This window comes from Bacillus sp. Marseille-Q3570, assembly GCF_946151055.1.
GTDB lineage: Bacteria > Bacillota > Bacilli > Bacillales > Fictibacillaceae > Pseudalkalibacillus.
Window position 1 is genome coordinate 173,015 of sequence record NZ_CAMGYZ010000008.1, and the last position, 44,502, is coordinate 217,516.

Below are 44,502 nucleotides of genomic sequence, written 5' to 3' on the forward strand. Positions count from 1 at the left end.
ACTCGCTTGGCACCTGCTCGTCATATGGGACCAAGTTTTTTCAAGTTTCAATGGATAAGTTCATCATTTACTAAGGAGGTACATAATGAAAATATTCGACGCCCATTGTGACGCGTTATTGAAGCTATGGCGAGATCCTCAGTTGACATTTTCTGATTCTGACCATCTCCAAGTCTCTTACCCTGGTTTAAAAGAAGCGGGAGCGAAAGTTCAATGTTTCGCCGTTTTCGTACCAGAGGAAGTGGTCGGGGATGCAAGATTTCAGGCTGCTATTGAAATGATTGACATCTTTTACGAAAAGATCGTAAAGCCTTATCCTGATTTGAAGCTGATCCAAACAAAGGAAGACATCTCTTTACTTGGTGAAGATGATATCGGGGTGATGCTCACACTAGAGGGCTGTGGACCGGTTGCGAATGACCTCTCGAGGCTGCGCACGTTACTTCATCTTGGTGTTCGTTCTGTAGGACTTACGTGGAACTTCGCCAATGATCTTGCAGATGGCGTTCGTGAAATAAGGCAAACGGGACTATCAAACCTGGGGAAAGAAGCTGTTTCTCTCCTTGATGAGGAAAAAGTTTGGACAGATGTCTCCCATCTGGCCGAAGCTGGGTTTTGGGATGTGATGGAGTTGACAGATTACGTCATTGCTTCACATTCGAACGTGAAGAAACTATGTAACCATCCGAGGAATCTGAATGATCGCCAAATCAAGGCTTTGATTGAAAAAGATGCGGTGATGGGGATAACGTTCGTCCCGTATTTCCTGAAAACCCGTTCACCGGTTCGGATCACAGAAATCCTCAAGCATATCGATTATGTCGCTTCATTAGGCGGTGTGAATAACATCGGTTTTGGCTCAGACTTCGACGGAATCTCTGAAACAGTCGTTGGCCTGGATACCTATTTCGGGTATGAGATGCTGATCAACGAATTGCAGAAGCATTTTTCTGAAGCGCATGTCAGAGGTTTCTGCTTTGATAATTTCAATAGAAGGATAAATTTTTAGTAAATTTCCAATAGTCCAATGAATGGAAGAATTTTTCGGTAGAATACTTGCATTTTTATAGTGTTAGGTCTATTATTGTAGACGTTATAAATCATTTTTCTTCCCAAATTTCAGAGGCTTTTTACTCGGAGGATTTGGTTGAAAAAATACATCTATATGATTGAAATATTGATTGGAACAATTAAAGGGGTGGAGTTTCAAATGGTAGATCAACTTTCATGGAAAGTTGGCGGACAGCAAGGTGAAGGAATCGATAGTACTGGTGAGGTCTTTTCCCTTGCACAAAACCGATTAGGTTATTATCTGTATACATACCGTCACTTTTCGTCACGTATCAAAGGAGGTCACACGAACAACAAGATTCGTGTTTCCACGAAAGAGATCGGTGCTGTATCGGATGAATTGGATATCTTGGTCGCATTCGATCAGGAAACGATCGACGTAAACTATCATGAGTTGCACGCAGAAGGATTGATCATTGCAGACGCAAAATTCAACCCGACTGCACCTGAAGATTGCAAAGCCAAGTTGTATGCGGTTCCATTTACTGAGATTGCGAATGAATTAGGGACTTCTTTGATGAAAAACATGGTTGCCATTGGTGCGACAAGTGCGATTCTTGGCCAATCTACAGAAGAATACCGTGAAATCGTCCAGGAAGTCTACGGACGTAAAGGTGAAAAAGTAGTCGAGAAGAACATGGAAGCGCTGCGTCAGGGTGCAGAGTATTTCAATGAGCAAGCAGGAGGCCCGATTGAACGTCTCCAGCTTGAAAAAGCTGACGGTAAGAAGCGTATGTTCATGATCGGGAATGATGCGATTTCTTTAGGCTTCTTGGTTGGTGGCGTACGTTTCATGTCTGCATATCCGATTACACCAGCATCAGAAATCATGGAATATATGATTAAACATCTTCCTAAGTATGGTGGTACTGTCATCCAAACGGAAGATGAAATCGCAGCTGCGACGATGGCGATCGGCGCTAACTATGCTGGAGTACGTACGATCACTGCATCAGCGGGACCTGGCCTTTCACTGATGATGGAATCAATCGGTCTTTCTGGTATCACAGAAACTCCACTTGTAATCGTAGATACACAACGTGGCGGCCCATCTACTGGTCTGCCGACAAAGCAGGAGCAATCTGATTTGATGGCGATGATCTACGGCACTCATGGCGAGATTCCTAAGGTCGTCATAGCACCGAGTACTGCTGAAGAAGCCTTCCATGATGCTGTAGAAGCATTGAACATCGCAGAAGAATATCAATGTCCTGTAATCGTGTTGTCCGATTTGCAGCTTTCACTTGGTAAGCAAACGGTTCAACCGCTAGACTACAGTAAGACAGAAATTCGCCGTGGCAAACTCCAGACCGAGGAATTGCCAGAGCTTGAAGCGAAAGAGTACTTCAAACGTTATGAAGTCACTGAAGATGGTGTGTCACCGCGTGTAACTCCTGGCATGAAGAATGGGATCCATCACGTGACTGGTGTGGAACATGATCAAACAGGGAAACCATCTGAAGTAGCGGAAAACCGTCAGGCTCAAATGGATAAACGAAATCGGAAACTTGAGAATTTGAAGTTCCATAATCCAGTGTACAAAAATGCGAAACATGAGGAAGCGGATGTCCTCGTGGTCGGTTTCAACTCTACAAGAGGAGCAATCGAAGAGATGATGCCTCGTTTAGAAGAAGATGGAATCAAAGTCAATCATGCGCATGTACGTCTGATTCACCCGTTCCCGACAAAAGAAATGCAGGAAATGGTCGACTCTGCTAAGAAAGTTATCGTCGTTGAAAATAACTCGACCGGTCAACTTGCAAATATCATGAAGATGAATCTTGGGAATCTGGATAAGATCAACAACGTCTTGAAATACAACGGGAACCCATTCCTACCTTCAGAAATCTACACGAAATGCAAGGAGCTGGTATAGATGGCAACATTCAAAGATTTTCGTAACCAAGTAAAACCAAACTGGTGTCCAGGTTGTGGAGATTTCTCGGTGCAAGCTGCAATCCAGCGTGCGGCTGCTAATATCGGCTTAGAGCCGGATGATCTTGCAGTCGTTTCTGGTATTGGATGTTCCGGTCGTATTTCAGGTTACATCAATTCTTATGGATTCCATGGGATTCATGGCCGTTCATTACCGATCGCGCAAGGCGTGAAAATGGCGAATCGCGATTTGACTGTCATCGCATCTGGTGGCGATGGGGATGGATTTGCAATTGGTATGGGTCATACAATACATGCCATCCGTCGAAATATCGATGTGACATACATTGTCATGGATAACCAGATCTATGGATTGACGAAAGGACAAACGTCTCCTCGATCTGAATTTGGATTCAAGACGAAGAGCACACCCGAAGGATCAGTTGAATCTTCCATTTCAATCATGGAAACTGCATTGACTGCTGGGGCAACCTTTGTTGCACAGAGCTTCTCAAGTGATTTGAAGGAATTAACTTCATTGATCGAACAAGGAATGCAGCATAAAGGATTCTCGCTGATCAACGTATTCAGTCCTTGTGTTACCTACAATAAAGTGAATACGTACGATTGGTTTAAAGAAAATCTCGTCAGCCTGGCTGATGTGGAGAATTATGATTCTTCAAACCGGATGATTGCGATGCAAACGCTTATGGAGAACAATGGTCTTGTGAAAGGTTTGATTTACCAGGATAAGAATAAGAAATCTTATCAGGAACTCGCACATGGTTACAGTGAGACGGCATTATCCAAAGCAGACTTGAGCATTGATGATAAGCAATTCGAGGAATTGATTTCCGAGTTTATGTAAGAATTAAAGACTGAACCTCATCCGGACCGGGTGGGGTTTTTTTAATCTTACACTTGAAGAAAGTATATAAAACTTTCTTCAGTATTAACGCTAATCCTGCACCAAAGGCTTGGCTTCGCTGCGCTAAGTTTTCTTTAGGATTTGTTAAATAATACTGGTGAGTTGTTAACTCAGTTTGATTGAAACGAAATTTGCATATACTCATGCATAAAAGCGAGTGAATTGGTGAGACATAACATAGCCTTGAATAGCTAATTATAAAACTAAATGAGGAATGTATAGTTTCCGCAACAGAATTGCAAAATGAATAAGAGACTTCCATCCGTTATAACAGTATGTTTCTCTCAGGTGGACACACCTTTACTACTTTTTGTTGGCATGATACAATTTCAGAGGGAAATTATTTGTTAAGTTTAAAGGAGTGTTCATCTTGGAAGGAAAAATGAAGGCGATTGTAAAACACCATCGCGGCAAAGGTGCTAAGCTAGAGATGGTCGATATCCCTCAAATAAAAAAAGATGAAGTATTGATCAAAGTAAAAGCAACTTCTATTTGTGGCACAGATGTACATATTTATGCATGGGATGAATGGTCAGCAAGCCGTGTGAATCCGCCGTATGTATTCGGGCATGAATTTGCAGGGGAAGTCGTTGAAATTGGTGAAGATGTAACTAATGTGAGAATTGGTGACTCCGTTTCTGCTGAGACTCACATCGTTTGTGGAGAATGCCCGCAATGCCTGACGGGTAATGCGCATATTTGTCGTAATACGAAAATCATCGGTGTCGATATCGATGGATGTTTTGCGGAATACGTAGCACTCCCAGCTAAAAACTTATGGGTAAATGACCCGGAGCTTCCGTTGGCAGTCGGTTCTGTTCAAGAGCCGATGGGAAATGCTGTTCATACAGTTCTTGCTGGTGATGTTGCAGGCAGAACTGTCGCGATAATCGGTTGCGGTCCTATCGGACTAATGGCTGTGGGAGTCGCAAAAGCAGCTGGAGCTTCACAGGTGATTGCATATGACCTGAATGAATATCGTCTGGATCTCGCAAAAGAAATGGGAGCGACGACTACTGTCAACTCGAAAGAACAAAAACCTGTCGAAGTGGCTATGAGCCTGACAGATGGAAACGGTGTAGAGGTCGTGTGTGAAATGTCTGGACATCCTGCAGCGATCGATCAAGGCTTCAAGATGCTTACGAATGGTGGCCGCATGGCGATCTTAAGTCTTCCTGTAAAACCCGTTGAAGTCGACATCACAAATGATATCGTTTTCAAAGGGATCACTGTCCAGGGAATCACCGGACGGAAGATGTTCGAAACATGGCGTCAGGTTGCAGGTCTATTAGGTTCAGGTCAAGTTGATGTCGAAAAGATGATTACACATGAATTCCCATTAGAAGACTTTGAAAAAGGTTTCGACTTGATGCTTCAGGGCAAATGTGGAAAAGTGGTATTGAAACCATAAGAATTTGGAAAATGATTCAGCAATTAAATAATGACAGGAGGAATTACCAGTGAAAGGTTTTGAGTATCTCCAAAAAGAACTTGATGAAATGAAGTCAGAAGGTGTATTTCGTGAATTGATCCCTCTCGAATCCGAACAGGGTTCACGTGTGGTGATCAAAGGAAAAGAAGTCATCCAGCTTTCCTCAAACAACTACTTAGGTCTGACCGACCATCCTCGTATGAAGCAAGCTGCATTGGATGCAGTAGAAAAGTACGGTGTAGGTACTGGATCTGTACGGACGATTGCGGGTACTTTGGCGATGCATGAGGAATACGAAAAGAAGCTTGCAGAATTCAAGCATACAGAAGCTGCCCTTGTATTCCAATCAGGTTTTACAACGAACCAGGGTGTTCTTTCTTCAATTCTTACAAAAGAAGATGTCGTCATATCCGATGAATTGAATCACGCATCAATCATCGATGGAATTCGTTTGACGAAGGCAGATAGAAAGATCTACAATCACGTTGATGTAGAAGATCTTGAACGTGCATTGAAAGAATCCTCTGAATACCGTGTCCGTCTTGTCGTGACAGACGGTGTGTTTTCAATGGACGGAAATATTGCGCCACTTCCTGATATTGTAAAGCTTTGTGAAAAATACGATGCCATCCTGATGGTTGATGATGCCCACTCTAGTGGTGTCCTTGGCCGTAATGGGCGTGGATCGATCGATCATTTCGACTTGAACGGACGCGTACATATTCAAGTTGGAACATTAAGCAAAGCGATTGGTGTCCTGGGTGGTTACGTCGCTAGTACACAAGCTTTGAGAGATTATCTGATCCATAAAGGTCGTCCTTTCTTGTTCAGTACATCTCATCCTCCTGCAGTAACAGCAGCATGTTCAGCAGCGATCGATGTGCTTTTAGAAGAACCCGAACTCATTGATAAGTTATGGGACAATGCAAAATTCTTCAAGGACGGATTGCAGAAGCTCGGGTTTGATACTGGTAAGAGTGAAACGCCGATTACCCCTGTTGTTGTAGGAGATGCTGCACTAGCCCATAAATTATCGGATAAACTGTTCGAATTTGGTGTTTTTGCTCAAGGTATCGGATTCCCTACTGTTGCAAAAGGATCCGCACGTGTGCGTACCATTGTGACTGCCCAGCATTCAAAAGATGATTTGCAGGAAGCGCTTGATGCTTTTGAGAAGGCTGGTAAAGAACTGAATATCATTAAATAAGGTGTTTTTAGAAAACACACTAAAACAAAATCAAAGAGGCTGTTCCAAAAAGAGTGTCAGACACCTTATGGAACAGCCTCTTTATGACTTTTTGAATCAATCCTATCTGCTCTATGTGGTTCCTTCTGTAGTATAAGTGGCCGTTTGGATCATATTGTTTTCCAGCACTAATACACCTGTTCTGGAATTCCGGGCCATATTTCGTGTATGGTCTACTAGTTGGATAATTTGATCATAGGATTGTTTCGCTCCTCTGACCAGTAAAGGGACACCGATCGTATCGATTTTCAATCGTCGCGAGAATAGTCCCCCAAAAGTCATTGCTAAAGGCACAGTTGGTGACGTGTTCGAAAAAATGATTCTCTCTTTTTCTTCATTTCTTTCTTGCAATATCAAACTCAGGTTTTTCAAACTTTCTACGACATTTTTGTCATTCCCTCTTCCAAGTGTAAAAACTGAATCCCCGTCTTTGTCCTTACCATGGAATATGATCCTTCCCATATCAGAGGTTTTCAGCTTATTAAAGTATTTTACATTTAGTATTTGTTCTTTCGTTAAATTTCCAGGAGGCAGTTGCTCTAAATGATAGGCAGCAGCTAAAGCAGTGGAGTGGGTCCCTCCGTAATCATTGTATATGAAGATCATGTTTTCACCTCAAAATCCAGCATACATTTATTCTGGACAGATGAAAAAAGTTTATTCATTCAAACTACCCTCTGTAGTAGTCATTGTTTGATAAACAAATGCACGTCCTGTACAAGTTAGGGGATTGCGGAAGTGGGTTAATTCAGTGTAGTGATGTCTAGCTCAACAGCACTATAAGTTCCCACATGGCTCCTCTCTAACTTTTATGGTCAAGCAATCCACTATTTGTTATAATAAACTAGTTATATATATTAACTTGAAAAGACATCCATTATTTCATATACACACTGATTTTGCGGTAAGGAGTGAGACTGTTGAAAAAAGATACCTCCGTAATCGAAACACCTGAACTTAAGACAGATGAGAAAGATTACTCGAAGTATTTTCAAACAACCTATCAACCCCCTTCGCTGAAGGATGCGAAACGTCGGGGTAAAGAAAAAGTACAGGTTCATAAAGATTTTATAATCGATGAAGACTTCAAGGATATAGGTAGAGGGAAAAAATTCATGATCCGTACCTACGGTTGTCAGATGAACGAACATGATACCGAAGTAATGGCAGGAATACTCACGGATATGGGATTTGAATCGACAATGGATACGAATGAAGCGGATGTGATCCTGCTCAACACATGTGCAATCCGTGAAAATGCAGAAAATAAAGTGTTTGGTGAAATCGGCCATTTGAAGCCGCTGAAGCTTGAAAAGCCTGGACTCATACTGGGAGTCTGCGGATGTATGTCTCAGGAAGAGTCTGTCGTCAATAAAATCATGCAAAAGCATCAGCATATCGATTTGATTTTCGGAACACACAATATCCACAGATTACCACAATTGATCAAAAACGCCGTTTTCAGTAAAGAAATGGTCATTGAGGTTTGGTCGAAAGAAGGGGACATCGTTGAAAACCTGCCGAGAGTCCGTAAAGGGAATATCAAAGGCTGGGTTAATATCATGTATGGCTGTGACAAGTTCTGCACATACTGTATCGTCCCTTATACGCGAGGAAAGGAAAGAAGCCGGCGTCCAGAAGACATCATTGAGGAAGTACGCCATCTCGCAAGAAACGGATATCAGGAAATCACATTGCTCGGGCAAAATGTCAATGCGTACGGAAAAGATTTCGATGATATGGACTTTGGCCTCGGTGATTTGATGGATGAGATCCGTAAAATCGATATCCCTCGTGTAAGATTTACGACTAGCCACCCGCGAGATTTCGATGATCATTTGATTGATGTCCTTGCAAAAGGCGGAAACCTGGTTGAGCATATCCACTTGCCGGTCCAACACGGCAGTTCTGAAGTGTTGAAGTTGATGGCGCGTAAATATTCCCGGGAGCACTACATGGAACTTGTCCATAAGATCAAGGACAAGATCCCGGATGCAGTTTTTACAACGGATATCATCGTCGGATTCCCGAATGAGACAGATGAACAATTCGAAGAGACATTATCGCTTGTGAAAGAGGTCGAATACGATATGGCTTTCACGTTCATCTATTCGCCACGTGATGGTACGCCAGCTGCAAAAATGAAAGACAACGTACCGATGGAAGTGAAAAAAGAACGTCTGCAGCGTTTGAATAGTGTCATGAATGAAATCTTTTTGAAGAAGAACAAGGCATTAGAAGGAAAATTGGTCGAGGTTCTTGTTGAAGGTGAAAGTAAGAAGGATCCGGATGTTCTGGCAGGCTATACGAGAACGAATAAACTGGTACACTTCAAAGGACCAAAATCATTGATCGGTAAACTCGTCAATGTGAAGGTGACAGATCCTAAAACATGGAGTCTCAATGGAGAGCTTGTAGAAACGGCAGGGGTGAAAGTGTAATGGCACAATATACTAGGAAACAAGTGATTGAAAAAGCAGAAGAGCTTGCAAAAATGATTTCCTCTACAGAAGAAGTGGATTTCTTCAAACAGGCAGAAGAAAAGATCAACGAAAACGATAAGGTCCAGAAGTTGATCGGTAAAATAAAAATGTATCAGCAAGAAGCGGTCAATCTCCAGCATTATCAAAAACATGAAGCATTGAAAAAAGTGGAGGACAAGCTTGAAAGTCTTCATGCTGAGGTTGATGCGATTCCGATCGTCATGGAGTTCAAGCAATCCCAAACAGACGTGAACGACCTCCTACAGTTAGTCACGTCGACAATTTCGAATACAGTGACAAACGAAATCATCCGTGAAACTGACGGTGATCAATTAAAAGGAATGACTGGATCAGCAGTTAAACACAATCGATATTGATTATATTAAGCGGTGCGACTGATGCATCGCTTTTTATTTTTGTAATTAACTGGTGACCAAGTTTTCTTTACCTGAATTTCTGCTCAGAGTATAATAAATCCTTTGAAAAGATAAGCTAAAAATATTACTGCTCCACGATCGGAGGATGTTTTTTATGGAGATTAATAAAAAGATCCGCTTAACCTCAGCGGAATTATCCCAACTTTGGACAGCTTATATGAATGATACATTTTCAGTATGTGTTTTGAAGTATTTCCTGAATCACGTGGAAGATGATGAAATACGTCCTATTCTACAATATGCGCTCCAATTGGCAGAAACACATGTTGAGCGGGTAGAGGCGTTTTTTAATGGCGAAGATTACCCGATACCGTATGGATTTAAAGTGGAGGAAGATGTGGACATCAATGCACCACGTCTATTTGAAGATTCATATTATCTGGTGTTCCTCAATCATATGGGAAAGATCGGTTTGAATGCATACAGCATGAGTACTGCACTCTCTGACCGAACAGATATCTATGAGTATTTTTCCAGCTGTCTTGAAGAATCGATCGAGTTGAGAAATCGCACCAGAGAAACTTTGTTATCCAAAGGTTTATATATACGTTCCCCTTATATTCCCGCACCACACAATTATGAGTTTGTTACAAAGCAAAGTTTTCTTACAGGCTACTTTGGAAAACGTAGACCACTGACTTCTCTTGAAATTGCCAATCTTTACGAAAATATTCAAAGGAATGCACTAGGAGCAGCGACGATGATGGCTTATAGTCAAGTCGCTCGGCATAAAAAAGTGACTGATTTCTTATCAAGAGGCAAGGAGATTGCCAAAAAGCATGTTGAAATTTTCAGTTCGGTGATGAGAGAGGATGATCTGCCGGTACCGATGACATGGGATACGGATGTTACTGAATCCACTACCTTTACGTTTTCTGACAAATTGATGATGTTCCAGACCACTTCATTGTCTGCCTTAAGTATCGGTTACTATGGTACAAGTGTATCCACCAGTCCTAGACGGGATCTTGGCGTAATGTATGGAAGGTTGATCGTCGAAGTTGGTAAGTTTTCTGAAGACGGAGCCAATATCATGATTGATAATCGATGGCTGGAACAACCACCTATGGCGAGTAATAGGGAAAAACTTAAGAATCTCGATGATTGAGGTGGTTGATCCGTACAATTGTAAATTTTAATACAATGGCGATCAAAATATAAACCACAAAGGAATAGTAATGACTCCATTTCAGTTGTTTGTAGATGTCAAGATATACGAAGAATGGTTCAATGATGAATGCTCCTATGGAGGCTAATACGATAGAAGCTATGATATACCTTTTCCATGAGCCGAAAAATTGATACGTAAGCATATAGCCAACCGGCAGGACTGAGTAGTCCATAGGTATAAAATGGGGGACGATCCGAACCATTTTGGTATGGTATATCCACCAATGATTATGAACTCCAGTCGTATCCAAAAGTACAACGATTGTTGCTAATAAAAGTCCGAAGATCAATACTTCCAAAGTGCGAGTTCTATCTACTGTTTTCCACCAGATGATCCAGGGTACGATCAGGAGGATAATATAAAAAAAATATAGCATTATCATGTCCAAATCAGCCCTAGGCTTGAAGAGTTTAAAGAAACTTTGAAATACATCAATAATACTGCGATGATGACCAACGAAACAATATAAGCAATGAGAGGCTTCAGATAATGAAGCCGTAACATCGGAAACATGACACAAAGGAAAAGGAACGAGTAAAATATATTCCAACCATGGAAATATTCAATCTTTCCGAATAATTTACCTAAAGCTTCCAGTCCGATATAAATACCGACCCATTTCAGAATATGCAAAAGCTTCCTGCCTGTGGACGTAGGGTAATTTCCAATAAATAGGAGGACGGTGGCTGGAAAAACGATGAATAAATAAAGCAGCTCAGAAATAACGTAAGGAATGCCCGCATCCGGCACGATCCTCCATAACATCCGATCTTTGCACAGGAAGAAATAAAGCAAATTCATGCTGATCAAATAAAGCATGGTTGCATGATATCGATTCCAGTTTTTCCAATCTCCCCATTTCCAGGCCCCGTATAATGCTAGAACACTAATTGAAAGGTGCATAATAGATCCATCCTTTTCCTATCAGAAGTACAAAAAATAGTCATTGCGAAATTCCAGTTTCATTTATTTGTACATTGACATTGACATCGATTTTTGCTGAAGGGTATTTCTCCTTCCATTGTTTATTATCAAACCTTCGATCACGGCTTTTCATCACATTTCCGAGTCCGATCGGATCGATATTCTCTTCTTGAAACTCCTTAAGCAATTCTGTGCACCGCTCTTCTATATCCTTAGCGAACTTTTTTTTGACTTTCGAGATGAATTTTGGGTCCTCAGGCATTCCAAACCTTGTTGTTTCATTCACGATTCCGGTCACGTTAATATCAATCAAAAATTTTGGATCATCCATTCGTCCTTTTACATGGTATCTTACATCTGATCCGATATTCTCAATGACAATATCTTGGTCTTTGAAATGTACTTTCCTGTTTCCATGCTTGAAGTCTTCCTTCATTACCTTGAAGACGAAAGAGTCAGAGAAAGGAATTGAATGGACATATTTCCCTTTTTTGAAAAATGCAATCCCTTTGATGATGACATGTTCTCCGCTCTTCTTGAGTAACGGCATAAAACCATCCATCCCTTCAGCGTTGTACGCATAGATGAAGTTATGAAGATTAGTGGTCGGGAAATTCTCCTGGATATTGTTGTCCAGAATACCGCCAATATATCTTGAGGTCCGTTCGTTCTCGGAATATTCCCCCTCGATAAGGTCCTTGGCTTCGCCCTCAACGACTGTCAAATAGATTTCCCTGCCAAGGCTGGCATCTCGGATCAGATTGTCTAGCAAAAATGAAATATCGTTTTCCGCTAACTCTTCGCCATAAATATTGAGTCGTAACTTACCGTGCACAAGTGGTCTTGATGATTTCCCCTGTAATTTCGAATGGATCTCTTTCAAGGTTTCACCGGTCGCAGTATAGTATTTTTCGCTCGTAAAAGCGCCCAGTTCAGCACGACTGAATTGAGGTACTGAAATCGTCCCTCTTGTCTGTTTTTCATCGACATAGTCATAACCCGCAGCCTGGATGATCGCGATATCCTCGACACTTCGGATTTCTTGGCAACTGGTCAAGATGAAACTGGAGAGGAATAGCATGATGATCAATCTAATTCGATTTTGCATATCGATTCCTCACTCTTTGGGAGATTTTTTGGAGCACGAACAAGACCGGAATATATAGGAGGATGTAGAAACCGATTTTGCCAGCCCAGTCGTTCAGCATATCGATCATTTCACGGCTTTTCAACAAAATGCTTGCTAAGAATAGAAAAGCGAAATAGACGATCAAGACCCATTTCTGTTTGATGTTAAAAATGCGCTTAGGAATCCTGCTTGCTGTCCATAACGCTAGACAGATGTTCGGCAATATCACGTACACCCACATGCCAATACCCAAATATTCAAACCGTTCTACAAATGGAAGTTCGACCATCTTCCATAACGAAAGGGTAGGCCAGATGACATTTTGGATCCCTTTCTCAGAGAAATAGATGAAAGAAACGAGGGCGGTCCCAAGGTAGATCATTGTGGTCAAAAACAGACCATGGTGTGCCCACTTCTTTGAAGACTCCGGTTTCTTTATGAAAGGGTAATAGACAAGTAATAATTCAATCCCTAGAAAGCTTAAAGTTGCTGTTTTCGTAGCATTCAATATTTCCAGCAATGAATGATTGACGATCGGAAACAGATTTTCCACATGCCCGTATTGGATCGCGTAAAAGAACAATACCATGATCGGCAGGCCTAATATGACGCTTATCAAACATATTCCAGCAACAACACGGAAGCCTCCTGAGGCAAAATAATAAGCCAACAATAAAAAGAGGAACGAAAAGATCCATATGTTCATCCGCGGAAAAATCCATACTTGAAGCACTTCTATGAAAGTTCGGAGTACTGTAAGGCTCAACAATAAGTAATAGATACTGAGAACGAAGCTTAAGAAACTCCCGATATATTTCCCGTAAATCTCATTGTGGACGGAAACGATGTCCCCCTGGCTGTCCTGTAGGATTTGATAGATCATCCACAATAGGATGTGCATAAAAATACCGCTGACCAGGATCGATACCCAGGCATCGTATCCGGCGTCCATTGAGATATAGCGTTGGAAACCGAGGATCCCTACCCCTATCTGCATTGAATGGATCAGGAAAAAGACCAGGGTAGGAGAAACCATTGCATTTTCCGATAGGGTCGGTGGACCATTCTGATTGATTTTAATCATCAATATCTCTCTTTTCGTTTGCGCGGTTAGGGTTGAAGCGTGTAGAATCATCCGGGCGCGTATGCAAAGGTCTTTTCGCTTGCTTATTGAACGGCAACCGGATGAAGGCGTCCTTCAAATCCCTGAACCGCAAAGGATATAACGGTGCGAAAAACGGCCTCCCGATCGATTGGAGTTTGATCAGATGTCCGATGAAGAAAGCCATGGTCATCGAGACGCCAGTCAAACCATAAAGCTGGGCGCCAAGTAAAAAAGGAAAACGGATCAGACGGATCGTATTACCGATTTGGTAAACTGGTGTCGTGAATGAGGCGAGTGCTGCCAGCGCGGTGATGATAAGCAGTACATTACTTGTCAAACCTGCTTCGACGGCTGCTGTTCCGATAACGATACCACCTACGATACCGATTGTCTGACCGACCTTGGCAGGGAGTCTCGCCCCTGCCTCACGTAGCAATTCGATAGCCAATTCCAAAATGATGACCTCACCTATTGGCGGGAAAGGAATATCCGCTCTGGAAGATACGATGGTAGCGAACAGATCATCAGGTATCATTTCAGGGTGGTGCGTCAAAACCGCTACATATAATGATGTACTTAATACCGAGAAGATGACGGCGAACAAACGGATCAAGCGGAAACCAGACGCCAGATGCCATGGGAGGAAGTAATCGTCCGAGGCTGAAAAAAATTCCACAATGGTTGTCGGGCATGATAGCACATGGGGGGAACCATCAATGAAAATCGCGATCTTCCCCTCTACCAATACTTCAGCCACACGGTCCGGACGTTCCGTATCTAGAAACTGCGGAAAAGGTGAGTTCGAGTTATCGGCGATCATTTGGGTTATGAATGAACTATCAATGATCTGGTCGTACTCGAGACCGTTTAGTCGTTGGAGAACGGTGTTCAAATTCTCTTTGTTTGCGATACCGTCAATAGACATGACTGCAACTCTAGTTTTCGTCAATTTTCCGATCGTTAATTCTTGAACCGTCAACTGGGGAAGAGGCAGACGTTTCCGTAGAAGGTTGATGTTCGTATCAAGGGATTCGACAAATGCCTCCTTAGGTCCAACGACACTGAATTCCACTTCCGGAATACTGACTTTACGGGTCTCAACAGTGACGGCAGGCAGCAGGAGTACCTCTTCATCATGATCATTCATTTGAATCATGATGTTCCCTTGCATCATCGATTTTCTGATCCTTTCTAGATCATTTGTGATGACTAGTTTTTCAACAGGGACTGCATGTTTGATTTCTTCTAGATCCTTCAAGGGTGCTGCTTTGATAGCCGGCAATATCGATTCATGCAGGAATTTAGGATCGATCATCGTCCTTATGTACGAAACAACACACGTAGTTGGACTTGTCAGATGATCAACCGTAAAGTCTTTCGATTGCTTGAGAGTCTTGATCAGGGAAAGGACGGAGTCATTCTGCTGAATGTCCTTATCCTTTGGGTATTGCCTTCTGTTTCTCCGCCATCTCCGTATCATACATTTAATCCCCCTGTTTAAAATAAAGGTTGTTGAGACAATACATAACTCTTCCTATTCATTTTTAACTGCGGGGTTATGAATTATACTTTTTTAGGAAAAGATAGTTGAAATGAAAGGTGGAGAAAATATGATTCTGGGGTATGTATTACCTTTGCTTCTAGTCTTCTTCTTTTTCCTGTCTGCCTATTTCCTTATGAGTGGTCTTGCCAAAATCATTTTGATGGCTTTTTTGGGATACTTGATGATCTTTCCTTATATTCTTCTTTATAAACAAGAAGTCAAAGAATACAAGGAGGATACAAACAAGATCTTAAATGAAGAAGAGAGCGGTGCATGATGCATCGCTCTCTTTGTTATTCGTTATTTTGAGAAATTATTAATCTATACTTTGATTTCTTCCTTTACTCTGTTTGCAATGAAATCCGGTCTTGGCTTTCCTCCTGAAAAAGGATCGACAAGCCGGTTGTTGACACTGTTATAGACGAGGAAAAGGTTGTTCCGATCATAAGGGGTGATATTGCTGTTCGAGCCGTGCATCGTATTCGATTCGAAAATGATCACAGAACCGGCTTTCCCTGTCGGAACTTCAATTCCACCACCATCGACCAGCCATTTCATATGGTCATGATCCGGTACTCCCAATTCTTGTCGTTTCAAGGATTGTTTGAAATTATCTTCAGGTGTTTCTCCCGCACAAGAAATATAATATTGATGCGAACCTGGTACGAGCATGAGTGGACCGTTGAAGGTATAGTTATCTGATAAAGCGATAGATACACTTAAAGCCCGCATACGGGGCATCCCATCCTCCACATGCCAGGTTTCGAAATCAGAATGCCAATAAAACTCTTTCCCCGTGAACCCAGGTTTATAATTAATCCGTGATTGATGGATATATACATCATCACCGAGTAAATGGTTGATGATTTTGATCAACTCAGGGTTCCTTGTCAATCTCTCAAGGTATGAATTACTTTTATGAAAATCAAATATGGATCGGATCTCATCACTTTCTGGTTCCCTGATGATTTTAGGTGATTCTGTCTTTCTGTTTTCATCACGTAAACCGAATATTTCATCCTGTAACTTTTCAACCGCTTTTGCAGAAAAGAAGTTTTCCAACATGATGAATCCATTTTCTTCATAATAAGAAATCTGTTCATCCGATAAAGGACAATCCCTTCTTGTCTTATCGTCTCCATGGATGACCGGATCCTTTCTCTGGAGGACTTCGAATTGGTCATTGTTTCGAGATGGATACAGATCTTGCATACTAAACACTCCTTCGATTAGATATGGTCATTTTCGTAGTTGTTGTACCCTCTTGTATGAACATTAAACGTGCGTATCCTTAAAAATAACGGGAATCCACTTTTTCAAAATTTCATATACCGTATTGAAAGCAGATTAAATTATGCAACGAAAAGTGCGAGTTCGTGAGGAGGCACACCCGTTCGGATCGGAACAAGAAGTGAATTTCGTAACACAAGAATAAACAGGAAAAATTTTAAAAAATGAACAATAATTCCGTAAGAATCTCATAGACTGAACTAACGGGACATTATGAACGAGTTTATAAAATTTTTAGCACACTAGTCATTCGCCCTGCATAGGATGAATTGAAGATTGGAAGAGGAGGGATTGAGTTACATGGCCAATAACGATTTCAGTTACAGAGAAATTATAACTAAAGCGGTTTGCGGCAAGGGGAGAAAGTTCTCACAGGCCACCCACACGGTTACACCTGCTCATAAACCATCCAGCATTCTCGGTTGCTGGATCATCAACCACAATTATAAGGCGATAGAGAACGGAGATGCAGTTGATGTAGAAGGCAGCTATGATATCAATGTATGGTACTCCTACAATAACAATACAAAAACAGAGGTCGTGACTGAGACAATCAAGTATAAAGATTGCTGCAACCTTTCAAAGAGAGATGAAAATTCATTAGGAGCACATACGCAAGTGAGTGCCAGAGCAATTCAGGAGCCAAATACATTAGAAGCAACAATTTCTCCTAACGGCAATAAAATACTCGTTCAAGTGGAGAGGGAATTCATTGCGGAAGTGATCGGAGAAACGAAAGTCTGGGTCCATGTAAACCAGGATGGTGTGGAAGAAGATTTAGAAGACGATTCTTGGGAAGATGAAGTGGATGGAGAAGAATTTGAGGATCTAGATCCGAACTTTCTTCTAGGTGATTTAGAAGAGTAGGTGAACAAGGAAGAAGAAAACTTCTTCCTTGTTTTTTGTTTTGCAATTTTGCTCATTCGTGAAAATTAAAGGACATCTGTTCCGTTATCTGTGATAGATACTGCTGTTTTACGATGGATTTCAGTAAATAAAGACTCTCTCTTGTCCTCTCATATTGTAAAACATGATTTTTATGTGCTAATAAGGTCTCTGGTGTCCTCTAAAAGTGGTATGGGTGCCAAAAATAATGAGGAAATGAAACAAATCACACGGTGTGACAGGTTCATTGCTATCAGACCATTAATCTGACGCAAGTTTATTTCATTATAAGTTTTCATTTCATCTAATCAATCAAAAAGTCGAATTATGCTATAATGGGGTGTAGAAAATAAGTAAGACGGAGGGCTAAAATGGCTGAATACACTCCAATGATCCAGCAATATTTATCGATTAAGGCAAAATATGAAGATGCCTTTTTATTTTTTCGATTAGGAGACTTTTATGAACTGTTCTTTGATGATGCACTCAGAGCGTCCCAAGAGCTTGAAATAACATTGACGAGCCGCGACGGCGGTAAAGGAAATAGAATACCGATGTGCGGTGTGCCTCACCATTCGTCTCAGAATTACATCGCGCAGCTGATCGAAAAGGGTTTTAAAGTGGCGATTTGCGAACAAGTAGAAGATCCGAAAGATGCAAAAGGTGTTGTGAAAAGAGATGTGGTCCAGGTCATAACGCCGGGAACAGTAATGGAAGGTGCATTATTGGATGAAAAAGCGAACAACTTCATCGCTTCAGTAACACCGTTTGAAGATGGTTTCGGGATGGCAACAAGCGACCTGTCGACAGGCCAGAACTCTGTGAAATTCTATCAGGAAGACTGGAAAGCAGTTTGTCTGGAACTTCAATCCATTTCAGCGAAGGAAGTCATCGTCCCATCTACTCTAAGTGAGGACCAATTGAAACGATTACAAGACGTCTATCAATTCACCGTTTCATTTGAGGATGATATCGATATACCAGAACCATTACATAGTATTCTTGTGAAATTAAAGTCTGACAAATTACGACAAACTGCTATTCAGCTGATCGCTTATCTGGTCCGGACCCAAAAGCGTTCACTTGATCATTTGCAAGAGTTTCAATACGTCGAGACCACTGCTTATATGAAAATCGATCCAAATTCCAAACGTAATCTTGAACTAGTAGAAACACTTCGTCAGAAACAGAAAAAGGGGTCATTGCTCTGGTTGTTGGATAAGACTGTGACTGCGATGGGAGGGCGTACACTGAAACAATGGATTGAACATCCATTGCTTGATCAGAAGGTGATTGAAGAACGACTATCAATCGTAGAGACGTTCATGAAACAATTTTTCAACCGGGAGCAGGTCCGTGAACAACTGACGGAAGTTTATGATCTAGAGCGCCTGGCTGGAAAAGTCGCTTATGGAAATGTTAATGCGAGGGATCTTATCCAGCTGAAGAAATCTTTGCAGAAGGTACCATCCTTGAAAGACACATTGCTTGATATGGATCATATGGGACTAGCTGATCGTTCGGAAAACATGGACCCTTGTTTGGAACTGGCAGAGTTGTTGGAACAAGCGATTCATGAGGATGCACCGATTTCGATAAAAGAAGGGAACATCATACGGAACGGCTACCATGACGGTCTGGATGAGTACCGGGATGCCAGTGTGAACGGAAAAGCCTGGATCGCTTCTCTTGAACAAGAGGAACGTGAAAAGACCGGTATCCGATCATTGAAAATCAGATATAACCGTGTATTCGGTTATTATATCGAAGTGACGAAGAGCAACCTTCATCTGATTGATGAGGAGCGATATGAACGAAAACAGACACTGGCAAATGCCGAACGGTTCATCACACCTGAGCTGAAGGAGAAAGAGGACATCATCCTCGAAGCAGAAGAGAAGTCGATCGAGCTTGAGTATGAACTGTTCATCAAAATCCGGGAAGAAGTGAAAGCGTTCATTCCACAGTTGCAGATCCTTGGTAAACAGATCAGTGAAATCGATGTCCTTCAATCATTCGCCGTTGTAAGTGAGGAAGGGCAATATTGCAAGCCACGGATTTCAGAGGATGGCTCGATCAATATCGAAGCAGGGCGTCATCCGGTTGTCGAACAAATGATGGATCGTCAGGATTATGTATCAAACGAGGTCAATATGAATCCTCAACGGGAAGTACTATTGATTACGGGTCCGAATATGGCTGGTAAAAGTACGTACATGAGGCAAGTGGCACTTTCTTCTGTACTTTTACAAGTCGGTTGTTTCGTTCCAGCAGAAAGCGCCACACTCCCGCTTTTCGATCAGATTTTCACACGGATCGGTGCGGCAGATGATCTCGCAGGTGGTCAGAGTACATTCATGGTTGAAATGATGGAGACGCAGTATGCATTGACACACGCGACTGAGCGCAGCCTATTGCTGCTCGATGAAATCGGTCGTGGTACGTCCACCTATGATGGCATGTCACTTGCGCAATCAATCATCGAATATATCCATGAAAACATTGGAGCGAAGACGTTATTCTCGACACACTATCATGAGCTGACGGTGCTTGAAGGACATCTGGAACGATTGCATAACATTCATGTCAAAGCGATTGAAGAGAATGGGAAAGTCGTTTTTTTACACAGAGTTGAAGATGGCAAAGCGGATCGCAGTTATGGAATCCACGTTGCTGAACTTGCACAGCTTCCTGTTGAATTGATCAAACGGGCGAATGAGTTGCTATCAGACTTTGAATCGACGAAAACCGTGAAAAGCAACAATGCTGTTCAAGTGAAAGAGGATCAAGGACAGCTTTCCTTTTTTGAACCTTTCAATGAATCAAAACGGACGAAACAGAAACAAGATGAGCTCCATCCTGCATTAGAAAAGTTGAAGGGGATGGAACTGCTGACGATGACGCCTCTTGAAGCGATGAATGCTCTCTATGAACTCCAAATGTCGATTAAACAGGAGAAGCAGGAGGGGACGAAATGGGCAAAATCCAACAATTAGACGATCTGTTATCGAATAAAATCGCCGCGGGGGAAGTCGTCGAACGCCCTGCTTCGATTGTTAAAGAGTTGGTGGAAAACTCGATTGATGCAAACAGTACGCGTATAGATATCGAAGTCAAAGAAGGAGGGCTTTCAAGGATCGTAATCGTCGATAATGGCGATGGCATCGAAAGTGATGATTTATTGAGGGCTTTTCAAAGACATGCAACAAGTAAAATCAAGCACGAAAACGATCTTTTCCATATCCGGACGCTCGGGTTCAGAGGGGAAGCATTACCGAGTATCGCTTCTGTATCAAAGGTGCATGTAAAGACGAGCACAGGTCTAGGAGCAGGTGACGAGCTATCGATCCACTTCGGAAAGGTGATCGAACAGAAAAAATCAGACAGCAGGAAAGGGACATCGATCGAGGTTACACAATTGTTCCATAATACACCTGCCCGGTTAAAGCATTTGAAAACGGTCCATACTGAATTAGGGAATATTACGGATGTCATCAACCGCCAGGCAATGGCACATCCGAATATAGCATTCCATCTGACACATAACGGAAAGACTGTGTTGAAAACTCCAGGCAATGGTGATCTTCTACAAGTCATCGCTTCCATATATGGGATGTCTGTGGCGAAAAAAATGTTGCGAGTTGAAAACAAGACGCTGGATTATACGATCAGCGGGTATGCGGTCAAACCTGAAATCACGCGTGCATCCCGTCAATATGTATCGTTGTTCATCAATGGACGGTATATTAAGAATTTTTCGATTTACAAAGCGATTGAGCGTGCTTACCACACATTGTTACCGATTGGAAGGCAGCCGATCGTGATCCTCTCTATCGATTTGGATCCAATATTAGTCGATGTCAACGTCCATCCGGGGAAACTGGAAGCTCGGTTCAGTAAAGAACAGGAACTGACGAAGGCGATAGAAGAGGGGATTGCAGAAACATTACGTCAAACCGAACTAATCCCTTCAGCTGCAAACCCGACAAAGCAATCAGGCTCAAAATCGAAATCTGAACAACCTAGCTTTGAGTTTGACTCATATCTCCCGAGTGATGAGAAAAAGCCAGATTTCAACTTTGAGGATATATCTGAAGATGTGAAGAAAGACAATGTCTCTCAAGTTGAAGAACCGAAAATCGAAGACACCGTCACTTCGGATGAAAAGCCACTTTTTTCAAAAAAAAGGTTTGAGTACCAGCCGCCATTCGATCAACCAAACCAGCAAAATGAAGGAACGGTAGAAGAAAACAGACATGAGAACGCGGAACCATCCCGTGTCCCACCTATGTATCCTGTCGGACAAGTGCATGGGACTTACATCGTCGCGCAGAATGAACAAGGAATGTATATCATTGATCAACATGCGGCACAAGAACGGATCAAGTATGAATTTTACCGTGAAAAAGTTGGGGAGTTTGAACATGAGGTACAGGAGCTGTTAGTACCCTTGACGTTTGAATTCACTCATACCGAAGCCCAGGTGATCGAAGCGTACAAGGATGAACTCGCTTCGATCGGTATCTTTTTGGAACCATTTGGAGGGAATACATTCATCGTCCGATCCCATCCGCAATGGTTCCCGAGCGGGGAAGAGCAGGAAACGATCCAGGAAATCATCGATCAGGTCATAGCAGATAAGAGGACGAATCTGAAAAAATTGCGCGAAGACGCAGCAATCATGATGTCCTGTAAAGGTTCGATCAAAGCGAATCATCACTTGAGAAATGATGAGATGACTGCATTGATCGATACATTGCGGAAAGCTGGTGATCCTTTTACCTGTCCGCATGGGAGACCGATCATCATCAAATTTACGACTTATGAGATGGAAAAAATGTTCAAAAGAGTCATGTAAGAAACGTGGAGGTAGTTGGATGAAACCAGCGCTAGTTGTCATTGTGGGTCCGACGGCGGTCGGTAAGACAAAAACGAGCATTGAAATCGCAAAAGCATTCGAGGGTGAAATCATCAACAGTGATTCAATGCAAGTTTATAAAGGTTTAGATATCGGGACCGCAAAAATCAAAGAACATGAAAAAGAAGGGATCCCCCATCATCTCTTTGATATACGGACCCCGGATGAGGATTATTCGGCTGCAGATTTCCAGTATGATGCACAACGCAATATCAAAGAATTACATGGTAAAGGAAGACTGCCTGTCATGGTTGGCGGCACCGGACTGTATATACGGGCTGTCACCCATGGATATGATTTTACGGATGTAGCAGCAGACCCGGAATACCGTGAAAAGCTAGAATCGTATGCTCAAGAAAATGGTGTTGAAGCCCTTCATGATCAGTTGAAGCAGGTGGATGAAAAACGTGCTTCACAAATCCATCCGAACAATGTCCGCCGGGTCATCAGAGCATTGGAAATCCATCATACAACTGGCAGTGTGGAATCCCCGACCAACCAATCAGTGGAGGGATCCCCATACAACCTCATCACAATCGGATTGACCATGGACCGGGAACAGCTGTATGAGCGTATCAACCTGAGGGTGGATCTGATGCTGGAAGAAGGACTCTTAGATGAAGTAAAAGCCCTTTATGAAGCGGAGGTGCGGAACACACAGGCTGTTCAAGCGATTGGATATAAAGAACTTTATGCTTATTTCGAAGGGCGATGCAGTTTGGAAGAAGCGATTACAACGTTGAAACGGAACTCGAGAAGGTATGCGAAAAGGCAATTGACCTGGTTCCGACACCAGATGGAAGTAGAATGGTTCGATGTGACAAATGGTTCAATAAATGAAAAAATTCCATCAATTTTGCGTTTTGTGGCAGGAAAGCTCAATTCTGAATCGAATTAGTGTATGAACGTTTATTGAGGAGGCCTATACACATGAAGCAATCCATTAATATTCAAGACCAATTCCTGAACACCTTGAGAAAAGAAAATGTTTTCGTAACGGTTTACCTATTGAATGGTTTCCAGCTTAAAGGGCTGGTTAAAGGATTTGATAATTTTACTGTCGTACTAGAATCAGATGGCAAGCAGCAGCTCATTTACAAGCATGCCATTTCGACATTCACACCACAGCGTCCAGTTGATTTTTCATCTGAAAACAATAACCAGAACAGTTAAATCAATTGGGGATGGATGTCATCCCATCAATCAAATATAAAAGCCCCGGAAAATGGTGATATACCTTAACCGGGGCTTTCGTATGTTCCACTTAAAGAAAGTATAAAACACTTGCTTCAGTATAAGTGCACAAGCTGGCGTCTTCGGAAACCATACATCGCAGGAAGGAAAAGCAATTGCTTTATCCAGGAACTAAAGGCTCAGCCTACACCAAAGTTTTGGCTTTACCAAGGTTTCTTTAAAGATGTGTGTTGGAGATGTCCAACGTAGTCCAGATAGCGGTTCAACGTAAGTGGTGTCTTCATTCCGAAATGGTTTTGGATCTGCTCACTATCATCCCCATCAAGAATGGCCTTGAGAATCGCCGTCCTTCTGAAATGTTGTGCAGATATTCCTTTACGAAGTCCAGCCCTTTGGATTTCCTGGCGTATCATTTTCTGGATTGCGATTTCAGTAAGGCGTTTCGGACGATCTTCCTCATAGCTCCACCTATAGGTCAGCCGCTGGAAATCAAAAGCGACGAAAAAGGGATCAGCACCGAATTGTGCAGGTCGGACTGACTCTGGTATTGATTGAAAGTAATCAAACAGGATTTCGTTTTCCTCTTGATCGAAGTTGATTTTCCGTTTCGCCGTTTGTTCGGTATTCGGAATCCACAATTCTTTTTGAATAAAGGAGATGTGACGTGTATCAATTGCACTGACCTCATGTAACGTCATACCGTGTCTGATCATGAGGGTGAGGATGGACAGATTCCGCTTTGATAACAAGTAGTGGGCTTTCAATTGATTTTCTGTCAACCCTTGTTCAGATGGAACGGTCTCAATGATTCTTTCGTGCTCATCCTCCGTAATGAACATTTCGTCCGTAAATCGTTCTTCCTCATCATTATGTATTTCAATTGAGGCAACAGGATTTTCTCCTATGATCTTTCTAGATATAAGGAAACGATGAAATTGATTCAATACACTGTACACCCGTTTCAGTGTTCGATACGAATAGGAACGTTCATTGATCAGAAAATCGAAATAGGATTGGACAAACCAGGGCGTGAAAATTTTATTGTCGTTGTATGAAAGCTTGTTAACACGTATCCATGCTAAATAATCTTCGAGGTCATACTTGTATCTTTTAACGGTAGAGGGTTGTCTGCCTCTTTTTTCAAGGTCCAGGACAAAATCGATCGCCGTTTGAGGTGTTTCCTGATTTGACATGATTTCTTACAAGCACCACCTTTATTCCTCGTTTTTTGCACTTAAAGAATGTATGATGACTTTCTTCAGAATTAGTGCAACTATAACAAAGCCTTCGCTAACGCTTGTCTTTACTAGTTTTCTTTAATTATATCATGGTTTTTCTGCTTGTATGTATAACAGCACCATAAACTTCAAACGCTATATAGTAAAATAGCGTGAGGTGGTTTGGATGTTTAAGAAGGTTATTGTCATCTTGTTAGCCGTCAATTTTCTAGCCGCTTGTAATAATGGTGACGAAGCGCTTGACCAGGCTTGGGAAGAAAACTATACCAATCCAGGAAAAACAAGAATCAGTCAAAACGGAAGTACACTCCAGAATAGTCCGCAAGTAAAAGAACGTGCCGGTGAAAGTGCTCAAGCGGAGGAAATGGTGAAGATGACCGAACAAGTAGATGGAGTGGAAAAAGCAGATGCAATCGTTACAGGAATGTATTCTGTGGTTGGAGCCAAATTAGAAAAGGGGGTAGATCAAAATGCTGTTGTTAATGAAATCTATTCCCGACTTGATGATATAAGTCAAGGAGCGAACGCTGTTGTAACCACCGATCCACAGCATTTGAAAAAAATGAATGAATGGGGGAAAGAAATCAAAAACCGTGGTTTCCATAAAGGGATTTATAATGAACTTGTGGCCATGATGAGTCAGATTCCAGCCCCTGAACGAGAAATCCATGAATCGAATCCTTCTAAAATGGACTTGGACAGAGAACGTATCAATCATTTACCAAATACGCCAAGATAACTCTCATATTTGAGGGTTATTTTTCGTTTTGGGTAGTCGCTGAGTGAATATACAATCTTTCAGCAGGGAACTAAGCATGTTGTCCAAATTAAGATGGAATCTGGACAGTGTAGGGGAGAATAAAGGAGAGCCTGTACCTATCAGGTCAGAATCGGAAAGGGAAATGGAAGGGGCAGATGTCCCGACAAACGCAGATCGGGAAAACCTGAAAGAAAGGAAAAAGATACTGTCACTAGGAGTGTGTTTCAACAGTTTTGAAAAATCCCCGATGATGACAGGTTGGAATTTTCCAAAAATTTCTCCGTTGACAAGCTTGTATATACAAGTATAAACTTGTTACCGAACATGTATATACAAGATAATGAAAGCGGTTAATAAATATTGGAAAAAGTAGTTGAAGTGGTGCAGGTTTTCTTTATATTTAAAGAAAGTTCAAATCCTTTCTTCAATATAAAGGCAACTAAGGCTCAGCAGCGCTAAGGCTTGGCAAAGCTCAAGTTTTCTTTATTTCAATCACTTGTAATCGTTTTCGTATGAGGAGGAGGACAACATGAGTGTTAGTCGTGAAGTTGTAGAAGAGATTGTGGCCGCCCTCGGAGGGAAGGAAAATATCCATACCGCAACTCATTGTGTTACACGTCTAAGATTGGTCTTGAATGACGAAGAGAAAGTTGATCATGACAAGTTGAATGGGATTGACCTGGTAAAAGGATCATTTTCGACAAACGGACAATTCCAGGTTGTCATCGGACAAGGAACAGTGGATGAAGTATACAAAAAAATGGTTGAAATCACAGGGATTGGCGAAGCGTCCAAAGATGATGTGAAAAGTGCTGCTGCAGAAAGGATGAATCCACTGCAAAAAGCAGTGAAAGTACTTGCGGATATTTTCATACCGATACTACCTGCAATCGTTACAGCTGGATTGTTGATGGGACTTAATAACATTTTGACTGGACCAGGAATATTTTATGACGAGAAATCAGTCATTGATGTACATCCTCAGTGGGGAGACCTTGCGGATATCATCAACCTCATTGCCAACACCGCATTCGTGTTCTTACCCGGACTGATTGGTTGGTCAGCGGTCAAGCGGTTTGGAGGAAGTCCGCTTTTAGGGATCGTTCTTGGTTTGATGCTTGTCCATCCTGATCTGTTAAATGCATGGGATTATGGAAAGGTAGTTGAAGAAGGCGGAAAAATACCAAAATGGAATCTGTTCGGAATGGATGTCGAGAAGGTAGGTTATCAGGGTCAAGTTCTACCAGTGTTAGTCGCAGCTTATGTGCTTGCTCGGATTGAACGATTCTTGAACTCTAAGATTCCAGATGCTTTCAAATTGCTGATCGTCGCTCCGGTTACACTGTTGATCACTGGATTCTTAGCCTTCATCGCTATCGGTCCAATCACATTTGCACTTGGAAACCTCATTACAGATGGGTTTGTAAGTATTTTCGATAATTTTGCTGCTTTAGGTGGAATCATTTACGGTGGCTTCTATTCATTGCTCGTTATCACGGGGATGCACCATACGTTCCTCGCAGTAGATTTGCAGTTGATATCAGCTACCGGCGGGACATTCCTGTGGCCGATGCTTGCGTTATCGAATATCGCCCAAGGTTCAGCAGCACTAGCGATGATGTACGTGTCTAAGGATGAGAAGTTGAAAGGTTTATCTATGACATCCGCAGTTTCAGCATATCTCGGTATCACTGAACCAGCGATGTTCGGTGTGAACATCCGTTTCAAATACCCATTCATTGCAGCTATGATCAGCTCGGCAATTGCCGGTTTGATCCTCATGCTGAATGGTGTAAAGGCGAACTCGATAGGTGTTGGAGGAATCCCAGGTTTCTTATCCATCGCTGAAGGTTACTGGGGTGCCTTTTTCATCGGAATGGGAATCGTGCTTGTACTGCCATTTATCCTCACGTACCTATACGGGAAATTTAAAAAACAATAACCATAACAAGGGATGGAGCATACAGAAACAGCTCCCTCCCTTTCATTCTTATATACATCTAATGGAAGGAAGGCGTCTATGCATACAGAATGGTGGAAAAAATCAGTTGTTTATCAAATTTATCCGAAAAGCTTCAACGATACGACAAAAAATGGAGTAGGGGACATCCTGGGAATTATCGAAAAACTGGATTATTTGAGAACACTGGGGATCGATGTCATCTGGCTGACACCGGTTTACGATTCCCCCCAAAAAGACAATGGTTATGATATCCGTGATTATTATAAAATCTATGAAGAATATGGCACAATGGAGGATTTTGAACGTTTGCTGAAGGAAGCGCATGAGAGGGACATCAAGGTGATCATGGATCTCGTGGTCAACCATACCTCAACGGAGCACGAATGGTTCCAACATGCACTGGCAAACCCTGATAGCAAATACCGGGACTATTATATATGGAAAAAAGGCAACGGAAATGAACCGCCGACCAATTGGCAATCTAAATTTGGAGGTTCGGCCTGGGAATTGGATTCAGAATCAGGAGAATATTACTTGCACCTTTTTGATGTTACACAAGCGGATTTGAATTGGGAGAATGAAGAACTTCGTCATGAAGTCTATGAGATGATGCATTACTGGTTCGAAAAAGGAATTGATGGTTTCAGACTGGATGTCATCAACCTCATTTCCAAAGATCAGCGTTTCCTGGATGATGACGGCAGCGTATCGCCAGGAGATGGAAGGAAGTTTTATACAGACTGCCCCAAAGTCCATGAATATCTGAATGAGATGAATGAAAACGTCTTTTCAGAATACGATGTCATGACGGTCGGAGAAATGTCCTCGACCACCGTGGATCACTGTATAAAATATACGTATCCTGATCGTAAGGAATTGAACATGACCTTTAACTTCCATCACTTGAAGGTCGATTATCCGAATGGGGAAAAATGGACGGAAGCTGATTTTGATTTCATCCAGTTGAAGAAGATTCTCTCCAAATGGCAGAAAGAAATGTATGAAGGTGGGGGATGGAATGCATTATTCTGGTGTAACCACGACCAGCCCCGCATCGTGTCCCGCTTCGGTGATGAAGGGCAATACAGGACTGAATCTGCGAAAATGCTTGCTACAACCATCCATATGATGCAAGGGACCCCATACATCTACCAGGGGGAAGAAATCGGGATGACCAACCCTGGATTTGATGAAATTGATTCCTACAGGGATGTAGAGTCGCTCAATGCTTTTGCATCTATGATTGAACAAGGGAAATCCGAGCGAGAGATCTTGAATATTTTAAAGCAGAAATCCAGGGATAATGCCAGGACACCAATGCAATGGAATGCGGAGGAACATGGAGGATTCTCCTCAGTAGACCCATGGATCGATGTCGCTTCCAATTATAAAGAAATCAACGCAGAAAATGCGCTGAAGGACAGAGATTCAGTTTTTTACCATTATAAAAGATTGATTGAACTTAGGAAGGAATTTGACATCATCACAACAGGTGACTACCAGTTGATTCTTGAAGATGACCAGAATATTTTTGCTTTTGTAAGGAATTCGGATGATGAGAAGCTCCTCGTTGTCAACAATTTCTATGGAAAAGAAGCACAGTTCAAGCTGCCGGCAGAAATTGATCTAAGTGGACTCGATTCGAAGGTATTGTTATCCAATTACTCGGATTCACCTGAAAATCATGAGTATATAAATCTTCGGCCATACGAATCCGTCGTTTTTTACTTTAAGAAGTCATGCTAAAATAGTAGTGGTGATGAAAGATGCAAAATAACAAATTCCTATCGATCTATCAAGATCTTCTAGAAAAAATCCAAAATAACACATATCGTCCTAAATCCAAGCTTCCATCTGAACATGAATTGACGGAGTTGTACGATACTTCTCGGGAGACGGCTCGTAAAGCACTCCATCTATTAGCTCAAAATGGCTATATCCAGAAGGTGAGAGGGAAAGGATCGATCGTACTTCCCTTCGATAAATTGAATTTCCCAGTGTCGGGACTCGTCAGTTTTAAGGAAGTATCTCAGAAGGTCGGCAAAAAGGTTGCGACACAAGTTCATGAACTTTGCTTGTACAAAGCAGATGAGGAGATCCAGAATCATTTGAATGTAAAGTCAGGGAAAAAAGTTTGGAAATTGATCCGTACTAGAGAGATTGATGGAGAACGGATCATTTTGGATAAAGATTACCTTCTTCAGGAAAAGGTGCCGACACTTACGAAAGAAGTTGGCGAAAATTCAATCTATGAATACCTTGAAGGTGAATTAGGGCTATCAATCAGCTTTGCGAAAAAAGAAATTACCGTTGAAGAAGTCGAACCTGAAGATGTTGAATTGCTGGATCTTGAAGGCCAAACCCACATCGTTGTGGTCAAGAATTACGTCTACCTGGAAGATACGAGCATCTTTCAATATACGGAATCAAGGCACCGCCTGGATAAATTCAGATTCGTCGACTTCGCAAGACGTGCTCACCTATAAGGGTTGGACTGTCACAGTTATAATAGCTGTGGCAGTTTTTTAGTTGATGATTCCAGAACAATCCATGTCAATTCCAGATTTTGAGGATAATCCTTGAATTTTCTTTCATAATTCTAGAAAACAGAACTATTGTGAAGGGCTTTATCTGTAAAAAAACAACGATATAGGCATCTGTCACACTTTGGTGATCTGGGCGTATAATATCCAAGAATCTGAAAGTGAGGTGAAGGTTCTTGCAACAAGCGATAACTCGAAATTCAAAAAGCCAGATCAACGTCGTCCTGAACTCGGGCTCTCCTTCATCTGCAACAAAAGAAGATTGGCTTTTGGATTCGAAAGAGCGTGAGAAGCATGCGCCTCTGAAGAAAATCCAAAAAGAATTAGGTACGCTAGTGGGAATGGAGGAATTAAAGGAATTAATCAATGAAATCTATGCATGGTTATATATAAATAAGTGCAGAGAGTCTGCAAATTTGAAAACGAACAAACAAGTGCTCCACATGATGTTCAAGGGAAATCCAGGAACCGGGAAAACAACCGTCGCACGGATGATCGGAAAGCTTTTTCATGATATGAATGTCTTATCAAAAGGGCATCTGATCGAAGCCGAGCGAGCTGATTTAGTTGGAGAATACATTGGACACACCGCTCAGAAAACAAGGGAACTTGTAAAAAAAGCACTAGGCGGTGTCTTATTCGTTGATGAAGCATACTCCCTTGCACGTGGCGGCGAAAAGGACTTCGGCAAAGAAGCGATTGATACACTTGTAAAAGCGATGGAGGATCAGCAAAATGAATTCATCCTTATCCTTGCCGGTTATTCGAAAGAGATGGAAAATTTCCTTACTCTGAATCCGGGGCTGCCATCTCGTTTCCCAGTCGTCGTCAGCTTCCCGGATTATACAGTTGATCAACTGATGGATATCGCAAGGCGGATGGTCAAGGAAAGAGAATATAAATTATCCTATGATGCTGAACGGAAACTGAAAATCCATCTGCAGCAAGTACGGTCCAAAGAAGGGAGTACATTTTCAAACGGAAGATACATCAGGAACCTGCTAGAAAAATCAATGCGGAAACAATCGATGCGATTGTTGAAGGAAGGGAAAGAGGATAGAGATTGCCTGGTGTTGATCACTGAGAGGGACCTCCATCTAGCAGAAACCCCCTGAATCTGATAAGATGTAGGCAGGTTTCAAGATAAAGAGGCAATGGCTCGATTAACTGCTTTTTATAATAATGAAGAGTCAACGCGATAAAGGCAGGGGAAAAGATTGGCAACACCATCCAACATAAAAGAACGGACGTTACTAATAGGGTGTCAAGTACAGGATAAGAATGACACCCTTTTTGAATCTTCAATGAATGAATTGGTCGCCCTGGTACAGACAGCGCAAGGTGAACCAGTTATGGAAGTGACCCAAAAGAGGGAACGGTTCCATCCTGCGACCTTGATCGGAAAAGGAAAGGTAGAGGAAGTCCGGACGCTCCTCGAGGAAATCGAGGTGGATTTGGTTGTTGTGAACCATGAATTGACACCAAGTCAAATCCGTAATTTAGGAGAAGCGCTGGACATAAAGGTGATCGATCGAACACAATTGATCCTTGATATTTTCGCTCAACGAGCAAAATCCCGTGAAGGTAAGCTGCAGGTCGAGCTTGCCCAATTGGAATATCTTTTACCCCGTTTAGCTGGACAAGGCGTTCAGCTATCACGGCTAGGTGGCGGAATCGGTACTCGAGGTCCTGGGGAAACCAAGCTCGAAACAGACCGCCGACACATCAGGAACCGGATCACCGACATCAAGAACCAGCTGAAAACGGTCGCTTCCCATAGACAGCGATATCGGGAAAGACGGAAAGCGAACCAAGTCTTCCAAATCGCTCTGGTCGGTTATACGAATGCAGGGAAATCCACCTGGTTCAATGCGTTGACGGATGCTGATTCATATCAGGAAGATCTGTTGTTCGCTACACTCGATCCGATGACACGAAAATTAAAGCTTCCCGCAGGTATGATAACGCTTTTGACAGATACGGTCGGGTTCATTCAGGATTTGCCTACCGGACTTGTCGCTGCTTTCCGCTCCACCCTGGAAGAGGTGACAGAGGCAGATCTGATCCTTCATATGGTGGATGCATCAGACCCTAACCGGGACAAGCATCAAGACACAGTCATGTCACTTTTGAATGAATTAGGAGCAGAGAAAATACCAGTCTTGACAGTCTATAATAAAGTCGATCGCAACCACGAACCGCTTCCAAATTACCAGGCGCTTTCCGTATCTGCATTCAGAAAAGAGGATCAGCGACGGATGCTCGAAACAATCGAAACAGAAATCAAATCATCGATGGAAGCTTATAAAGTCAGTGTAGCTTCTGATGAAGGCAAACTATTAAGCGATCTGCAACGACTGACGATCCTTGAGAAGAGGGAATGGGACGAAGAGCTCAGCAGGTACGTATGTGAAGGCTATGTCCATCCGACACTTCCCATACATGATAGAATCCAATCATTGAACAACTAGGAGATTAAGAAACAGAATGAATTCATTAAATCAAGATCGACAATTAGTTGAGTTTTCAAAAAAAATAGAAGAAAAAATCAGACCTGTACATGAGAAGGTCGACACTGTTGAAGCGTTCAATCAACAAAAAGTTTTATCGGCTTTTCGCAACCACCAGGTGAGTGACTTTCATTTCACTCCATCAACAGGTTATGGATATGACGATACTGGGCGGGATGTTCTTGAGAAAGTCTATGCAGAGGTGTTCGGTGCAGAAGCGGCACTCGTCCGCCCGCATATCATTTCTGGTACACATGCGATCTCCATTGCTCTTTCAGGAGTTCTCCGCCCGAAAGATGAACTTTTGTATATCACAGGAAAACCCTATGATACTCTCGAGGAAATCGTGGGGATACGCGGGGATGGTAAAGGATCATTGAAAGAGTTTGATATAACTTACCAGGCAATTGATCTTCTCTCAGATGGAGGAATTGATTACGATACGGTCAAGAAGAAAATCCATAGTCGAACAAATATGATTGGTATTCAACGTTCCAAAGGTTATTCGGATCGTTCTTCCTTCACAATCCACCAAATTAAAGAGATGGTTGAATTCGTTAAAAGCATCAAACCGGATGTCATCGTTTTTGTAGACAACTGCTATGGTGAGTTTGTAGAAATGGAAGAACCGACAAATGCTGGAGCGGATCTGATCGCAGGTTCACTCATCAAGAACCCGGGTGGAGGTCTTGCGAAAATCGGGGGATACCTCGCTGGACGTGAAGATTTGATTGATCTGTGTGCGTATCGATTGACCTCTCCTGGTCTAGGAAGAGAAGCAGGAGCCTCTTTGGATACTTTATTGGACATGTATCAAGGGTTTTTTCTCGCTCCGCATGTCGTAAGTCAATCATTGAAAGGTGCCGTGTTCACAGCAGCCTATTTAGAGGAATTAGGATTCGATACCTCACCGCGATGGGACAGTGAGCGAACTGATCTCGTCCAATCGGTGAAATTCCATGATGCGAATTTCATGATTCGTTTTTGTCAGGCGATCCAAAAGGCTTCTCCGGTCAATGCCCATGTGGTGCCTCATCCAAGCTATATGCCTGGTTATGAAGACGACGTGATTATGGCAGCCGGTACATTCATCCAGGGAGCGAGTATTGAATTATCGGCTGATGGACCGATACGTCCTCCATTTGAAGCATATGTCCAGGGCGGATTGACATATTCACATGTCAAGCTGGCGATCATGTCTGCTGTCCATGAATTGAAAGAATTTGGTTTAACAATAAAAGAATAGGGAATTTACTAAAGGGAGTGTGTGTTTCACTCTCTTTTTTCTTATGCAGAAAAAGAAATGTAAGGTTTTCTAACATTCTATTGACATAAAACCTTACATTGCATATACTATAAGTAATTCAAAGAGAGGAGGCACGATATGGGAGATCAAGTGAGAAGGAACATGCCCTTATTTCCCATGGGGATTGTGATGCAACTGACGGAGTTATCGGCACGGCAAATCCGTTATTATGAAGAAAACAAGTTGATAACGCCAGCTCGTTCAGAAGGGAATCGAAGGATGTTCTCCTTCAACGATGTTGACCGGTTGCTGGAAATCAAGTCTCTTCTTGAACGTGGAGTCAATTTAGCTGGAATTCGAGAGGTCTTTGAAATGAAAGAGAAGGGTATAAATCAAATGCCCCCTTATTATAAAAAAGAACCATCCGAAGCGGATCTCCACAAGCATTTAAAAAAAGAACTCTATCAAGCAGGTCGTTATGGGAAGACCTCATTGATTCAGGGAGAATTGTCTCGATTCTTCAATTGAATCAAGTATCATTTACAGGTAGTAATTGAAGTTTTTAAATCAAATAGGGAGGAAACAAAATGAGCTCGAAGTATTCGAAGGACCAAATTTTTAAAATGGTGAAAGAAGAAAACGTAAGATTCGTCCGACTACAATTTACAGATCTACTTGGTATCATCAAAAACGTGGAGATTCCTACAAGTCAGTTGGAAAAAGCACTTGATAACAAAATGATGTTCGACGGTTCATCTATCGAAGGATTTGTCCGTATCGAAGAATCTGATATGTACCTCTATCCTGATCTAGATACATTCGTTGTTTTCCCTTGGACATCCGAAAAAGGAAAAGTTGCACGTCTGATCTGTGATATCTATAACCCGGATGGTACCCCATTCGAAGGAGATCCCCGTGCTAACTTGAAGCGTGTACTTAAAGAAATGGAAGAGTTGGGATTCACTGATTTCAATATTGGTCCAGAGCCAGAATTCTTCCTGTTCAAAAATGATGAAAAAGGCGAACCTACTCTTGAATTGAATGATAAAGGCGGTTATTTCGACTTAGCCCCTACAGACCTTGGTGAAAATTGCCGCCGTGATATCGTGCTCGAACTTGAAGACATGGGCTTTGAAATTGAAGCTTCTCACCACGAAGTTGCTCCTGGACAGCATGAAATTGATTTCAAATATGCAGATGCAGTTACAACTTGTGATAACATCCAAACATTCAAACTCGTCGTCAAGACAATCGCTCGTAAACACGGATTGCACGCAACGTTCATGCCGAAGCCGTTATTTGGTGTAAACGGATCTGGAATGCATGCCAACATGTCCCTCTTCAAAGGAAAAGATAATGCGTTCTTCGACCAGAATTCTCAAACTCAGTTGAGTGAGACGGCAATGCAATTCCTATCAGGAATTGTAAAGCATGCTGAAGCATTCACGGCTATCACAAACCCAACCGTCAACTCCTATAAGCGTCTTGTACCTGGATATGAAGCACCTTGTTATGTTGCATGGTCTATGCAGAATCGTAGTCCGTTGGTCCGTATTCCGGCATCTAGAGGTGTGAGTACTCGTATCGAGGTCCGTAGTGTAGACCCGGCTGCTAACCCGTATCTTGCAATGGCAGCTATGCTTGCGGCAGGGCTTGACGGAATCAAGAACAAGATGGAAGCACCTACTCCGGTAGATCGTAACATCTACGCTATGGATAAGGAAGAGCGTGAAGAAGCGGGTATTCGTGACTTACCTGCAACATTGAGTGACGCATTAGAAAAGTTCAGAAAGAGCGAAGTCATGAAAGCTGCTCTCGGTGCTCACGCAACAGAACACTTCATTGAACTTAAAGAAATTGAATGGGATATGTTCCGTACACAAGTCCACCCTTGGGAACGCGAACAATATATCCAACTATACTAATAACTCTAAACCCTTGATACTATTGGTGTCAGGGGTTTTTCTTTTTTTGGTCAAATTATTAATTATCCTCACATGTGATGAATGACCAAAATTTGACCAAAAAATTTAATGATTTGGTTAAAAAAATGGTGACCAAAAATTGACGGCCTTATTCCACAAAAGGGCCAGATTGTTGAATAACTTATAGTAAGAAAGACTAACCTCCCAATCATAGGGAAGATTGGGAGGTTAGTCTGTTATTAACCCGATATTATTTTTTTACAGCATGGATGTAATGGATCGTTTCGAATGCAGACAAATAGTCTGTACGATTACGAAAGAATTGATTATTAATAGTAATAGGTGATAAATGTTCATAAATAAGTAAACCTGAGTTTTCTAACATTTTCTCCATTTCATCATAAGTAAAACATGATTTCATTGGCTCACCACTAGCTGAAGCCATTTGAACCATATTTCGAACTCGATTAGACATTCCTTTTTCTTCAAAAAGTTTGTCGTCTGCATAATCGAAAACGATAGAACTTCCTGATGGAATTTTGGTAAATAATTTATTAATCAAGTTGGCATTTTCCTCTTTTGTTAAATAATAAGAAACACCTAAAAGACTAAAGAAAGTTTTTTTGTTAGGCATAAAACCTTCTTCAACAAGATTTTGAACAGTAAATTCTTTGGTGAAATCCATTGAAACAAATTGAAGATTATCCGGAATTTGATAATTAGCATTTGCTAACCTTATCTTTTTAAAGTCTTGTGTGGTTGGAAGATCAACTTCAAATATTTCTAAGCTGTCGTTTAATTCTGGGTGTCGGAAACAAAAGGTATCTAATCCAGCTCCTAGAATGACATACTGTTCAACACCTAACAACAATTCATGAAATAAGACATTTTCGCAATAGGCAGCACGTGCTAAAGGAGTTGGAGAAAGTTGGACTTGTGTAATCCATTTTAAAATTTCATCTGGATGATCTTGAAACTTCTGTGCAATCTCATGATTAAAGAATTGAATTCCTTTATTCATGTTTTCACGAATATTTGCAAATTCTTTTTGGGTAATTAAATCTTTTGCAATACAATCATCAAAAATTTTGGGTATGTCATATTTACTGTGGTATGCACGACCAAAGGCTGATATTAAGGAAGTTAAACTTGATTCATTTTTCTCCATACATTAACCCTCCCATATAACAAAAATAAGATTCCCCTGGCCAGGAGAACCTTATTATACACGCAAACAATTTAACTGTAAATTATAGCATAAATAAAATTTTTTGTCAATAAAAACGTTTTATATTATGATAACTAATAAATCCCCTTGTAGTAAATTAAGATATTTTTCTTTATATTATGGTAGAAATTCTATTTTAAGTAATAAAGGATATTGCTCAACAATCGGGCGCTTTAATGGAATAACACTCTCCGGAAAAATATAAAATTGGCGTCCTCAATAATCAATCATATGAGTACGCCATTCATTTTTATCACCAGTTACTACAATATGAAAAACAGCGTTAATAAAAATAACCTTTACTTATAAACATTTTTCATATACTCTTCGTATTTACCCAAGGTATCTTTCTCGATCCTTTTTGAAATATGGGCATATACATCTGATGTAATTTGAACGCTACCATGACCTAAACGTTCCTGGACATACTTCATATCAGCACCAGCTTCCAACAACAAAACAGCATGTGTATGTCGTAAAGAGTGAATCGGTACAAGCGGGAGGTCTGCTCGTTTTAAAATACGTTCAAAGGCATTAAATAATGTTGATTTTGGCATAATGTCCCCGTTATTCCGACATAGCACTAAGTTAAGATCATGATGGTAAATTTCATTCAATGCAATTTTATTTTGGTTTTGATACTTCATGTGGAAGTGTAAGTCATTAAGTAAGCCTTTGCTGATCGTTATTGTCCTTTTGGAACTATAAGTTTTTGGTTCACCAAATAGTTCAGATTTGTCTTTAGCATTAAAATCAAGCGTTTTATTGATGGAAACCAATCCTTCTTTTAAGTCAAAATCCGTCCACTGCAAAGCAGCTGCCTCTCCTTTTCGCATACCTGTTTCAATTAGCACTTTAAAAAATATCCAATAAACATAGTTATATTTATATGCTTCTTTCAGGAATCGAGAGATATCTTCTGTCTCAATGAATTTCAAAGAGTTATCTTTTTGCTTACCCTTAATCGTCACTCCTGAGCAAGGATTTTTATCAAGTTTTCCTAATGTTACAGCCTTCTCAAGTGCGTTATACATGGTTGTGTGGATGATTTCTACAGTACGTTTACTATAACCTTGAGCTGTCAAATGGTTTAAAAATTTCTGATACATGATTGGTTTAACATTTGAAAGTTGGATGTTTTTAAAATAGGGGTGAATGTATTTAGTGATGTTACGTTCATGAAGCTGGTAAGTGTTTTTTCTTACTTCTCCCTTCTTGTACTCTATTAACCAATCCTGTAAAAAAGTTATCAGACTTGCGGGAGCCTGTTCGTATCCTTCCGCAAGTTTTAATTCTGCTTTTGCGGCAGCTAATTTTGCCTCCGGTTTTGTCCTGAAACCACCTTTTGATTTCAATTTATATTTTTGAGTGAAAGGGTCCTTATATGATATTCGATATTCCCACTTATCGCCGCGCTTTCTAAATGTAGCCAATACATTACCTCCTAATATGAAATAGTGAACGACGGGCATCTCCGGAATAGGGAACTTAATTTAAGTAATCTTAAATGGGTCTAAATGGTTATGTTTTTAAAGAGTCAGTGTTGATTAATCCATCTTCGAGGAAAGTAGAAGTTGCACCACACTTGTGACAATACCTCGCATTGATATTTAATCGTTCTCTACATCCGCCAGGGTGAGCATGCCACTTAATATTTTCTTGTAATCTATAACTTTTATTACAATGAAAGCCTGTACACTTGTTAATAATATAAGTACCACATATCTTACAATAATTTGATTCAATACTGATCTCATCGTATTTGCATCTTGGACATCTCTTAACCGTCTTATCCGGTCTATCAACATCGATTGTGTTCACTATAGAAGTTTGTTTATCACTGAAGCCTTTGACTAAATCATCATGTCCACACGATGGACAAAAGTGAGCGTTTTGTTCAAAAAAAGTGAAATTACACTCTTTACATCGCCTGCAATTTTTTAGTTTTTTAATAAAATCTGAGAATAGTTGAAGTACTGGATTATTTGGAGGATACTTGATACCAAATTGAGCTCCTTGTTTAAGAAACTTATAGACATTGACGGAAGCTTCACCTGATATGTCGCATATATTTGAGATGTTGCTAGGGTTCGTTACGTTCAGTTCGTTTAAAACAGGAGGAGGTGCTAACAGTTCTCGGGCGAAACAATTCGCCTCACTTTCGAACTCGTTATATTCCTCTTCGGTAAGGGAACTTCTTGCAAGGGAAGACTTATTGTTTCGTTTATTATGATTCAAGATATAATGACCCAATTCATGAGCGAGGGTCCATCTCTTTCTACCTTTGTTCGCTATCCTATCGTTATAAAGAATTAAATACTCATCGAGAGAATCATAATATAGACAGCAACCCTCGTCACTATCCACGAGATCACATACCTCTCTATGTGAATAGCCTCGCTTTTTGGCAAACCAGGAATACGTCCTCACTTTCAAATCCGGAAAGCTTTTAACGATCTTTTTCACTCTTACAGGTAATTCACGAATATTGTTTTCCTTTAGCACATCCTTTGCGTATTGTTGTGCCTTGACGAAGTCTGCTTTATAAGTCGTCTTCTTCGTCATCCAGATCACCCTCTTCATTTTCTGCATCAAGAAATGAGAGCTTCAACATCTTTATCATATTTTCTAATCTTTCTCTATCTTTACCGGTAAGGCGAGTTCTTTGTCTCTGGATCTGTTTCAAGTCATTGTCATCCAAGGAGACATTCGTATACGGATCATTTGTGCTTCCCAATAAATAATCAGTCGTAACATTGAAAACTTGTGACATTTCTATCAAGACATTCCCTGGAGGAACAACTCTACCGGATTCATAATTCGCCACATTGGATCGTTTCATTTTCAACTTATTCGCTAATTCATCTTGAGAGAAATTATTATCTAGTCTACATTTCCGAATACGCTTTCCGATAAGCTTTTTTCTTTCTTCATCCATATTTGTTCCTCCTAAAAACTGAAAATGTTTATAAAAATGACGTTTTTACCATTGACATGCTTTATGTTGACGTGTTACGGTGCGGATGTCAATTAAAAACACAAAACAGAAAAGGGTGATATTTTGGAAAACATAACACTTCGGCGCGCCAGATTCCGGTCACTACGTCAAAAGTTCAATGTTTCCCAACGACAGTTATCAATTGATCTGAATGTAAGTGAAAGCCACATTCGCAATATCGAAAGTGGCAGAGGGAACCCAGATGCAAAGTTGTTATTCAGATTGACCAACTATTTTGAAACCACCCCGGAATTTTTATTCCCTGATTTGGCTGCTGTTAGGATCGAAAGGTTTGTTAACAAAACATACTGTCATTATTATAAACCTTCTGTTTAATTCCCACAACAAAGGATTGTCTCACTGTTGAATCAAGAGGAGGGTTCAATATGGCGAATCAGCTCGAACAAGTAGAAAGAAATCCGAAGCTCATTGAAGTACAGGTCGATGAGGAAGCGATAAAACAGATGTACATGGAAGCTATCGAAAGACGGATCGAAAAGCTTGATAAGGACATGGTCTATTGGGATTCCAATGAACTGAAAAGAAGAACGTGCATGAGTTGGAATACGATCCTAAACAACTTTTTCTATGAAAAGGAATTTCCCAAAATCAAAGTCGGCGGGAAGTGGTATTTTCCAGCAGCTGAGACGAAACAGTACCTTAAAAGATGGCTTTACGGGATGAAGTGAGTAGCATTCGATCAAGGAGGGTTAACAATGCCTGAAGTAAAATGGATCAAGCTGAGTACTCAAATGTTTGAAGATGAAAAGATCAAACTGATCGAGTGCATGCCTGAATCCGATGCTTTGCTCATCATTTGGATCAAACTGTTGACACAGGCAGGGAAGACGAATGCGAATGGCTACATTTACTTGAATGAAACAATTCCCTACACCGATGAAATGCTCGCAACGATTTTCAATCGTCCGCTTAATATCGTCAGGCTCGCACTGAAAACATTCGAGGAATTCGGGATGATCGAAATCAAGGACGACCAATTTATCACCATCAGTAACTGGGAGAAGCATCAGAACGTTGAAGGGCTTGATAAAATCCGCAAACAGACCCGGGATCGAGTAGCTAAACACAGGGAAAAGAAACGGCTCCAATCACGTAACGGTACATGTAACGTTACAGTAACGGATGGTAACGCAACAGATATAGAAGAAGAATTAGATAAAGAAATAGATTTAAAGAAATATAAAAAAGAAAATCAAACGAAAAAGCAATCCACTATTAATCAGAAAGCCTATGACTTATACAAACAAAAAATCGGAAAAGCCAATACGGAAATCCAAAAAGAAATCGAAGTATGGACAAAAGTTTTAAACGAAGAACTTGTCATCGAAGCATTGAACCGATCGATCCAAACCAAGAGACCATCATGGAATTACTCAAGAGCAATTCTGACAAATTGGGTTCGCAGCAACGTTCAGAACCTTAATGATGTAGAAGCGCTTGATCTTGAATTTGCAAATAGTCGGAAGGAGGATGACGATGGAAAACCGTCTGCAAACCATCATGAAGACTCTCCAAGAGAAGCATTTTCCATTACAGGAGGACAGACAGGTCGAATCAATAGTAGAGGATCATGAGTGTACGGAATGTAAAGACAAAGGGTTCATCCTGTATCGCGTTCATAAGGATACGGAATGGAAATGGGATGAACAAAAACAGATGTGTGTACCTACCAGTAAGGTGCTTGAGTCGGACTATCATCTCGGAAAAGTATGCACCCCCGATAAGGCATGGGAATGGCATGATCGTTTTTCAGAAAAATGCAGCTGTATCAAACAGAGAAATATCGAAATGCTCCTCCAGTCATCAGAAATTACAGAATCATTCAGACAAAATAACTTCAAAAATTTCGTGATCCAGGGGAAAGACCAGATGATCAAAGATGCCTACCAGTGTGCAAAAGAGTATATTTTAGATTTCATGGATATCCAAACCACAAGAAGGAACAGCATTGCATTGTTAGGACAGCCTGGCGCAGGGAAAACACATCTTCTTACAGCCATTTCAAACCACTTGATGATCGATAAACAAGTCTCCGTCCTTTATTTTCCTTATGTCGAAGGATTTGATGATCTAAAAAATGACTTCGAAAAGCTGGAAGGAAAAATGGAACGGATGAAGAAAACATATGTTCTTTTCATCGATGATCTGTTCAAACCGATCGGCAAGAACAGGAAACCACGAGCAACGGAATGGCAAATTGAGAAAATATATTCTCTTGTGAACTATAAGTACCTGAATAATTTACCTATTCTCATTTCATCCGAATTGACCATCGACGAACTGGAGGCTATCGATGAGGCGCTCGGATCTCGTATTTATGATATGTGTAAAGACTATACCGTCATCATCCGAGGAGATAAAAGAACTTTGAACCAGCGGTTAGGATAACGAAACGAAGTAATGCTTTGTCTGGATAAAAAATTAACTTTGCTGAATCTGAAAAGTTATAAAAAGGATGTGTAGGGATGTCGAAGTCCATCAATCAATTCAAAGTCACGATTGTCAAAGGTCCCTTAGCACAGAAAGAAAAATTGCAGTCCACCGCATGGGCGTTCATGGCGGACATTGTAAAAAATGAGCTGGATAAAGGAGAGGTGGGACAATTCCGTAAGACCAGAAGCAATTAAAAAATAAAAGTGTTTTACAATATCTTGAAATAACATTTTTAGATAGATTTTATATGCGCAGACGTTAACTCCAACGATTAGGTGCAAGAATTAGAGTTAAAAATCTCTTTAATAAGTATTTAATTCAGGGGTGTAATTTTTTAAAGGATAACTGGGTTTTATCTAATGATACCGGGCATCTGCGCCTCTATTTTTTCTTCGCTATCGCTGTGAAAGTACGTTGACCTCACACAGACAACATCATCCTGTGTGAGGTCAACGTACCACGACGGCGCAGATGCCCGAAATGTAAATGTTTTGTACGAACTGTTGTATTTGGAAAAAGAGGATGATAATATACAACTATAATTTCTTATGAATAGTGAATATTGTCAAAATTCAGAAGAGGAAGGAGGTTTTCGACAATTGCAAGCCAGCCAATCAGGTATATTGGCAGCGAAGCAAGAAAAAGTGCTGGAAGTGATCAATCGGTTCGGGGTCATCTCATCCACCCAACTGGTCGACTATCTGGAAGGTGAAATCAGCCATGTCACGGTCTATAACACGAAGAAGAAACTCCTTTCATTAGGATTCATCACGGAAAAGAAAATCGGATATACCCTTGTGCTTGCTGTTAGGCCGAGGGGTGTCGACTATCTTGGAAGCCCACTCACGCCTTTTACGAAGTTGAACTTTGGAATGTCTTTCATGTGGTGAAGTCTATTATAGTCAACCATATGATTTTGATAAAACAATTAACAAAGTTAAGAGACTAACAAAAGATTGAGCAGTTATAGGAATAGGATGTAAGAAAATAATGTCCTTACAAGGTGAATGGCGGGCTTTAGAAGATATATATGGTCAAAAATATACTTGTGGTCATTGTAATACTGAAACTTCGGCAATTGGTGGTTATGTCTTACAAAGAAGGGATGAACAAGGCTTTTGGGAAGAAGGTTCATATCTATTAGTATGTACAGGTTGTAACTTCCCAACTTTTTTACAAGCCGATTTAAGTATTCAAATACCAAACCCAAAGGTTCTATCAAATGTTGAACACCTACCAGAATCTCTAGCAAAGTTATTTAGGGAAACTAGGGAGGCAATCTCTTCAGACTTATATAATTCAACGGTATTACTTTGCAGAAAAATGTTAATGAACCTAGCTGTGCAAGAAGGAGCAGAAGAGAACAAGACATTCGTTTTTTATGTTAATTATATTGAAGAAAATGCATACATAACGGTTAAAATGAAACCTTGGGTAGATAAAATAAGACGAATAGGTAATACTGCAACGCATGAAATCCCAGATGTAAGTAAAGAAGAAGCATTTGTTGCATTTGAATTTTTAGTAATGCTATTAAAACTAGCCTATGAATTTCCTGTAAAAATGGAATCATAGATAAGTGGTATAAGACTGTTTTGCAGGTGGTCTTTTAGCAATACTTTATAAAAAATAAATGTAATTTTTGTTAAAAAAAGGATTTAGTAATTTAAGATAGAAACAATAAATAATATTTTAAAGTAATTAAAATAAAATAAAGTTAGGGGGAAGGGTGATGTTAATGGTTAAAACTGAAAAAGTAAAGGCTTTGGATTTGGCTAAATGGTTTATTAAGCATGATTTCGATAAACCCAAAAATACCATTGAAGGCAATAGCAAACTTCAAAATTTAATTTATTTTTCTCAACTAATCCATCTTGCTAAAAATGGCGACACCCTATTTAATGATAAGATTTATGCTTCTGAGAATGGATCAGTGATCGAACCTATAAATAAACAATATTATGATAAAGATTTTATTTCGGAAGCATCTGTATATAATGGTGAAT

At 41.0% G+C, this 44,502-nt stretch carries 44 protein-coding genes; 32 read left to right on the forward strand and 12 right to left on the reverse strand.

All coding sequences use genetic code 11. The features are described from left to right. Positions 1–85 precede the first annotated feature (85 nt). The 5 genes from N8M93_RS14485 (at position 86) to N8M93_RS14505 (ending at position 6,513) form a co-directional block, all read left to right on the forward strand. Positions 86–1,009 (forward strand): dipeptidase, encoded by a 924-nt coding sequence (locus N8M93_RS14485; protein ID WP_261132973.1) that lies wholly within the window; start codon positions 86–88, stop codon positions 1,007–1,009. Positions 1,010–1,210: 201 nt separating this feature from the next. Continuing rightward, positions 1,211–2,947, forward strand: a complete 1,737-nt coding sequence (locus N8M93_RS14490) for a 2-oxoacid:acceptor oxidoreductase subunit alpha (protein WP_261133063.1) — start codon at positions 1,211–1,213, stop codon at positions 2,945–2,947. Then, entirely contained in the window at positions 2,948–3,814 is an 867-nt protein-coding gene (locus N8M93_RS14495) for a 2-oxoacid:ferredoxin oxidoreductase subunit beta (RefSeq protein WP_261132974.1), read from the forward strand. A gap of 430 nt (positions 3,815–4,244) precedes the next feature. Further along, positions 4,245–5,285 (forward strand): L-threonine 3-dehydrogenase, encoded by a 1,041-nt coding sequence (gene tdh, locus N8M93_RS14500; protein ID WP_261132976.1) that lies wholly within the window; start codon positions 4,245–4,247, stop codon positions 5,283–5,285. A 49-nt stretch (positions 5,286–5,334) separates the two neighbouring features. Continuing rightward, positions 5,335–6,513: a glycine C-acetyltransferase gene (locus N8M93_RS14505; protein ID WP_261132977.1), complete on the forward strand. Its 1,179-nt coding sequence runs from the start codon at positions 5,335–5,337 to the stop codon at positions 6,511–6,513. 111 nt (positions 6,514–6,624) lie between these two features. Here N8M93_RS14505 and N8M93_RS14510 read toward each other — a convergent pair whose 3' ends face one another. After that, complete coding sequence (locus tag N8M93_RS14510; protein ID WP_261132979.1) at positions 6,625–7,158, reverse strand: DUF3189 family protein; 534 nt, start codon at positions 7,156–7,158, stop codon at positions 6,625–6,627. 314 nt (positions 7,159–7,472) lie between these two features. Here N8M93_RS14510 and miaB point away from each other — a divergent pair, with 314 nt between their 5' ends. The 3 genes from miaB (at position 7,473) to N8M93_RS14525 (ending at position 10,580) form a co-directional block, all read left to right on the forward strand. Next, positions 7,473–8,993, forward strand: a complete 1,521-nt coding sequence (miaB, locus tag N8M93_RS14515; protein WP_261132981.1) for a tRNA (N6-isopentenyl adenosine(37)-C2)-methylthiotransferase MiaB — start codon at positions 7,473–7,475, stop codon at positions 8,991–8,993. Next, positions 8,993–9,412: a RicAFT regulatory complex protein RicA family protein gene (locus tag N8M93_RS14520; protein ID WP_261132983.1), complete on the forward strand. Its 420-nt coding sequence runs from the start codon at positions 8,993–8,995 to the stop codon at positions 9,410–9,412. The genes miaB and N8M93_RS14520 overlap by 1 nt, the downstream gene beginning before the upstream one ends. A 154-nt stretch (positions 9,413–9,566) precedes the next feature. Further along, on the forward strand, positions 9,567–10,580 hold the full coding sequence (locus N8M93_RS14525; RefSeq protein WP_261132985.1) for a DUF3231 family protein: 1,014 nt from the start codon (positions 9,567–9,569) through the stop codon (positions 10,578–10,580). Here the strand turns inward: N8M93_RS14525 and N8M93_RS14530 are convergent. From N8M93_RS14530 to N8M93_RS14550, 5 genes are read right to left on the reverse strand one after another with little or no spacing between them, the layout of a single operon-like run. Continuing rightward, positions 10,561–11,025, reverse strand: coding sequence for a CBO0543 family protein (locus tag N8M93_RS14530; protein WP_261132987.1), 465 nt, complete (start codon positions 11,023–11,025; stop codon positions 10,561–10,563). The genes N8M93_RS14525 and N8M93_RS14530 overlap by 20 nt on opposite strands. Beyond that, positions 11,022–11,546: a CBO0543 family protein gene (locus tag N8M93_RS14535; RefSeq protein ID WP_261132989.1), complete on the reverse strand. Its 525-nt coding sequence runs from the start codon at positions 11,544–11,546 to the stop codon at positions 11,022–11,024. Before N8M93_RS14535 ends, N8M93_RS14530 begins: the two co-directional genes overlap by 4 nt. Before the next feature lie 40 nt (positions 11,547–11,586). Next, on the reverse strand, positions 11,587–12,675 hold the full coding sequence (locus N8M93_RS14540) for a Ger(x)C family spore germination protein (RefSeq protein ID WP_261132991.1): 1,089 nt from the start codon (positions 12,673–12,675) through the stop codon (positions 11,587–11,589). After that, positions 12,659–13,780, reverse strand: a complete 1,122-nt coding sequence (locus N8M93_RS14545) for a spore germination protein (RefSeq protein ID WP_261132995.1) — start codon at positions 13,778–13,780, stop codon at positions 12,659–12,661. The genes N8M93_RS14540 and N8M93_RS14545 overlap by 17 nt, the downstream gene beginning before the upstream one ends. After that, positions 13,773–15,281, reverse strand: a complete 1,509-nt coding sequence (locus N8M93_RS14550) for a spore germination protein (RefSeq protein WP_261132996.1) — start codon at positions 15,279–15,281, stop codon at positions 13,773–13,775. The genes N8M93_RS14545 and N8M93_RS14550 overlap by 8 nt, the downstream gene beginning before the upstream one ends. 130 nt (positions 15,282–15,411) lie before the next feature. Between N8M93_RS14550 and N8M93_RS14555 the strand changes: the two genes are divergently transcribed. Continuing rightward, positions 15,412–15,621 (forward strand): hypothetical protein, encoded by a 210-nt coding sequence (locus tag N8M93_RS14555; protein WP_261132998.1) that lies wholly within the window; start codon positions 15,412–15,414, stop codon positions 15,619–15,621. 44 nt (positions 15,622–15,665) lie between these two features. Here N8M93_RS14555 and thpD read toward each other — a convergent pair whose 3' ends face one another. Next, a complete protein-coding gene (thpD, locus tag N8M93_RS14560) occupies positions 15,666–16,556 on the reverse strand; it encodes an ectoine hydroxylase (RefSeq protein ID WP_261133000.1) in 891 nt (296 codons plus the stop codon). 378 nt (positions 16,557–16,934) lie between these two features. On the opposite strand from thpD, the gene N8M93_RS14565 reads away from it, so the two are divergent. The 5 genes from N8M93_RS14565 to hfq all read left to right on the forward strand — a co-directional run bounded on the left by N8M93_RS14565 (position 16,935) and on the right by hfq (position 23,610). Next, positions 16,935–17,501, forward strand: coding sequence for an outer spore coat protein CotE (locus tag N8M93_RS14565; RefSeq protein ID WP_261133001.1), 567 nt, complete (start codon positions 16,935–16,937; stop codon positions 17,499–17,501). Positions 17,502–17,890: 389 nt separating this feature from the next. Then, complete coding sequence (gene mutS / locus N8M93_RS14570) at positions 17,891–20,515, forward strand: DNA mismatch repair protein MutS (protein ID WP_261133002.1); 2,625 nt, start codon at positions 17,891–17,893, stop codon at positions 20,513–20,515. Further along, positions 20,494–22,377: a DNA mismatch repair endonuclease MutL gene (gene mutL / locus N8M93_RS14575; RefSeq protein WP_261133003.1), complete on the forward strand. Its 1,884-nt coding sequence runs from the start codon at positions 20,494–20,496 to the stop codon at positions 22,375–22,377. Before mutS ends, mutL begins: the two co-directional genes overlap by 22 nt. A 19-nt stretch (positions 22,378–22,396) precedes the next feature. Beyond that, positions 22,397–23,335, forward strand: coding sequence for a tRNA (adenosine(37)-N6)-dimethylallyltransferase MiaA (gene miaA, locus N8M93_RS14580; protein WP_261133005.1), 939 nt, complete (start codon positions 22,397–22,399; stop codon positions 23,333–23,335). 32 nt (positions 23,336–23,367) lie between these two features. After that, on the forward strand, positions 23,368–23,610 hold the full coding sequence (gene hfq, locus N8M93_RS14585) for an RNA chaperone Hfq (RefSeq protein ID WP_261133006.1): 243 nt from the start codon (positions 23,368–23,370) through the stop codon (positions 23,608–23,610). 224 nt (positions 23,611–23,834) lie between these two features. On the opposite strand, the gene N8M93_RS14590 is transcribed toward hfq, so the two are convergent. Further along, the gene (locus N8M93_RS14590) at positions 23,835–24,824 is read right to left on the reverse strand and encodes a tyrosine-type recombinase/integrase (RefSeq protein ID WP_261133008.1); all 990 of its coding nucleotides are present in this window, start codon (positions 24,822–24,824) and stop codon (positions 23,835–23,837) included. Positions 24,825–25,035: 211 nt separating this feature from the next. Here N8M93_RS14590 and N8M93_RS14595 point away from each other — a divergent pair, with 211 nt between their 5' ends. The 10 genes from N8M93_RS14595 (at position 25,036) to glnA (ending at position 35,816) form a co-directional block, all read left to right on the forward strand. Further along, complete coding sequence (locus N8M93_RS14595; protein ID WP_261133010.1) at positions 25,036–25,608, forward strand: YhcN/YlaJ family sporulation lipoprotein; 573 nt, start codon at positions 25,036–25,038, stop codon at positions 25,606–25,608. A gap of 76 nt (positions 25,609–25,684) precedes the next feature. Beyond that, the gene (locus tag N8M93_RS14600; protein WP_261133011.1) at positions 25,685–25,939 is read left to right on the forward strand and encodes a hypothetical protein; all 255 of its coding nucleotides are present in this window, start codon (positions 25,685–25,687) and stop codon (positions 25,937–25,939) included. Between the two features lie 219 nt (positions 25,940–26,158). Next, a complete protein-coding gene (gene treP / locus N8M93_RS14605; protein ID WP_261133013.1) occupies positions 26,159–27,571 on the forward strand; it encodes a PTS system trehalose-specific EIIBC component in 1,413 nt (470 codons plus the stop codon). A gap of 78 nt (positions 27,572–27,649) precedes the next feature. Beyond that, the gene (gene treC / locus N8M93_RS14610) at positions 27,650–29,338 is read left to right on the forward strand and encodes an alpha,alpha-phosphotrehalase (RefSeq protein WP_261133015.1); all 1,689 of its coding nucleotides are present in this window, start codon (positions 27,650–27,652) and stop codon (positions 29,336–29,338) included. Between the two features lie 20 nt (positions 29,339–29,358). Then, the gene (gene treR / locus N8M93_RS14615) at positions 29,359–30,078 is read left to right on the forward strand and encodes a trehalose operon repressor (protein ID WP_261133017.1); all 720 of its coding nucleotides are present in this window, start codon (positions 29,359–29,361) and stop codon (positions 30,076–30,078) included. Positions 30,079–30,311: 233 nt separating this feature from the next. Next, positions 30,312–31,250, forward strand: a complete 939-nt coding sequence (gene spoVK / locus N8M93_RS14620; protein ID WP_261133019.1) for a stage V sporulation protein K — start codon at positions 30,312–30,314, stop codon at positions 31,248–31,250. A gap of 102 nt (positions 31,251–31,352) precedes the next feature. After that, positions 31,353–32,606, forward strand: coding sequence for a GTPase HflX (hflX, locus tag N8M93_RS14625; RefSeq protein WP_261133021.1), 1,254 nt, complete (start codon positions 31,353–31,355; stop codon positions 32,604–32,606). A 16-nt stretch (positions 32,607–32,622) separates the two neighbouring features. Further along, positions 32,623–33,891 carry a methionine gamma-lyase family protein gene (locus tag N8M93_RS14630; protein ID WP_261133023.1) on the forward strand — a complete coding sequence of 423 codons (1,269 nt, stop codon included), beginning with the start codon at positions 32,623–32,625 and terminating at the stop codon, positions 33,889–33,891. Between the two features lie 138 nt (positions 33,892–34,029). Further along, complete coding sequence (locus N8M93_RS14635; protein WP_261133025.1) at positions 34,030–34,419, forward strand: MerR family transcriptional regulator; 390 nt, start codon at positions 34,030–34,032, stop codon at positions 34,417–34,419. Positions 34,420–34,478: 59 nt separating this feature from the next. Next, complete coding sequence (gene glnA, locus N8M93_RS14640) at positions 34,479–35,816, forward strand: type I glutamate--ammonia ligase (RefSeq protein WP_261133028.1); 1,338 nt, start codon at positions 34,479–34,481, stop codon at positions 35,814–35,816. A gap of 250 nt (positions 35,817–36,066) precedes the next feature. On the opposite strand, the gene N8M93_RS14645 is transcribed toward glnA, so the two are convergent. The 4 genes from N8M93_RS14645 to N8M93_RS14660 form a co-directional block, all read right to left on the reverse strand. Further along, positions 36,067–36,984, reverse strand: coding sequence for a class I SAM-dependent methyltransferase (locus tag N8M93_RS14645; RefSeq protein ID WP_261133030.1), 918 nt, complete (start codon positions 36,982–36,984; stop codon positions 36,067–36,069). Between the two features lie 359 nt (positions 36,985–37,343). Then, positions 37,344–38,477 (reverse strand): site-specific integrase, encoded by a 1,134-nt coding sequence (locus tag N8M93_RS14650; RefSeq protein ID WP_261133031.1) that lies wholly within the window; start codon positions 38,475–38,477, stop codon positions 37,344–37,346. Positions 38,478–38,565: 88 nt separating this feature from the next. Further along, entirely contained in the window at positions 38,566–39,609 is a 1,044-nt protein-coding gene (locus N8M93_RS14655; protein ID WP_261133035.1) for an ImmA/IrrE family metallo-endopeptidase, read from the reverse strand. Then, positions 39,587–39,982 carry a helix-turn-helix domain-containing protein gene (locus N8M93_RS14660; RefSeq protein WP_261133037.1) on the reverse strand — a complete coding sequence of 132 codons (396 nt, stop codon included), beginning with the start codon at positions 39,980–39,982 and terminating at the stop codon, positions 39,587–39,589. The genes N8M93_RS14655 and N8M93_RS14660 overlap by 23 nt, the downstream gene beginning before the upstream one ends. 123 nt (positions 39,983–40,105) lie before the next feature. Here N8M93_RS14660 and N8M93_RS14665 point away from each other — a divergent pair, with 123 nt between their 5' ends. The 8 genes from N8M93_RS14665 to N8M93_RS14700 form a co-directional block, all read left to right on the forward strand. Further along, the gene (locus N8M93_RS14665; protein ID WP_261133039.1) at positions 40,106–40,378 is read left to right on the forward strand and encodes a helix-turn-helix domain-containing protein; all 273 of its coding nucleotides are present in this window, start codon (positions 40,106–40,108) and stop codon (positions 40,376–40,378) included. A 50-nt stretch (positions 40,379–40,428) separates the two neighbouring features. After that, positions 40,429–40,731, forward strand: a complete 303-nt coding sequence (locus tag N8M93_RS14670; RefSeq protein ID WP_261133041.1) for a group-specific protein — start codon at positions 40,429–40,431, stop codon at positions 40,729–40,731. 27 nt (positions 40,732–40,758) lie between these two features. Beyond that, positions 40,759–41,637: a phage replisome organizer N-terminal domain-containing protein gene (locus tag N8M93_RS14675; protein WP_261133043.1), complete on the forward strand. Its 879-nt coding sequence runs from the start codon at positions 40,759–40,761 to the stop codon at positions 41,635–41,637. Next, positions 41,540–42,451, forward strand: a complete 912-nt coding sequence (locus tag N8M93_RS14680) for a DnaA ATPase domain-containing protein (RefSeq protein ID WP_261133045.1) — start codon at positions 41,540–41,542, stop codon at positions 42,449–42,451. The genes N8M93_RS14675 and N8M93_RS14680 overlap by 98 nt, the downstream gene beginning before the upstream one ends. A 77-nt stretch (positions 42,452–42,528) precedes the next feature. After that, complete coding sequence (locus N8M93_RS14685) at positions 42,529–42,690, forward strand: hypothetical protein (protein WP_261133046.1); 162 nt, start codon at positions 42,529–42,531, stop codon at positions 42,688–42,690. Between the two features lie 405 nt (positions 42,691–43,095). Beyond that, positions 43,096–43,386: a hypothetical protein gene (locus tag N8M93_RS14690; protein WP_261133048.1), complete on the forward strand. Its 291-nt coding sequence runs from the start codon at positions 43,096–43,098 to the stop codon at positions 43,384–43,386. A 100-nt stretch (positions 43,387–43,486) separates the two neighbouring features. Next, complete coding sequence (locus tag N8M93_RS14695) at positions 43,487–44,071, forward strand: DUF4145 domain-containing protein (protein ID WP_261133050.1); 585 nt, start codon at positions 43,487–43,489, stop codon at positions 44,069–44,071. Positions 44,072–44,228: 157 nt separating this feature from the next. After that, on the forward strand, positions 44,229–44,502 hold a 274-nt coding region (locus N8M93_RS14700), incomplete at its 3' end, for a hypothetical protein (RefSeq protein ID WP_261133052.1).

Bases quoted from the DNA above. Each gene is read 5' to 3' on its own strand.
- thpD (WP_261133000.1), bottom strand. From the start codon at position 16,556: ATGCAAGATCTGTATCCATCTCGAAACAATGACCAATTCGAAGTCCTC.
- N8M93_RS14540 (WP_261132991.1), bottom strand. From the start codon at position 12,675: ATGCAAAATCGAATTAGATTGATCATCATGCTATTCCTCTCCAGTTTC.
- miaA (WP_261133005.1), top strand. From the start codon at position 22,397: ATGAAACCAGCGCTAGTTGTCATTGTGGGTCCGACGGCGGTCGGTAAG.
- mutS (WP_261133002.1), top strand. From the start codon at position 17,891: ATGGCTGAATACACTCCAATGATCCAGCAATATTTATCGATTAAGGCA.
- N8M93_RS14660 (WP_261133037.1), bottom strand. From the start codon at position 39,982: ATGGATGAAGAAAGAAAAAAGCTTATCGGAAAGCGTATTCGGAAATGT.
- N8M93_RS14595 (WP_261133010.1), top strand. From the start codon at position 25,036: ATGTTTAAGAAGGTTATTGTCATCTTGTTAGCCGTCAATTTTCTAGCC.
- treP (WP_261133013.1), top strand. From the start codon at position 26,159: ATGAGTGTTAGTCGTGAAGTTGTAGAAGAGATTGTGGCCGCCCTCGGA.
- N8M93_RS14510 (WP_261132979.1), bottom strand. From the start codon at position 7,158: ATGATCTTCATATACAATGATTACGGAGGGACCCACTCCACTGCTTTA.
- hfq (WP_261133006.1), top strand. From the start codon at position 23,368: ATGAAGCAATCCATTAATATTCAAGACCAATTCCTGAACACCTTGAGA.
- mutL (WP_261133003.1), top strand. From the start codon at position 20,494: ATGGGCAAAATCCAACAATTAGACGATCTGTTATCGAATAAAATCGCC.
- N8M93_RS14545 (WP_261132995.1), bottom strand. From the start codon at position 13,780: ATGATTAAAATCAATCAGAATGGTCCACCGACCCTATCGGAAAATGCA.
- N8M93_RS14590 (WP_261133008.1), bottom strand. From the start codon at position 24,824: ATGTCAAATCAGGAAACACCTCAAACGGCGATCGATTTTGTCCTGGAC.
- N8M93_RS14675 (WP_261133043.1), top strand. From the start codon at position 40,759: ATGCCTGAAGTAAAATGGATCAAGCTGAGTACTCAAATGTTTGAAGAT.
- N8M93_RS14555 (WP_261132998.1), top strand. From the start codon at position 15,412: ATGATTCTGGGGTATGTATTACCTTTGCTTCTAGTCTTCTTCTTTTTC.
- N8M93_RS14600 (WP_261133011.1), top strand. From the start codon at position 25,685: ATGTTGTCCAAATTAAGATGGAATCTGGACAGTGTAGGGGAGAATAAA.
- N8M93_RS14485 (WP_261132973.1), top strand. From the start codon at position 86: ATGAAAATATTCGACGCCCATTGTGACGCGTTATTGAAGCTATGGCGA.
- N8M93_RS14535 (WP_261132989.1), bottom strand. From the start codon at position 11,546: ATGCACCTTTCAATTAGTGTTCTAGCATTATACGGGGCCTGGAAATGG.
- N8M93_RS14525 (WP_261132985.1), top strand. From the start codon at position 9,567: ATGGAGATTAATAAAAAGATCCGCTTAACCTCAGCGGAATTATCCCAA.
- N8M93_RS14670 (WP_261133041.1), top strand. From the start codon at position 40,429: ATGGCGAATCAGCTCGAACAAGTAGAAAGAAATCCGAAGCTCATTGAA.
- N8M93_RS14520 (WP_261132983.1), top strand. From the start codon at position 8,993: ATGGCACAATATACTAGGAAACAAGTGATTGAAAAAGCAGAAGAGCTT.
- N8M93_RS14680 (WP_261133045.1), top strand. From the start codon at position 41,540: ATGGAAAACCGTCTGCAAACCATCATGAAGACTCTCCAAGAGAAGCAT.
- treR (WP_261133017.1), top strand. From the start codon at position 29,359: ATGCAAAATAACAAATTCCTATCGATCTATCAAGATCTTCTAGAAAAA.
- N8M93_RS14685 (WP_261133046.1), top strand. From the start codon at position 42,529: ATGTCGAAGTCCATCAATCAATTCAAAGTCACGATTGTCAAAGGTCCC.
- N8M93_RS14655 (WP_261133035.1), bottom strand. From the start codon at position 39,609: ATGACGAAGAAGACGACTTATAAAGCAGACTTCGTCAAGGCACAACAA.
- glnA (WP_261133028.1), top strand. From the start codon at position 34,479: ATGAGCTCGAAGTATTCGAAGGACCAAATTTTTAAAATGGTGAAAGAA.
- treC (WP_261133015.1), top strand. From the start codon at position 27,650: ATGCATACAGAATGGTGGAAAAAATCAGTTGTTTATCAAATTTATCCG.
- N8M93_RS14635 (WP_261133025.1), top strand. From the start codon at position 34,030: ATGGGAGATCAAGTGAGAAGGAACATGCCCTTATTTCCCATGGGGATT.
- N8M93_RS14550 (WP_261132996.1), bottom strand. From the start codon at position 15,281: ATGATACGGAGATGGCGGAGAAACAGAAGGCAATACCCAAAGGATAAG.
- N8M93_RS14530 (WP_261132987.1), bottom strand. From the start codon at position 11,025: ATGATAATGCTATATTTTTTTTATATTATCCTCCTGATCGTACCCTGG.
- N8M93_RS14565 (WP_261133001.1), top strand. From the start codon at position 16,935: ATGGCCAATAACGATTTCAGTTACAGAGAAATTATAACTAAAGCGGTT.
- N8M93_RS14645 (WP_261133030.1), bottom strand. From the start codon at position 36,984: ATGGAGAAAAATGAATCAAGTTTAACTTCCTTAATATCAGCCTTTGGT.
- N8M93_RS14495 (WP_261132974.1), top strand. From the start codon at position 2,948: ATGGCAACATTCAAAGATTTTCGTAACCAAGTAAAACCAAACTGGTGT.
- N8M93_RS14695 (WP_261133050.1), top strand. From the start codon at position 43,487: ATGTCCTTACAAGGTGAATGGCGGGCTTTAGAAGATATATATGGTCAA.
- N8M93_RS14490 (WP_261133063.1), top strand. From the start codon at position 1,211: ATGGTAGATCAACTTTCATGGAAAGTTGGCGGACAGCAAGGTGAAGGA.
- N8M93_RS14630 (WP_261133023.1), top strand. From the start codon at position 32,623: ATGAATTCATTAAATCAAGATCGACAATTAGTTGAGTTTTCAAAAAAA.